Source organism: Paraburkholderia sp., from assembly GCF_036488795.1.
GTDB lineage: Bacteria > Pseudomonadota > Gammaproteobacteria > Burkholderiales > Burkholderiaceae > Paraburkholderia.
Map to the genome: position 1 here is coordinate 1 of NZ_DASXHA010000084.1, position 42,233 is coordinate 42,233.

Genomic DNA, 42,233 nt, shown 5'->3' on the forward strand with positions numbered 1-42,233 from the left:
GGCCCGAAAACTCGAGCATGGCCGGCCAGAACAGCGTGTGGAAGTACAGAATGTCTTTGCCGATGAAGTGGTACTGCTCGGCGGTCGAGCCCTTGCGGATCCATGCGTCGAAATCGATGCCGCGCTGGTCGGCAAGATTCCTGAAGCTCGCGTAATAGCCGACCGGCGCGTCGAGCCACACGTAGAAGTACTTGCCGGGTGCGCCGGGGATCTCGAAGCCGAAGTACGGCGCGTCGCGCGAGATGTCCCAGTCGGCGAGTTTCGCTTCGCCCGCGTCGCCGAGCCATTCGCGCATCTTGTTGGTGGCTTCCGGCTGCGCCAGACCGCCCACCCAGCCACGCAGGAAATTCTCACAGCGCGGATCCGACAGGCGGAAGAAGTAATGCGTCGAGGTCTTACGGATCGGCGTGGCGCCCGACACCACCGAGTAGGGGTTGATCAGTTCGGTGGGCTGGTAGGTCGAACCGCACACCTCGCAGTTGTCGCCGTACTGGTCTTTTGCGCCGCACTTCGGGCATTCGCCCTTGATGAAGCGGTCCGGCAGGAACATCTCCTTGACCGGGTCGTACGCCTGTTCGATATCGCGCGCTTCGATCAGCCCCGCGTCCTTGAGCGCCGTGTAGACGGATTCGCTCAGGACGCGGTTCTCCTCGGAGTCGGTCGAATAGTAGTTGTCGAAGGAAATGCCGAAGCTGTCGAAATCGCGCTTGTGTTCCTGCCAGACGCGGTCGATCAGCTGCTTCGGCGTGATGCCTTCCTTTTCGGCGCGCAGCATGATGGGCGTGCCGTGGGTGTCGTCCGCGCCGACGTAGTAGACCTCGTGACCGTGCATTCGCAGCGTGCGGACCCAGATGTCCGTCTGGATATATTCGACCAGATGGCCAATATGGATTTGCCCATTCGCATACGGAAGGGCCGACGTGACGAGAATCTGGCGACGGCCTGACGGCGCGCTTGCGGAAAGACCGGTTGCGGGTGCTGACATAGGGATAGTGAGGGCTTGCGCAGAGACGAAACTTCGATTCTAGCAGGGCGGCCGAGGCCAGCGGGCGTGGCTTGACTGGCTTGGGACGGAGCATCCGGACGCTTGCGTCCCAGCGAGGGGAAACGATGGTTGCGTTGAACCGGCACCAAAAAAAACCGGGGCTAATGGGCCCCGGAGCAACAACGACAAGAGGAGAATGGTGCCGTGACGGCATAGCCAGCCACGTACCGTAAAGACAGACAGCGGATTTTCGGGAGAGTTCGAAAAATTTTTCGATTCGCTGCTCCCGGGCCGACTCCGGTTTTCCATTGCGGCGTGGGCGGCCCACAGGCCGCCCACGCACCATCCTCACCCCTGATTAACCGTTGTTGTGCTGTGCGGTCGCGCGCAGGAAGATTTCCACGCGGCGGTTCGCGGCGCGGCCGGCTTCCGTGTTGTTGTCGGCAACCGGATTGTTCTGACCCATACCTTGTGCAGACAGGCGCTGCGGATTGATGCCGCGCTGGCCCAGATAGCCGGTGACGGCCTCCGCACGGTTGACCGACAGCGTCTGGTTATAGGCCGGTTGACCCGTGCTGTCCGTGTAACCGACCACTTGCGCGATCACCTCGGGGTTCTGCGTGAGCGTCTGGGCCAGCTGGTCCAGCACCGGCGCGAACGACGGCTTGATCGCATAGCTGTTCGTGTCGAACGTGACCGAGCTCGGGATGTTCAGCTTGAGCGAACCGTCCGGCTGCTCGGTAATCTGCGTGCCGGTACCCTTGGTGGCACCCGACAGTTTGTTGTGAATGTTTTGCCAGTTATAGCCGGTAATGCCGCCGACCGCCGCGCCGACGCCCGCACCAATCGCCGCACCCTTGCCGCCGCCGAAGATCGCCCCGAGTGCCGCCCCTGTGCCGGCTCCGACACCCGTGCCGACTGCCGTATTCGTGCCTTGCTGGGTGGCACAGCCTGCCAGCAGCGAGCCGGCAACTGCGAAGACCGCCAGGCGGGTCATGATTTTTGCGTTCATTTTTGCTTTCCTCTTGATTATTGAAGCGGGTCGACCTTGGCGGAGACCTCGCTGCCGCTCCGACAGTGAAGAAGGGTCTTCCGGCAAGGCTTGGCGCCAGCCACTACAATGATGACTGAAGTACACAGCGATGCGACCCTATGGCCTGCTGCTGCCGAAGGGTGCCCGGCAAGGCTTTTTTTCGCAATGCCGCATAACAATTTTTTTCAATTTCCGGCTGACGGCCGAAGCTTCGATTCCGCCGCGCCGCAAGTGTTCCCCACGGAGTTTCAATGAGCATTGATCGGGCATTGGTCGACGCCGCCCTTGCGGCCGTCGCTGACCCCAACACAGGACGTCCGTTCGCAGCCGCGAAGAGCCTCAAGAACGTCACGGTGGATGGTGCCACGGTTAGCGTCGAGGTGGTACTCGGCTATCCGGCCAAACGTCAGTTTGAAGCGGTCCGCGAGCGGGTCGCGGACGCGTTGCGCGCCGTGCCGGGAGTCGCCGAAGCGCGCGTGGAAGTGTCGCAGCAGATTGCGGCGCACACGGTGCAGCGGGGCGTGAAACTGTTGCCCAATGTGAAGAACATCATTGCCGTCGCGTCGGGCAAGGGCGGGGTCGGCAAGAGCACGACCGCGGTGAATCTCGCGTTGGCGCTGGCGAGCGAAGGCGCCTCGGTCGGGGTGCTGGACGCCGACATCTACGGCCCGTCGCTGCCCATGATGCTCGGCATTCAAGGCCGCCCGGAATCGCCGGACGGCCAGTCGATGAACCCGATGCATGGCCATGGCGTGCAGGCCAACTCGATCGGCTTTCTGATCGAGCAGGACAACCCCATGGTGTGGCGCGGCCCGATGGCCACCTCGGCGCTCGAACAGCTGTTGCGGCAGACGAACTGGCAAGACCTCGACTACCTGATCGTCGACATGCCGCCGGGCACCGGCGACATCCAGTTGACGCTGTCGCAGCGCGTGCCGGTGACGGGTGCGGTGATCGTCACGACGCCGCAGGACATCGCGCTGCTCGACGCCAAGAAGGGCCTCAAGATGTTCGAGAAGGTCGGCATTCCGATTCTCGGAATCGTCGAAAACATGAGCATGCATATCTGCTCGAACTGCGGTCACGAAGAGCACATCTTCGGCGCGGGCGGCGGCGAGCGTATGGCGCAGGAATACGGCGTGGACGCGCTCGGCAGCCTGCCGCTCGACATTGCGATCCGCGAGCAGGCCGACTCCGGCAAGCCGACGGTAGTGGCCGATCCGGAAGGGCGTGTCGCGGAGATTTACCGGACAATTGCCCGCAAGGTGGCGATTCATATTGCCGAGCGTGCCCGCGATATGACCTCGAAGTTTCCGAATATCGTTGTCCAGAACACCTGAGCAAGCGCTCTGAACGTGGGCGAAGGCGCAAATCTGCGTCTTCGCTCGCGGTATCATGTCGACTTCATCAGGTTCGGCTCGGCGACCGCAGGGGCGGCCGGCGGTCGACAAGAGGATCGCATGGGAAAACGAATCGACGGGCAGGCGGTGCATGCGTTCATCGTCCTGGCTGCCAGCAGCCTGCTGTTATGCGGCTGCACTACATTCCTGAGACCACAGGAGAAACGCGCTGACGCTCAACTGCTGCCCACCGTGGGGAATCAGGCGCGCGGACTGGTCACTTTCATCGAACGCTCCGACGGCGTGCAGGTCACCTACAACCTGTCCGGCTTGCCGCCCGATAGCGACCATGCACTGCAGGTGCATGAGCGCGGCGACTGCAATTCGGCGGACGGCTCGGCCGCCGGCGCGGTCTTTGCCCCGGCAGCTGAGCGGCTGAAGATGGGTACACGGGTGGAAGGCGACCTCGGCAATATCCACGCGGATTCGAACGGCGTGGCCACCGGCTTTATCGTCGCACCCGATGTTTCGCTCGACGGCATCCGGTCGGTCCTGCAGCGCTCGGTCCTGCTGCATCGCGATGCTTCCGATCCTTACGCATGGCCGCAACACGGCGCCGGTGTGCCGCTCGCGTGCGGGGTCATCCACCAGTAGCAGCGTAACGGCGGCGCGCTTCAGCAATGCCGCAACCTGACTGCTGCAAGCCGGACCGTTTCGCCGCGCCGCGGCAAACTGCAGCGGCCCAGCAGTGACCCGGCAGCGACCGGTGCGGCACAGAACCGCAGTGCTGAACGGGCATCTTAACGGCACCCGGTCGTCCTCCGGCATCCGCCATTCGGCATACTTGCGGCAGCTTTGCGCTGATCGCGTAAAATAAGCGCCTTTCGTCCGGCAGCACCCGGCCCCGCGGGCCTCGTGCAGCACTTCACCCCGTATTCACCCGGCAAGCCGCGTTCAACTATGACCATCAAATCCGACAAGTGGATCCGCCGTATGGCTGCGTCGCACAACATGATCGAGCCGTTCGCGCCCGACCAGGTGCGCGTCTCCGAAGACGGCCGGAAGATCGTCAGCTACGGCACGTCGAGCTACGGCTACGACATTCGTTGCGCCGACGAATTCAAGATCTTCACGAACATCAACTCGACCATCGTCGACCCGAAGAATTTCGACGAAAAGTCGTTCGTCGATTTCAAGGGCGATGTCTGCATCATCCCGCCGAATTCGTTTGCGCTGGCGCGCACCGTCGAGTATTTCCGCATTCCGCGCAGCGTCCTGACCGTGTGTCTCGGCAAGTCCACGTATGCGCGCTGCGGCATCATCGTCAACGTGACGCCGTTCGAACCGGAATGGGAAGGGCACGTGACGCTGGAATTCTCAAATACGACACCTTTGCCTGCGAAAATCTACGCGAACGAAGGCGTCGCCCAGGTGCTGTTTTTCGAAAGCGACGAGATTTGTGAAACGTCGTACGCGGATCGCGGCGGCAAATATCAAGGTCAGCACGGCGTGACGTTGCCCAAAACGTGACGCTCGCAGCGCACTGACCCACCCGGAAATACAGGTGACCGCTGCTCTTTACCAAAGAAGACAGCGGTCGTTCCTTTTGGAGAATCGTCCATGAAGTTTCGTTTTCCCGTCGTCATCATTGACGAAGATTTCCGCTCCGAGAACATCTCGGGTTCTGGCATCCGGGCTCTCGCTGAAGCAATCGAGAAAGAAGGCGCGGAAGTGCTCGGGCTGACGAGCTATGGCGATCTCACCTCCTTCGCGCAGCAGTCGAGCCGTGCGTCGTGCTTCATCCTGTCCATTGACGACGACGAACTGCTGCCCTACGTCGACAACGTCGTGGTGGAAGGCGAAACGCCGGAACTGGCTGCGGCGATCGTCGCGCTGCGCGCGTTCGTGACGGAAGTGCGCCGCCGCAACGCCGACATTCCGATCTTCCTGTACGGCGAAACGCGCACCTCGCGCCACCTGCCCAACGACATCCTGCGTGAGCTGCACGGCTTCATCCACATGTTCGAGGACACGCCGGAGTTCGTCGCGCGCCACATCATCCGCGAAGCCAAGGTGTATCTGGATTCGCTCGCACCGCCGTTTTTCAAGGAGCTGGTGCAGTACGCGGAAGAGGGCTCGTACTCGTGGCACTGCCCGGGGCACTCCGGTGGCGTGGCGTTCCTGAAGAATCCGCTTGGCCAGATGTTCCATCAGTTCTTCGGCGAGAACATGCTGCGCGCGGACGTCTGCAACGCAGTCGACGAACTCGGCCAGCTGCTCGATCACACGGGTCCGATTGCGGCCTCCGAACGCAATGCCGCGCGCATTTTCAGCGCCGACCACGTGTTCTTCGTGACCAACGGCACGTCGACCTCGAACAAGATTGTCTGGCACGGCACGGTCGCCCCGGGCGATATCGTGCTGGTGGACCGTAACTGCCACAAGTCGATCCTGCACGCCATCACGATGACCGGCGCGATTCCGGTGTTCCTGACGCCTACCCGCAATAACTTCGGCATCATCGGCCCGATTCCGCGCAGCGAATTCGAGCCGGAGAACATCCGCAAGAAAATCGAGGCGAATCCCTTTGCCCGCGAGGCGATGGCGAAGAATCCGAACCTCAAGCCGCGCATTCTGACCATCACGCAGAGCACGTACGACGGCGTGATCTACAACGTCGAGATGATCAAGGAAATGCTGGGCGACTGGCTCGACACCTTGCACTTCGACGAAGCGTGGCTGCCGCACGCCGAATTTCACTCGTTCTACCAGGACATGCATGCAATCGGCGCGGGGCGTCCGCGCATCGGCGCACTGGTGTTCGCCACGCACTCCACGCACAAGCTGCTGGCCGGCATTTCGCAGGCTTCGCAGATCGTCGTGCAGGACTCGAAGAACAGCCGCTTCGACAAGCATCGCTTCAATGAGGCGTATCTGATGCACACGTCCACCAGTCCGCAGTACGCGATCATCGCGTCGTGCGACGTGGCGGCGGCAATGATGGAAGCACCTGGCGGCACCGCGCTGGTGGAGGAATCCATCGCTGAAGCGCTGGATTTCCGCCGCGCCATGCGCAAGGTCGACGCCGAATACGGCGACGACTGGTTCTTCCAGGTCTGGGGCCCGGAAGAGCTGGCCGAAGAGGGCATCGGTTCACGCGAAGACTGGATGCTGCGCCCGAACGACCGCTGGCACGGCTTCGGCCCGCTCGCCGAGAATTTCAACATGCTCGACCCGATCAAGGCGACCATCATCACGCCGGGGCTCGACGTGGACGGCGACTTTGGCGAATCGGGCATTCCGGCGGCGATCGTCACGAAGTATCTGGCCGAGCACGGCATCATCGTCGAGAAGACCGGGCTGTATTCGTTCTTCATCATGTTCACGATCGGCATTACCAAGGGCCGCTGGAACTCGATGGTCACCGAGTTGCAGCAGTTCAAGGACGACTACGACAACAACCAGCCGCTGTGGCGCGTGCTGCCCGAGTTCGTGGCGCATCACCCCATGTACGAGCGCATCGGCCTGCGCGATCTCTGCGAGCAGATCCACAGCGTGTACCGCGCGAACGACATCGCGCGTCTGACCACCGAGATGTACCTGTCGAGCATGGAGCCGGCCATGAAGCCGTCCGAAGCGTTCGCCAAGCTGGCGCACCGCGAGGTGGATCGCGTGCCTATCGACGAACTGGAAGGGCGCGTCACGTCGATTCTGCTCACGCCGTATCCGCCGGGCATTCCGCTGCTGATCCCGGGCGAGCGCTTCAACAAGACCATCGTCAACTACCTGCGTTTTGCGCGCGAGTTCAACGAGCGCTTCCCGGGCTTCCATACGGATATCCACGGGCTGGTGGGCGAGACGATCAACGGTCGCATCGAGTACTTCGTCGATTGCGTGCGCGGCTGACAATGGCACGGTTGCAACAGACCGGCAGCGGCAGCGTCTGGCTGCGTGCCGCCGCCGCTACCTTGACGGCGCTGACGCTGGGGTTGGCGGCGCCGTCTGGCGCGCGCGCCGAAGTCGCCGCGGCCGATCCGATCGACGCGGCGATGCGCACCTGTCTCGCGCGTAGCGACATGTCGTCGACGGCAGGGCAGTTGCAGTGCACGCAAATGGCCCGGCTGGGCTGGCTGGCGGCCATGAATGTGGCCTATCAGCAGCTACTGACGAAGCTGCCGCCCGCGCAGCAGAAGGCGTGGGAGACCAGCCAGACGCGCTGGCAGGCCTCGCGCGAGGCGCAGGCGCCGTTGTTCGACGCGGTCTTCGCGACCACGCAAGGCACGGCATACGAGCTGGCCGAGGCGGACCTGGAACTGCAGCCGGCCCGCGACCGCGCCCTCGCGCTGCGCAGCGCGGTGGCGCAGACGGGTGCCGGTGCGGCCACCCCGGTGCGGCCGCGCCCGTGTTCCGCCGACGCACTGTGCGAACACGCCACCTTCGATTTGAACCGCTACTACCACCGTCTGCAGGTGAAAATGCCGGCGCGCGCGCGGCCGACTCTGGTGCACGCGCAACGGGCGTGGAATGCGTACCTCGAAGCCGCGACCACGGTGACCGACGAGCGCGGCCGGGTCGATATCATCGGCGCACGGGTCGCCACGCTCAAGCGCCTGTCGGAGACGGTCGGCAATCACTGAGGCACCGTGCCCTGCCGGTAGGACCGTGCGCTTACGGCGGCGGCCCATTGCCGGTCTGGTTGCCGGCCCGCGGCATCACGTCACCAGATACCCCTCATCCTGCGGCCCGGGAATGATCAGAGCGGGCTCGCCCAGCAGATCGCGCGTGGCGTCCTCAATAGAGACCGACATCATGCCGAGCGCGAGGTCGTTTTCGTCGCTGCCGAACGGGTCTTCGAGTTGCGAAGCAATCGCTTCGTGCGCCATGAACGCGTAGGCTACGAACGTCGAGAACACCGGCGTGAAGATACCGATGCTATCCACGAGACCGAACGGCAGCGCCGCACAAAAGAAGTAGACGGTGCGGTGGATCATCACCGAATAGGCGAACGGCAGTGGCGTCGAGCCGATACGCTCGCAGCCGCCGATCACATCCGCTAGCGCGTCCAGATTGCGATCGAAGGCGAGCACGGCCATCGAATCGATTGCGCCGGCGCGCGCATGGCGCTGCACCCATTCGCCGAGCGACAGCATCAGCGTAGACGGCCGGTAGCGCGACGCCATGACACGTTCCACCAGGGGCGCGGGCAAGCGTGCAGCGAGGTCCTCCCGCGGATCGGTCTTGCGCAACTGATGGCGCAGCGCGTGCGGCAGTGTGCCAAGTATCTGAACGAAGGCGCGGATTTCCGCCGCTTCGAGCGACTCGCGCGGCAAGGTGAGCGCCTGGCGGGTCATCGAACGTGCGATGTTGAGCAGGTGACCCCACAGCTTGCGGGCTTCCCACCAGCGGTCGTAGCTGGCGTTGTTGCGAAAGCCGAGGAAGACCGCCAGCGCGATGCCGATCAGCGAAAATGGCGTCGTGCCGAGGCTGACCGTGATCTTGAGGATATGGTTGTGGACAGCCAACGCGACGAGCGAGATGCAGAAGATCAGCAGAAGCCGCGGCAGCAGACTGGGCAGCACCGAGCCGCGCCAGGCAAGCAACATGCGGAACCAGTGCAGGTGGGGACGAATGATCATGAGTGTTGGAGGCGTCGGTCGGGTGGTTTTTTATTATCGCCGCGATGAGGTGCCGCGCGGAAGATGGGCGCTTGTGTCACGCCGTCGCCGAGGGCGCGGCAGCCATCCGCACGAGCTCGACTGCTACGGCTTCCAGCGGTACATCATGACCTTGCCGCGGGCGTCTTCCTCGACGAATACCAGATACTCGCCGTCGCTGCGCCGGTAGGCGCTCACACCGTTTGGCACGTCGACCCAGCCCGACGTGCGGCCCACCTCCGGACCCGGCCGGATCACACCGACTTCGACGCCCGTGTCCTTGTCCAGCACATGCACGGCGCCGGTCACGGACTCCACGAGGAACACATACTGGCCTTCCACGGTGATGCTGTTGGTCGTCACGCCCGGCTTGGTCTGCGTTTGCCACGGGACCGTGACCGTGTATCGCGGAGTGGGTTTGCCGCGCGACCAGTGATCGTAGCGCACGAGGACCCGGCCGACTTCTTTCCAGAAGCGCACGTCGTACGGCATGTCGGCGGTATAGCCGGTGGCGTAGAGCGTGTCGGTCTCGGGGATGTAAAGGGTCCGGTGCAGGTCGGTGAACGGCGGCGGCACCGGATACACCGTCATGTCCGCATATGAGTAGATGGGGTTGCCGTACTTGTCGAGACCGCCGAAGCGAAACCGGTAGATGCCCTTCGAGTAGAGCGCGTGCCAGATATCGCCGGCGGAGTCGACCCACCAGCCCCAGCCGCCGGCCATCGGCGTGCCGGTGGTGTTGGGGGCGAATTCGGCGGCATCGAATTTGCCGTCGCCATTGCTGTCGCGCCAGATCCATTCGCCGCCGGGCGGCGCATTGGGCACATGGGCGACGCCCGCCGCGCTGGTCGCGACGAAGCAGGAAGGAATCGCTGTTTCGCCGACGCGCGCGGCATCGAAACGGTAGATTTTCAGGTGGTCCGCATACATGTCCGTCAGATACAGAAACGTGTGGCCTTTGAGCTGGCGGGCGATCGGCATGCCCGGCCACGGATCTGTATTGAAGGTGGGGTCTTGCGGATACCTGAAACGGTTGCTCAGGAATCCGGCATATTTCCAGTCCTGCCCGGATGGTTTCGACAGATCCAGTTCGAAGCGCTTGTTGCCCGTGTACACGCTGTCGGGCCGCGCGGGATCGATCCATGCGCCGTCCACGAACAGCAGCCCCTGCACCTGCCAGCGCAGCTTGCCGTCAGGCGCGTAGCTTTCCAGCGTGGCGAACAGGCCGGCGCCGTCCGGCGACACGTTGATGCCCAGACCGTTGTTCGACACGTAGACGTTGCCCTGCGCGTCGACACCCACGCCGGTCAGGCCGTTGAAGCGCTGCGGCCCGGGCCGTCCGGAAACGCCCGAGAAGATGCCACCGGGTTCGCCGAGCGTGCCATCCGCGGTGTAGCGGCCATCGCCTTGCCGGGCGAAAAACAGCACCTGCTGACGGGGACCGTTATCCGCGATCAGCACCCGGCCTTGCGGGTCGACGGCGACGTCCACGGCGATCGTGTCCGCGGGCAGCGGCAACGCGTCGTCGAGACGTTGACCGCTCGCCGAGTAATGCACGACGCGCGGATGCTTGCCGGTGCGCGTCCCGGTCAGTGCCCACACGGTGCCGTCGGGCGCCACTGCGAGACGGCCGGGCTCGGGCGCGTTCCACGTAGCTTTGCGCTGCATCGATTGGGCGTCGTATACCTCGATGCGGTTGTTCAAGGGGTTGGCCACATACAAGGCCGTGTCGTTCGCAGCGAGGCCGCCCACGCCGGCGTCCCGGGTGCCGTCCACTACATCGTTGATGGTCAGGAAGGACGCGCCTAGCTGTTCGCGCGGATTGGCGGCGTTCACCACGGGCCGAAACGGCGCGCTGCGGCTCGGGTCGCTGATCTGGCGGCGCGATACGCCATACCACTGGCGTCCCTTGGGTGGCCAGATGCCTGGTGCGACGAGACTGCCGCTCAGGCTGTCGACCGTCACCGCAATGAACACGCAGTGCTGATTGACGGCGACGGCATTGCCGCCGAAGTTGCCCCAGCCGTGCGTGTCGCCGGCACGGCCGAGCATCTTGCCGTCCTGATAGATGCCCGATTCGGCGCCGCTCTCGTCCCACACCGAATTGGTGTACACCTTGCCATCCGGCGCAACCGCGATCGCGCTGATGTCGATCTGCGTCCACATGCCGTCGCCGTAGCCGAACGTGTTGCCGATCCATGAGGTCTTGACGTTCAGCAGCGTCTCAGCGGAGACGTCGCTAGTCAGCAGGCCGCCCAGCAGGCAACCCAGCAGGAACAGGAGCGGCAGAAAGCTGAGACTGAGGAGGCCGCTATCGGGCGCTGTGTCCGTAGCAGGCAGACGTGTGTGCATAAGGAGGATCCAATGGCCCAATTTCAGCAACCCGGCCAATCTAGACCACCTTGCCCCTCGGGGTATGTCTCGCACACCACAAAACGCGAATAGCGGGGGCGCGATGTGCAAAAAAATAGGCGAACCTGGGTGGGGTTCGCCTGTTTTTCCTGTGTCTGGCGTCTGGCGCCAGAGGTTCATGCAGGCATCACGTCAACAGAGCCCGGGCAGCCTTCACCGCGGCGCGAACCTGTTCAGGCGCCGTGCCCCCCGGATGATTCCGGCTGGCAACCGAGCCTTCCAGTGTCAGATATTCAAACACGTCCTCGCCGATCAGATGCGCGACATTCGGCAGTTCGCTGCGCATTTCGTCCAGCGTCAGATCCGCCAGATCGCAATTGCGGTCCACGCAAATCCGCACTGCATGCGCCACGGCTTCGTGCGCGTCGCGGAACGGCAGGCCGCGCTTGACCAGATAGTCGGCCAGATCGGTCGCCGTCGAGAAGCCCTGCAACGCCGCTGCACGCATGGCTTGCGGCTTCACGGTGATGCCCGCCACCATTTCGGCAAAAATCCGCAGCGTGTCGGCGACCGTATCCACCGTGTCGAACAGCGGTTCCTTGTCTTCCTGATTGTCCTTGTTGTACGCGAGCGGCTGACCCTTCATCAACGTCAGCAGTGCCATCAGATGGCCGTTCACGCGGCCGGTCTTGCCGCGCGCCAGTTCCGGCACGTCGGGGTTCTTTTTCTGCGGCATGATCGACGAGCCGGTGCAGAAACGGTCGGCCAGATCGATAAAGCCGACGCGCGGGCTCATCCACAGCACCAGTTCTTCCGAGAAGCGCGACACGTGGGTCATCACCAGTGCGGCAGCGGCCGTGAATTCGATGGCGAAGTCGCGATCCGATACGGCGTCCAGCGAATTCGCGCAAATGCCGTCGAAGCCGAGTGTCTTCGCCACCGCGTGACGGTCGATCGGGTAGCTCGTGCCGGCCAGCGCCGCCGCGCCCAGCGGCAGACGGTTCACGCGGGTGCGGCAATCGCGCATGCGTTCGGCGTCGCGCGAGAACATTTCGACGTAAGCCAGCAGGTGATGGCCGAACGTGACCGGCTGCGCGACCTGCAAGTGCGTGAAGCCCGGCATGATGGTTTCGGCGTTCTGCTCGGCCAGATCGAGCAGGGCGGTGCGCAAGTCCTTCAGCAAGCCGCCGATCCGGTCGATTTCGCCGCGCAGCCACAGGCGGATGTCCGTCGCCACCTGGTCGTTGCGGGAACGGCCGGTGTGCAGGCGCTTGCCGGCATCGCCGATCAGCGCCGTCAGGCGCGCTTCGATGTTCAGGTGCACGTCTTCGAGATCGAGTTGCCACTCGAATTCGCCACGTTCGATTTCACCCTTGATCTGCGCCATACCTCGCTGGATGGCCGCCAGGTCGTCGGCGCCGATGATCTTCTGCGCGGCGAGCATGGCGGCGTGCGCGAGCGAGCCCTCGATGTCGACCAAGGCCAGACGTTTGTCGAAGAAAACCGACGACGTATAGCGTTTGACGAGCTCCGACATCGGTTCCGAGAAGCGAGCCGACCAGGCTTCGCCTTTTTTGTGCAGTTGGGACGTCATGGTGTGGATGGGCAGTGAACCAGCGGTGAAGAGGCCATGGGCGGTGCGGGCCGCCAATGCGAACAGGACAGCGATTTTAACATCCGGCGGCGTGCGGACTGCACGCAGCGCCGCAAGGCGTGCGGCGACAGGCCGCGGCGCGGCTACTCGCGCACCAGCACCACCAGCTTCAGATCTTCGCGATGCGCCGGCTTGAACGTGATCTGGTCGTACACCACGCGGCCGTCGCGCGGGTGGTTGAATTCGCGCCGTCCGCCTTCACGCTCGCCCACGTCTTGCGAGGCCCAGAAGCGTGCGAAGGCGTCGCTGCTGCTGGTCAGCGTGTCGATCAGGCCGCGCGTGGGCGCGTCGTTCAGGTGCCGGATCGAGTCGGCGCGAAATTCGGCGGCCAGCCGCCGCGCGCGCGCTTCCCAATCGACGATCAGCGCGCGCGCTGTCGGCTCGGTGAAGGTAAAGCGCAGCAGATTGCGGTCGTGATTGCCGTCGAGCCAGCCCACGAACAGGTCCGCTGCACGCTCGTTCCAGGCCAGCGCGTTCCACTGACGGTCCAGCACGTAAGCCGGTGCGCTGACCAGTTGAACGGTTTCGAGCAGCGTGGCGGGAGCGTCCGCGGCGGCCGGATCGGGTTCGGCCGGGTCGCGCTGAGCGGCCAGTTCGAACAGATAGGCCCGCTCGGCGCGCGACAGTTGCAACGCGACGGCGATGCGCGCGAGCGCATCCGCCGAGGCGGAGACCGGCCGACCTTGCTCGATCCACGTGTACCAGGTGGGGCTCACGCCGCACAACTGGGCGACTTCCTCGCGCCGAAGCCCCGGCGTGCGGCGCCGCGGCCCGGGCGGCAGGCCGACCGCCTGCGGCGAGAGCCGCTCGCGATGGGCACGGATGAAATCGCCCAGGGCGTGCGCGGGGGTTGCATCGAGCGGAGGCGGGGACGAATCGGCGGAGGGCGGCGTGCTCATTGGAATCGACAAAGGGGGTGCAGGGTAGTGTGATAGATACCAGAATAACTGCTGAACGTGTACCGGTACAGGACGCGTTCTATTGTAGCGAGTGGAACGGTTCATGGGCGCCCGTGATCGAGAGCCGGGTGTAGCCAGCGTGAGGGCATGCGACGCGGCGTCGCTATGCATCCGATCCCGAAAATACAGGCCGTTGCCATCCTGCTATGCTTTGGACCGCTTATTAATCAGGAGCACTCCTAGCATGGTTCGAAGGTCCTTTTTGGCGGTCTTGCTTGCGTCGCCGCTCTACGTGGCGGCGCAGAACAGCAGTCACAACTATTACCTTTATCGCGGCACGACACTGCCGCGTGCAGTCTCATCGGACCCATTCGGCCCGCGGCCTGATGGCGACAAACTGAGCGGCAGCGCTTTCGAGGGATCAACTGCCAATATGTCACGTGAAGGCAAGCGCAGCTACGACCTACGCGCCCAGTCCGAACTCAAGGCGTATCGAGCGGGCGGTGGCGAAAACGACGCCCCTCAACTCAAGCTAAACATCCCGCCGCGCGAAATGCCGGCGTTGGTGACGGAGTAATTCGTCGCTGGCGCCGGTTTGAACCTGATCTGGGACGAGTCGGCGGAGAACGGCATGCTCATTGGAATTGGCCACGCGCCGCAGGGTGGTGCTGCATATACCAGAATGATTGCTTAACTTGTACTGGTACAAGACGAGTTCTATTGTAGCGACTGGAACGGTTCATGGGCGCCCGTGCTAGCTGATAGGCGTCGAAGCCGCCCAGTCTGCCGTTACCTCTTCGCCACGCCGCACCACGTCCAATAAGGGAGCATCCCATGAAGCATCACGATCAGGTCGCCGACGCTTTCGGCTCGACCGCCGCCGCGTATTTGACGAGCCACGTACACGCCACCGGCGCGGATCTGCAGACGCTCGCGGCGTCCGTTGCCGCGACGCCGGGTGCCGCCGTGCTCGACATGGGCTGCGGCGCGGGGCACGCAAGCTTCGCCGTCGCGCCGCACGCGCAGACCGTGGTCGCTTACGACATCGCGCCGCAAATGCTCGCAACCGTGGCCGCAGCCGCGCAAGAGCGTGGCTTCGACAACATTCGCACGCAGCAGGGCGCGGCCGAAAAGCTGCCGTTCGCGGATGCATCGTTCGATTGGGTCGTCAGCCGCATGAGCGCGCATCACTGGCACGACGTGCCCGATGCGCTCGCCGAAGTGCGCCGCGTACTGAAGCCGGGCGGCCGCGTGTTGTTCATCGATATCGCCGGCATCGATCATCCGCTGCTCGATACGCATATCCAGGCGATCGAAGTGCTGCGCGATGCGTCGCATATTCGCGACTATCGTGCGGACGAGTGGCTGGCATTGTTCGCGGCAGCGGGTTTCAAGGCGACCATTCGCGAGCGCTGGCGTCTGCCGATCGAATTCGCTTCGTGGGTCGCGCGCATGCGCACGCCGGAGCCGCGCGTCGTCGCCATCCGCTCGCTGTGGACTGGCGCGCCGGACGAAGTGCGCCAGTATTTCGAGGTGCAGGAAGACGGCTCGTTCAAGCTCGACGCGCTGATGATCGAAGCGTATTGAATGCGTCGGAGGCACACGTCGGCCGCATAAAAAACGCTCCAGATTGCGAGGCAATATGGAGCGTTTCAAATTGAAGCTTGTACACGGTAGAACGTCTGCTGGACCCAGCCAGCCGTATCAACCCGTATTGCGCAAGCCTGCCGCAATCCCGTTGATGGTCAGGTGAATCCCGCGCCGCAAGCGTGCGTTCGTGTCGCCAGCGCGGTAGCGCTTCAGCAATTCCACCTGCAAGTGATTCAGCGGATCGAGATACGGGAAGCGGTTCTTGATCGAACGCGCGAGCAGCGGGTTATCCGCGAGCCGCTCGGTCTTGCCGGTAATCTCGGAGAGCACCTTCGAGGTGCGTTCCCATTCCGCGACGATTCGCTCGAACACATGCTTGCGCAGCTTCTTGTCGGTCACGAGCGCCGCGTAGCGTGACGCCACCGCGAGATCGGTCTTCGCCAGCACCATGTCCATATTCGACAGCAGGTTGGCAAAGAAGGGCCACGTCTTGTGCATTTTCTTGAGCAGCGCGAGACGGCGTGAACGTTCGGCGTCGGACGGCGCGCGGTCCAGATGCGCGGCCACCGCGCTGCCGAAGCCATACCAGCCGGTCAGCAACAGACGGCATTGCCCCCACGAGAAGCCCCACGGAATGGCCCGCAGATCTTCGATCTTGCGCTGCTTCGGATCTTGCAGCTTGCGCGACGCCGGACGGCTGCCGATGTTCAGTTCGGCGATTTCGCTGATCGGCGTGGATTCGAAGAAATATTCCTTGAAGCCGGGTGTCTCGTAGACCAAGGCGCGGTACGAGGCCATGGCGGCATCGGACAACTGCTGCATGGTTTCCTCGAACACCGGCAACTGCGCCGGCGTGTTGCCGTGCGGCAGCAGCGACGCCTCGAGCGTGGCCGCGATCACCGTCTCGAGATTGCGCCGGCCGATTTCCGGATTGCCGAACTTGCTGGCAATCACCTCGCCCTGTTCGGTCAGGCGGATCTGACCGTCCACCGTGCCCGGCGGCTGCGACAGGATGGCCTGATAGGTCGGGCCGCCGCCGCGTCCGACTGTGCCGCCACGGCCGTGGAACAGGCGCATCGTCACGCCGCGTTCGTTGAAGAGCGCGACGAGCGCCAGCTCGGCACGGTATAGCTCCCAGTTCGAGGTCAGGAAGCCGCCGTCCTTGTTGCTGTCCGAATAGCCGAGCATCACTTCCTGCTCGCCGCCCTGATGTTCGATCAGCGAATCGACGCCTGGCAGCGCGATCAGATCGCGCATGATGTGCGACGCGTTTTGCAGATCGGGGATGGTTTCGAACAGCGGGATCACCATCAAGCCGGCCTTGGCCGGCTCGTTGGGGTCGCCCAGACGTCCTTGCAGCAGCCCGGTTTCCTTTTGCAGCAGCATCACTTCCACCAGATCGCTGACGGTTTCCGTGTGCGAAATGATGTAGTTGCGCACGGCACGCGCGCCGAATTTTTCGCGCGTCACGCGAGCCGCTTCGAGCACGCCGAGTTCGCTCTTCGCGAGGTCCGAGTACTCCAGATACGGCGAGCGCAACAGACGCGGCTGCGCGAGTTCGCTGAGCAGCACGCGCAGCTTGTCCGCCTCGGGCAGCGCGGCATAGTCGTCTTCGACGCCGGCGCGCTTGAGCAACTCGGCAATCACCGCTTCGTGGATGTCTGAACTCTGACGCAGGTCGATGCTGGCGAGGTGAAAGCCGAACACTTCGGCCGCGCGCGCGAGCGGCGACAGGCGCGGCGCCGCGAGCGATGCGCCATGATGCTCGGCGAGCGAGTCGATCAGCACATGCAGGTCGCGCTCGAATTCGGCGGCGTCCTCGTAGGGCTGGGCGCGCACGGGGGCCGCGCCGCGACCGGCGCTGCGCAGCGGCACGGCGCCTTCGCCAAGACGCACCCGCGCGCTCGCCGCGAGCCGCGTATAGATGCCGATCAGCGCGCGCCGATACGGCTCATCCACGCGATGCGGCGACTGGTCCGGCGAGGCCGCGGCCAGCGCCTTGAGCGCGTCGCTGGCGCCCGTCAGCAGATTCGACACCGATAGCTCGGCGCCCAGCTTGTGCACCTGTTCCAGATAGTGCTCGAAGATCACCGCGGCCTGGCGCGTGATCGCGTCTTCCAGCGTCGCGGCGCTCACGTTCGGATTGCCGTCGCGATCGCCGCCGATCCAGCTGCCCATCTGGAAGAAGGGCGGCAGGCGCGCGTCGAGGCCGTGCTCGGCGAGCGCGGCTTCGATATCCGCATACAGCGCGGGGATCTCTTCGAGGAAGGTGGCGCGGTAATACGACAGCGCGTTTTCGATTTCGTCGGCCACCGTCAGGCGCGCGTCGCGCAGCATCCGCGTTTGCCACAGCGAGGTGACCCGGGCGCGCAGCAGCGATTCGTTGTGCGCGCGTTCGCGCTCGGTGAGCGGCTGGTCGCGTTCGGCCAGCAGACGGGCAATGTCGTGCTGCGCATCCAGAATGCTCTTGCGCTGCACCTCCGTGGGATGCGCCGTCAGCACGGGCACGATCAGCGCTTCGTTGAAAAACTGCTGCAGCACCGGCGTGGCGGCGGCGTTGGCTTCCATCAGCCGTTCGAGCGCGTATGCCATCGTGCCGGCCTGCGACGCCGAACCGGCCAGTGCGTGAATCCGGTGGCGGCGGTTGCGATGCCGGTCCTCCGCGATGTTTGCCAGATGCGAGAAATAGCTGAATGCACGCACCACACTGACCGTTTGCTCCGGACTCAGTGAACGCAGCTTCTTTTCGAGCGTCTGCGCGGCCGCGCTGTCGTCTTCGCGGCGAAACCGAACGGCGGTCTGGCGGATGGTTTCCACCACGTCGAATACCGCGTCGCCTTCCTGCTCGCGCACGACGTCGCCCAGCAACCGTCCCAGATAGCGGATGTCCTGGAAGAGCGGCTGGTCTTTGTCTTCACGCGTGCGGCTGGCGGATTTCGGCGCGGGCGTCGCCGCTGCGCCATTGCCGTTGCCATTGGCGCTCGATGCCGGCTGATTAACGCTGGCCTTGATTCGGGTTTTGGCCGGTTTGCCGGGTTTCACCGCCTTGTCCGCCTTGTCCGCTTTGTCGGCCTTCACGGTTTTGGCTGCCTTCACGGCCTTGGCGGCTTTGACGGTTTCAGTGACCTTGGCCGCCTGGACGGCGGCGCGTTTGGCGCCGGCGCGCGGTGCGGAGGGAGCGGCGGCGGGGGCGACAATGGGCGCACCGGCAGAACCGTTGAGCGATGCAGTGTTGCGGCGGGCAGGGCGCGCCGATCCGGAAGACGTCACGATGGGTTTCCTCAGGGAAGCCAGGGTCTGTTGATAGATGAACTGCTGCTACTTGGCGAATTGCGCGCGAACTGCATGTATGGCACGTGAGCGCGCACGCTGGAGAGGATAGGCCCATGGATCGCATGGCGCGCCGCATTGCATCATCCCGCATGCGGCCTTCAGGCGCGCGCACGATCGTGCGTGAATCAGCGGCTTGTGCTGCGCCGTACCCGGACTGGGCCTGTCTCCTCCAGCATACGCGCGCCACCATGGCCATCAGGCCGATAAAGACTGGCTGGGGCGCGTGCTAACATTGTTTGTTATTACCTCCCGTTATCCACTGTCCTTGCAATGAACTCCGAGACGCCTTCCGCGCCACCTCCCTCCACTTTGGTCATCGCTTCGCGGGAAAGCCGCCTTGCGATGTGGCAAGCGGAGCACGTGCAGTGTGCGCTGCAACAATTATATCCATCTTGTGACGTAAAAATCCTTGGGATGACGACACGTGGCGATCAAATTCTCGATCGCACACTTTCGAAGGTGGGGGGCAAGGGCCTCTTCGTGAAGGAACTGGAGAGCGCGCTGGCCGAAGGCCGCGCCGATCTGGCCGTCCATTCGCTCAAAGACGTACCCATGGAACTGCCGTCGGGTTTCGAGCTGTCCACCATCATGGAGCGCGAAGACCCGCGCGATGCGTTCGTCTCGAACACCTATGACTCGCTTGCCGCGCTGCCGGCCGGCAGCGTGGTGGGTACCTCCAGCCTGCGCCGGGAAGCGATGCTGCGCACGCGCTATCCGCAACTGGTCGTGCAGCCGTTGCGCGGCAATCTGGATACGCGTCTCGCGAAGCTCGACCGCGGCGACTATGCGGCGATCATTCTGGCGGCGGCCGGGCTGAAACGGCTGGGTCTTGCCGATCGCATCCGCGCCTTGCTCGATCCGGACGACAGCTTGCCGGCCGCAGGGCAAGGTGCGCTCGGCATCGAAATTCGCGCCGGGCGTCCCGAGCTGGCCGCCTGGCTCGCGCCGCTCAATCACATGCCGACGGCGCTGGCTGTCGAAGCCGAGCGGATGGTGTCGCGCGCCCTGGGCGGCAGCTGCGAGGTGCCGCTCGCGGCATATGCCACATGGCAGGGCGGCGCGCTGCATTTGCGCGGCGTCGTCGCGACGCCGGACGGTCAGCGGGTCCTGAGCGCGCAGGGCTCAGCGCCCGCAGCCACCGTCGAAGGTGCCGTTCAGCTGGGCCGCGAAGTCGCGGACGCGCTCGAAGCCCAGGGTGCAATGGATATTGTCCGCTCGCTCAGCACTTCGAGCGGTCCGGCGACTGGCGCGTGATGGCGGCGGATACAGGCGGCAACTCATCTTCGCACGCGAGCGGCCGCGCGTCGTACACGGTCGTGATTACCCGTCCGGCGGGGCAGTCGGACGCGCTCATCGCGCAGCTGGCGGCAGCGGGCGTCGCGGCGCTGCAGTTTCCGCTGATCGCCATCACGCATGCCGAGGACCTGGGGCCGCTGCATGCGGCACTGGCCTCGCTCGAACGTTACGCGCTGGTGGTGTTCGTCTCGCCGAACGCGGTCGACTACGCGTTTGGCCAGTACAAGGCAATCTGGCCGCATGCGTTGCCGGTCGGCGTCGTGGGGCCGGGCAGCGTCGCCGCGCTGGCGCGCCATGGCGTCGAGGCGCCGGCGTATCAGGTGATCAGCCCGAGCGCCGAGGTCGATGACGAAGCGGCGCGCTTCGATTCCGAGGCGCTGTTTGCCGCCATCGACGCCAGGCTTGGCGCCGCCTCGCTCGAAGGCAAGCGCGTGCTGATCGTGCGGGGCGACGGCGGCCGCGAATGGCTGGCCGAGCGGCTGCGCGAAGCCGGTACCGAAGTGGAAACAGTCGCGGCGTACCGGCGGCTCGTGCCGGAACCCACGGTGGGCGCATGGGCACGGGTGCACACCCTGCTGGAAGGCGAGCCGCACGCGTGGCTCGTGACCAGTTCGGAAGGCGTGCGCAATCTCGACGAGCTGGCGCAGGAACATCTGAACGCCGGCGAAATCGCCCAGCTAAAACGCGCCGCGCTCGTGACGCCGCATCCACGTATCGCGCAGACCGCGCGGGGACTGGGTTTTGATAGCATTACAGTGTCCGGCGCGGGCGATGAGCGGATTGCCCGTGCCCTGCTTGCCGCCATACCTCCCGTTGTTCAACCGGTACAGACCAACCCGGCTCACTCACGCATGACTGAATCGAACGCTTCCACGAACGCTTCACCCCAGCCGGCTGCAACCACCGCGTTGCCGCCCAATCCCCCCTTCACGCCCTACGAAGCGCAACAGCCGCGCCGCAGCGCGAGCGGACCGCTGCTGTGGCTTGTCGTCGTGGTGATCGCCTGTGCCGCAGGCGTGGGCGGCGTTGCGCTGAATCGCAAGGTCATCCGGCTCGATCAGCAGTTGACGCAGCGTCAGCAGGCCAACGACGCGCAAACCGCCGCGCTGGGCGTGAAGACGGATCAGGCGGTGGCAACGGTTCGTCAGCTCGATACCCAGCTGTCGCAACTCGACGGCAAGCTGGCCGATGCCCAGCAGGCCCAGCAGGCACTGCAACAGCAATACGCGGACCTCGCGCGTACGCGTGACGACTGGACCCTTGCCGAAGTGGGTCAGATGCTGTCGGCGGCGAGCCAGCAGTTGCAACTGACCGGCAACACCCAGCTCGCATTGTTCGCGCTGCAAAGCGCCGATACGCGCCTTGCTGCCTCTGACGGCGCCCAGGTGGTGGCGGTGCGCAAGGCTATCGCGCAGGACATCGACAAGCTGAAGTCCGCGCCGTCCACCGACCTGACGGGCCTCGCCATCAAGCTCGACAACGCGATCGACCAGGTCGACGCGCTGCCGCTCTCCGGCGAGGCGCTGACCGTGCATGCCACACCGCATGCGGCCGCGCCGCAAGACACCGCGAAGGTGGCGGCCGTCACCGGCGAGCCGCGCTGGAAGGTGTGGTGGCGCGAGTTCTACACGGGCATCGGCCAGCAATTGACGAGTCTCGTGCAGGTGCGCCGCATCGACAATGCCGACGCGATGCTGGTGACACCGGACCAGGGCTACTTCGTGCGTGAGAATCTGAAGCTGCGTCTGTTGTCGGCGCGTCTCGCGCTCCTCTCGCGCAATCAGACCACCCTCAAGTCCGACCTGCATGCCGCGGACGCCGCGCTCGCGCGTTACTTCGACAACGCGTCGAAACAGACGCAGACCGTGCGCGGGCTGGTGAAGGACGTGGACGACGGCTCGGCAGCGGTGGACGTGCCGAACCTGAATACGAGCCTGCAGGCCGTCAATCAATACCGGAGCCGGGGTTAATCATGGCAATCCGGGGACTCTTGTGGCTCGCTTTCCTGTTCGTCGTCGCGGTCGCGCTGGCCACGGTCGGCCGCTTCGACATGGGGCAGGTGCTGCTCGTCTATCCGCCGTATCGCGTGGATATTTCGCTGAACCTGTTCGTGGTCGGGCTGGTGGTGCTGTTCATCGTGATGTATGCGCTGTTGCGCATCGTGCGCAACATCTGGCGCATGCCGCAGCGCGTGGCCGCGTACCGGGCCCGTTCGCGCGTCGCGAAGGCGCATGCGGCCTTGCGTGATGCGATCGGAAATCTGTACGCGGGGCGGTTCTCGCGCGCTGAAAAGGCGGCGCGCGACGCGCTCGCCAACGGCGACAATAAGGGCGCGGCGGGCCTCGTGGCGGCGACGGCCGCGCATCGGATGCACGAGTATGCGCGACGCGACGAATGGCTCGCCAAGATCGACGAACCCGACTGGCAGGACGCACGCCTGATGGCCACCGCCGACATGCGTGCCGACGGCCGCGACGCCGACGGCGCACTCACCGCCTTGACGGAGATGCAGTCGCAAGGCGGCCGCCGCATCCACGCGCAGCAGATCATGTTGCGCGCGCAACAGCAATTGAAGAACTGGAGCGAAGTGCTCAAGCTCGTCAAGACGCTGGAGAAGCGCGAGGCGATTCACCCCGCGGTGGCCGTGCGGCTGCGTCAGCTGGCAGCGGAAAACCTGTTGCGCGACCGGCGCCACAATGCCGACGCGTTGCTGGAACTGTGGCACGCGCTGTCGCCGACCGAGCGGCATTCGCCACGTCTCGCGGACCTCGCCGCTGAGTTGCTGGTGGCGCTCAATCGTCCGCAGGATGCGCGCAAGATCGTGGAAGAAGCCCTCGCGCAAAACTGGGATGCGCGCTTGTTGCGCCGCTACCCCGACACCGCCGGCGGTGATGCGTTGCCGCTGATCCAGAAGGCCGAAGCGTGGCAGAAGGATCGTCCGGACGATGCGGACCTGATGTTCGCGCTGGGGCGCCTGTGTCTGCACCAGCAGTTGTGGGGCAAGGCGCAGTCGTTCCTTGAAACCGCGCTGAAACTCGCCGACAACGAGACGCTGAAGATTCGCTCGCACCGGGCATTGGCGCGTCTGCACGAGCAACTGGGCGACACCGAGAAGGCAAGCCAGCACTATCGCGAAAGCGCGCTGGCGATGAATGTGGTTTGAACCTGAGCGACTGACGGTGCCGTCTTGACGCACTGCCTGACGGGCGATGCCACGACCTGCTCAGGCTGAGGCCCCCGCAGAGTAATCTGCGGGGGCCTTGCTCATTTTTGGGTTCTCGCTGCGGCGCTTGCGTAAGTGTCAAACGCAGCGCCCGCCGTCCACTTCCAGACACACGCCAGTGATGAACTCGGCTTCATCCGACGCCAGGTAAAGGCAAGCGTTGGCCACATCCTGCGGCGTCGAAAAGCGGCCGAGCGGAATACCGGCCAGGAAGCGCTGACGGTTCTCGGGCGTGTCTTCGACGCCCATGAATTCCGACAGCAGTCCGGTTTCGCCCATGACCGGATTCACGCAATTCACACGTATGCGGTCCGGACCGAGTTCGGCGGCGAGCGCCTTGCTCGCAATGATCACCGCCCCCTTGCTGCCGTTGTACCAGATGAGACCAGGCCGGGGCCGCACCCCCGCGGTCGATGCGATATTCAGGAACACGCCGCCGCCTTGTTCGCGGAAATACGGCACGAATGCCTGCACGCTCCAATAGATGCTCTTCACGTTGACCGCGTAGACGCGATCGAACTCGGCCTCCGTGACATCGAGCACCGGCTTGTTGCGATGCGTGGTGCCCGCATTGTTGACGACGATCTGCACACTGCCGAAATCTTCCAGCGCCGCTTCACGCAGACGGGTCCAGTCGTCGCTGCGGGTGACGTCGCCCGTCACCGCAATCGCCTTGCCGCCGGCCAGCGCTATTTCGCTTGCGACGCGCTCGGCCGCCGCACCGTTCATATCGTTGATCACCACGTTCGCGCCTTCGCGCGCATAGGTCTTCGCAATGCCTTCGCCGAAACCCGAGCCGCCACCCGTGACGATGGCCGTTTTCCCTGTCAACCGCATGATGTCTCCGTTGTTGTCAGTACTGAGTTCGTGTGCCTGCCGGTTTGCCTGCGGGTTGCCTTGAGGCGTTGCCTCGCGCGTTGCACAAGACGACGTGCTAGCCGTGCCGGATCGCAACCGTCTTCAACACCGTGAAGCCGTACAGCGCCTCGAAGCCCTTTTCGCGCCCGTGTCCGGAATGCTTGACGCCGCCGAAGGGCAATTCGACGCCGCCGCCCGCGCCGTAGTTGTTGATGAACACCTGGCCCGAGCGCACGCGTCTTGCGAGGCGCAACTGGCGGGCGCCGTCGCGCGTCCAGATGCCCGCGACCAGTCCGTATGCCGTGCCGTTGGCGAGTGCGACGGCTTCGTCTTCATCCGTGAAGGACATGGCGGCCAGCACCGGGCCGAACACTTCGTCGCGCGCGAGGCGGTGGTCTGGGGGCACGTCGCGCAGCAGCGTGGGCGCCTGGTAGAACCCGGTCTCCGGGGCCTCGGGGATCACTTCGCCGTGCGCGGCCATGGCGATGCCGTCATGCTGGGCATCTGACAGAAAATCCCAGACGCGCCGCTGTTGCCTCGCGCTGATGAGCGGTCCGCAATCCAGGTCCGCATGCGAAGGCCCGACCCGCAATGCATGGAAGGCGGAGCCGAGTCGGTCCAGCAGCGGCTCGTAGATCGGTCGCTCGATCAATACGCGGCTGCCTGCCGAGCAGGTCTGCCCGGCGTTCTGCACGATGGCCGAGACGAGCACCGGCAGTGCGGCGTCGAGGTCGGCATCGGCGAACACGATTTGCGGCGACTTGCCGCCCAGTTCGAGCGTGACCGGCACGTGATTTTCCGCAGCCATCTGCGTGACCAGCTTGCCGGTTTCCGGCGAGCCGGTGAACGAGATGTGATCGATGCCCGGATGACGCGCGAGCGCCGCACCCGCTTCGTGTCCGTAGCCGCTCACGACGTTCAGCGTGCCGGGCGGCAAGCCCGCTTCGGCAGCCAGTTCGGCAACCCGCAGCACCGACAGGCACGCGTCTTCCGCCGGCTTCACGACGCACGCGTTGCCGGTTGCCAGCGCCGCGCCGACGCTGCGGCCGAAGATCTGCATTGGATAATTCCACGGCACGATATGTCCGGTGACACCGTGCGGCTCGCGCACCGTAAAGACCGTGTAACCCGTTTGATAGGGCAGGGTCTCGCCGTGCAGCTTGTCGGCGGCGCCCGCGTAAAACTCGAAATAGCGTGCGAGTGCCGCGGCATCCGCGCGTGCCTGGCGCAGCGGTTTGCCGGTGTCGCGTGCTTCGATTTGCGCGAGCTCGTCGTGACAGGCGGCCACCAGCATGGACAGCCGGTATAGCACGCGGCCGCGTTCCGCCGCGCTGGCCGCGCCCCACGGGCCTTCGAAGGCGCGCCGGGCGGCTTGCACCGCGGCCTCGATATCCGCGCCGGTGCCGCGGGCCAATTGCGCGAAGGGCTGTCCGTCGGAGGGGTCGAGCACCGGAATGGTCTCGCCGCCTGCCGGGCCGACCCATTCGCCATTGATGAAGTGTTTCGCTTCGTCCATATACGCTCCTGGCTAAAGCTGCGTGAATCTGAAGGCCGTGCCGAGCGGCGCCGCTTGCTGGGGGCGCAAGGCCGCGCGCTCTTGCAACGATTATCGCGCCGATCCTTCGACGGCTGCCATCGGCCGATTGGCTATAATGACGTATTCCGCACTTCCGGCCACGCTGTTGTGCCTGACCTTGATCAGGCGCTGCGTCGCGCGCCGTGTTCCGAATTTCATCCTGTTCAGAGAGCGCTCATGAGCTTCAATCACGTCCCCGCAGGCAAAGACCTTCCGCAAGATTTCAACGTCATCATCGAAATCCCCGCGCAAAGCGATCCGGTGAAGTACGAGGCAGACAAGGATCTGGGCCTGCTCGTCGTCGACCGTTTCATCAGCACCGGCATGCGTTATCCGGCCAACTACGGCTTCATTCCGCAGACGCTGTCCGGTGACGGCGACCCGGTCGACGTGCTGGTGATCACGCCGTTTCCGCTGCTGGCCGGCTCGGTCGTGCGTGCTCGCGCGCTCGGCATGCTGCAAATGACGGACGAGTCGGGCGTCGACGCGAAGCTGATCGCCGTGCCGCACGACAAGGTCTGCCCGATGACGGCGAGCCTGAAGTCGATCGACGACGTGCCGGCGTATCTGAAGGACCAGATCAAGCACTTCTTCGAGCAATACAAGGCGCTCGAAAAAGGCAAGTGGGTGAAGGTCGAAGGTTGGGCGGATGTCGAAGCCGCTCACAAGGAAATCAGCGAAGGCGTGGCGAACTACAAGAAGTAAGCCCGTCCGGTCTTTGCGGACCGTAGCCAGATAGCAAAAACCGCGCGTGCCCGTCAGGGCCGCGCGGTTTTTTCATGGTGCGCGCTTCGCGCCGTGCGTCACTCGCGGTCACCGGGGACCGCGCGCATAGACCGGCAAAGCAAGGCTATGCGTCCTGAGCCGACTGGCCGGCAAGCCCTTCTGGGTCTTCTTCAGCAACGGCAACAGCGAGCACCACCGGCACCACAGAGTCCAAGGTACGGACACCCGCCGCCAACGCCCGCTTTTCCCCGGCCGGCAACCGCTTGACGAAGTATTCCGCCCGCGAGGCGCTGGAACGATCCGCGAGTTCGAACGACGCCAGCACGTGCAGCGGCTTGCGCGAGCGGGTATAGCGCGCGCCCGTGCCGTTGAGGTGTTTTTCGAAGCGCGCCTGCACGTCGATGGCGATACCGGTATAGACGCTACCGTCGGCGCATTCGATCAGATAAAGAAACCACGGCATGAGTGTGGCGAACAGTTGTAGCGGAGGAAAGGGCCGCGGCGCTCCGGTGGGTCGCGGCGGCTTGCGTGCGCAAGTGTCCCATATAAAAACGCCCGCGTGGATCCGGGCGTTTCGCGTAGCTAACTCCTGAACGGGTTATGGTCCCGCAATTCATCCACATACGCGTGGATGCTATTCGCTTCGCTGTCGAGAAAGCGTGCCACTGCATCGGAAAATGCCGGGTGCGCAAGCCAGTGCGTCGAGCGCGTGACAGTCGGCAAAAAGCCGCGGGCCATCTTGTGCTCGCCTTGCGCGCCGCCTTCGAACACCCCCAGTTTCTCTTCGATGCAAAACTCGAGCGGCTGGTAATACGCGGTCTCGAAGTGCAGGCAGGGCACATGTTCGAGCGCGCCCCAGTAGCGGCCGTATAGCGTCCCGCCGGTCTTCTCGTCGCGCTGATAGATCACCAGCGAACTGGCGATCGGCTTGCCCTCATACTCCGCGATCACGAGCAGCAGGTTTTCCGGCATGGTCGCGCCGATCGTGCGGAAAAAGTCCAGGTTCAGGTACGGACTCGAAAAGTGCTCGCGGTAAGTCTGCTTGTAGCACTTCGCAAAGAAGCGCCAGTCGGCGTCCGTGGCGTCTTCGCCGCGCACCCGTCGCATTGTGATGCCGGCGTCGTGCACCTTGCGGCGCTCGGCGCGAATGTTCTTGCGTTTTTTCTGCTCGAGCGTCGAAAGGAAGTCGTCGAAGTCGCGATAGCCGTCGTTCAGCCAATGAAACTGCACGCCTTCGCGCTGCATCATGCCCATTTCGGTGAGCGTTTCCGCCTCGGCCGCGGTTGGAAACAGCACGTGCAGCGACGACACGTCCGCCTGTTCCGCGAACGCCATCAGCGTGGCTGCGAGGTGGCGCAGCGCGAGTGGATCCGCGGCCAGCAGCCGGTTGCCTTGCACCGGCGTGAACGGCACGGCGCACAACAGCTTCGGATAGTAGGGCAGGCCGTTGCGCTTGTAGGCGTCGGCCCAGGCCCAGTCGAACACATACTCACCGTACGAGTGCCCTTTCAGATACACGGGGGCGGCGGCGGCGAGCCGCCCGCTGCGCGGATCGGTCAGCGTGACGAATTGGGGCGCCCAGCCGGTATCGGCGACGGCGGATTTGCTCGCGTGCAGCGCGCTCAGGAACTCGTGCCGCAGAAACGGCGTGGGTTGCGACTGGCTGGCGAGCAGGGCGTTCCATTCGGCGGCGTCCACCTCGGAGGGCGACGCCAGAATGCCCGTGCGATAATCAAAGCGTTCCTGGTTCAATCTGTTTGACTGTTTCCGATCTGAGCGACGCACTGCGTCTAGCGGTGCGTCGTTCGTTTGTCCGTGTATGTCGAGTTTGTCTGTTCCGTCGAGCCAGCTGGCCGCCGCAACCGGCAAGCCGCGCGGCTTGCCACCGATCCTGCCATGAAGACCCGAATCGCTCTTGCTCAACTCAATGTCACCGTCGGCGATTTCGCCGGCAACGTCGCGAAGATCGTCGACGCGGCCCGCGCCGCGCACAACGATGGTGCGAAGCTACTGATCGCACCGGAACTCGCGCTCTCCGGCTATCCCCCCGAAGACCTGCTGCTGCGCCCGGCGTTCTACGCCGCGAGCGCCGCGGCACTGGCCGATCTCGCCGCGCAACTCAAGCCGTTCACTGGACTGCACGTGGTGGTGGGCCATCCGCATCGCGACGCCGCGCACGGCCATGGTAAAGCAAACGCGCCAATCGAGCGCGGCGTGCCGCCAGTCGACACGTTCAACGCGGCCTCGCTGATCGTCGACGGTGAAGTGAAAGGCACCTACCTGAAGCAGGATCTGCCCAACAGCGAAGTGTTCGACGAGAAGCGCTATTTCGCCTCGGACCCGAAGCCGTTTGTGTTCGCTCTGGACGGCATCAAGTACGGCGTCGTGATCTGCGAGGACGTCTGGCATGCGCCGGCCGCGCAGCAGGCCAAGGCGGCGGGCGCCCAGGTGCTGCTGATTCCGAACGGCTCGCCGTATCACCTGAACAAGGAAGCGGTGCGGGTCGATATCCTGCGCGCGCGGATTCGTGAGACCGGCTTGCCCATGGTCTACGTGAACATGGTCGGCGCGCAGGACGAACTGGTGTTCGACGGCGGGTCGTTCGTGCTGGACGCGCACGGTGAAATGGTCGCAAAGATGCCGCAATTCGAGGAGGGCAACGCCATCGTCGAATTCGACGGCGCGCGGCCGGTGCCCTCCAGCGTTGCGCCGGAACTGTCGGTGGAGGCGCAGGTTTATGCGGCGCTGGTGATGGGCGTGCGCGACTACATTAACAAGAACGGCTTTCCGGGCGCGATCATCGGCCTGTCGGGCGGCGTGGATTCGGCCCTGGTGCTGGCCGTGGCGTGCGACGCGCTGGGTGCCGCGCGGGTGCGCGCCGTGATGATGCCGTCACGCTACACCGCGGACATCTCCACCACCGACGCCGCCGAGATGGCGCGCCGCGTCGGCGTGCGCTACGACGAAATCGCGATTGCGCCGATGTTCGATGCGTTCCGCACGTCGCTCGCCGGCGAGTTTGCCGGCCGCGCGGAAGACGCGACGGAAGAAAACATCCAGGCGCGCATTCGCGGCACGCTGCTGATGGCGTTGTCGAACAAGTTCGGCTCCATCGTGCTGACCACCGGCAACAAGAGCGAGATGGCCGTGGGCTATTGCACGCTGTACGGCGACATGGCAGGCGGCTTCGCGGTCATCAAGGACATTGCGAAGACGCTGGTGTACCGGCTTTGCCACTATCGCAACGCGGCGACGACCTTCGCGACCCGCGACGTCATTCCGGAGCGCATTCTCACGCGCGCGCCGTCCGCCGAGCTGCGCGAGAACCAGACCGACCAGGACAGCTTGCCGCCGTATGAAGTGCTCGACGCCATCATGCGCATGTACATGGAAGAGGACCGCTCGCTCGCGGAGATCATCGCGGCGGGTTACGCGGTGGAAGACGTGAAGCGCGTCACGCGTCTGATCAAGATCAACGAATACAAGCGGCGTCAGGCGCCGATCGGCATTCGCGTGACGCACCGCGCGTTCGGCCGCGACTGGCGTTATCCGATCACGTCGCGTTACACCGAGCCGGTGGAGTAAACGCCAGGTTCCGCGCGCGCCGGAAAGTCCGCAAGGCATCCGGCGCAGCGTAGAATCAAAGCTATCTATTCCCTTTCGATTCCCCGAACTATCCGATAAGAGACGAGGCACGCCATGAAGCGTATTACTGCAGTCATCAAACCGTTCAAGCTCGACGAAGTGCGCGAAGCGCTCGCAGAAGTGGGTCTGACGGGCCTGACGGTTACCGAAGTCAAAGGCTTCGGGCGTCAGAAAGGTCACACCGAACTGTATCGCGGCGCGGAATATGTGGTCGACTTCCTGCCGAAAGTGAAGATCGAAGTGGTGGTGGCGAACGATCAGTGCGATCAGGTGATCGACGCGATCATCGGCGCAGCGCGCACCGGCAAGATTGGCGACGGCAAGATTTTTGTCGCGGAAGTGGAGCGCGTGATCCGCATTCGCACTGGTGAGGAAAACGAAGCGGCTGTATAAGCACCGTTCGTTTGCTGACGGCGGCATCGATCCGCGCGCGGCAATAAAAAACGGTGCGATACCCTTGCGGACATCGCACCGATACGCGCCTCTCGCAGCAGCGTGAAAAAGAGTCTAAAAGATCTTGTCGTTACACCGTTCGTTTAGAACGAGTGTTGAATACCTGCGTACACGCCGGTCTGGCTGTGGCCGTGCAGCGGGTTTTCGTTGTACGTAAGCGAGCTGCCCGAACCGCTGTTGCCGCCAGGACCTGCTGCGTTCGCGTCGAGACCGAAGTTAGCCGACTTGCTGTTCTGCACGGTCGCAACCTGGATGTCGAGCAACGTACGCTTGGACAGGTTGTAAGAACCGCCAATCGTGTAGATCGTCGCGTTGCCAGCACCGTTGTTCGCATTGACGTGGTACACGGCTGCGATCAGTGCTGCAGCCGGCGTGGCTTGCCACGTTACGCCGCCCCATTCCTGATCCGTCGTGGTCGGCGTGCCGATAGGTACACCGGTTTCACCCGAAGTACGCGCAGCCTGGTACACAGCCTGAATCTTGAACTGGCCGAGGAACACGTTGGCGCCGGCGAAGTACTCGCGACCGAAGCTGAACGGACCGTTCGGGCTGCCTGCAGCGGCGTCGCCCAGCGTACCGTTCGTGGCATTGCGGATTTCGTCATACAGACCGCGCAACTGGAACAGCGAGCTGGTGTAGGTCACTTGCAGACCGTCTTCACGACCTTGAGCCGTCGTGCCGTTGCCGTTGAAGTTCGTTGCGTTCGAGAACGCGTACTGACCGTAGACGTCAAAGCCAGCAATCTTCGGCGACTGGTACGACACGTTGTTGCTCGATTGCGGCCAGTTGCGGCCACGCACCAGCGACGCCGACGACCAGTTCGATTGACCGAACGGGTCAAAGTCCCACACGCCGTTGGAGATGAACAGTTCGCGACCGAGCAGCAGGGTACCGAACTGGTCGTTCGAGCCACCGACCGTTGCCCAACGATTGAAGAGACCGCCACCGCCAGGGCCCGTGCCGTTCACGGTGCTAAAGGAGCCTTCCAACTGGAACAGTGCCTTGTTGCCGCCACCGAGGTCTTCAACGCCCTTCATACCCCACAGGCTGGTGCCCCAGTCGCCGCTCTCAACGCGCCAACGCGACGTGGAACCGGAGTAGGTGGCATTCGGCAGGCCGCTGATGTACTCGAAACCTGCGTCCAGGCGGCCGTACAGCGTCACGCTGCTTTGTGCGTGCGCAACAACCCCGGCCGACATCAACGCCGCGGCGAGCAATACTTTCTTCATCTTCTCCTCCATACCCTGTCAAAAGAAAAACCCAGTACTACGAATGGTGTCCGGTCGCCAGAGGCGCCGAACAGAAATCTCGTACCAGGGAGACGATTGGGTGCGATCAGGGTCCCCTGTCATGACGTGTAGCGTGGGGCTATCTCTGCGTCATGCCGATCCCTCGTCGACCGGTATCTCCTCTGCGTGTTTTTGAAGTGAAACTACTTTTAATCAACTTTGTTTTGGTACTTTGGTTACTAATTTATCAAAAATACACTTCAATGTGAGAAGAAATTGGTCTTCGGTCGATCAGGTGTCTCCAAATTGCAATAGTGGTGTGTTCAGCAGCCCTGCACAGCGTCCCAAAAACAGCATGAAAGCCTTGTCTGACAAGGGAATCACGGTTCATCTGACGCAACGTTAAGGATTGCCACTATTGACGTTGAAAAACGGTCGGAGTAGGGCAAAAAAGAGGGGTGTGGAGGCCGTTTTGGGGATGATTTAGGCCCGCAAAACGCGATTTCGAAAGAAAAAAGGCGCTTTTGAAAGCGCCTTGTAATACTACAGGAACTACAGCCGGTTAGCGGCGCGTGATATGCCGCGTGGGATAGCCGTTCTCCTAAATGTTATGCCGCCTGGATGCGAATTACTTGAGACTGCCTGATAAGAACTGTTTGAGGCGCTCACTCTTCGTGTTCCTGAAGACTTCGTCCGGATGGCCTTCTTCCTCGACCCGCCCTTGATGCAGGAACATCACATGGTTCGACACATTGCGCGCGAATGCCATCTCGTGGGTGACGACGATCATCGTGCGGCCTTCTTCGGCGAGCGTCTGCATGACCTTCAGCACTTCGCCGACCAGTTCCGGGTCGAGCGCGGAGGTCGGTTCGTCGAATAGCATGACGTCCGGGTGCATCGCCAGTGCCCGCGCAATCGCGACGCGTTGCTGCTGGCCGCCCGATAGATGGGACGGATACTGCTTTTCCAGGCGTGGCGCCAGACCCACTTTCTCGAGATACTGGCGCGCGCGCTCTTCGGCTTCGCGGCGCGGCAGTCCGAGCACATTCACCGGCGCCTCGGTGATGTTCTCGAGCACATTCATGTGTGCCCACAGATTGAAGTGCTGAAACACCATCGACAGTTTGGTACGCACCCGTTGCAGCTGTTTCGGATCTGACACGCGCAGCGCGCCGCCCTTGGCGAGTTGCGTGCGGACCTCTTCGCCGTCGACGTAGATGCGCCCTGAGTTCGGTTGTTCGAGAAAGTTAATGCAACGCAGCATCGTGCTCTTGCCGGAACCGGACGAGCCGATCACGCTGATGACGTCGCCGGCGTTGGCGCGCAGCGATACGCCTTTGAGCACTTCGTTGTCGCCGTATTGTTTATGGAGCTCGTCGACGAAGAGCTTTTGCTTGCTGGTGTTCATGAATGGTGACCTTGACGGCTTATTTGCCTTGCGGCCGCAAATAGGCGAGCCAGCGGCGCTCGGCGCGGCGGAACAGCCACACGAGCGTGAAAGAGATAGCGAGGTAGAGCAGGGCGGCGATGCCGAACGCGTTGAACGACTGATAGGTCGCCGAGTTCACGTCGCGCGCAATCTTGAGGATGTCCGGCACCGTCGCGGTAAAGGCGACGGTGGTGGCGTGCAGCATCAGGATCACTTCGTTGCTGTAGTACGGCAGCGCGCGGCGCAGCGCCGACGGCAGGATCACGCGGCGGTACAGCGTGAAGGGCGACATGCCGTAGGCGCGCGCGGCTTCGATTTCGCCGTACGGCGTGGCGCGGATCGCGCCGGCGAATATTTCCGTGGTGTAGGCGCAGGTGTTCAGCGTGAAGGCGAGCAGCGTGCAATGCATGCCGTCGCGGAAGAACGCATTGGTCAGCTCGTGATTGCGGATCACTTCCAGGCTATAGAGACCGGTATAGCAGAGCAGCAGTTGCACGTAGAGCGGCGTGCCGCGAAAGATATACGTATACAGCCACACGAGGCCCGCCAGCCACTTCTTCTTCGACACGCGCGCGACCGACAACGGAACGGACAGGCAGAAGCCGAGGCCGATCGACACCACCAGCAGCCACAGTGTGATGGCAAGGCCGGTGAAGCGAAAACCGTCTGTGTAGAGGTAGTTGCGCCAGTATTCCTGAATGATCTCGATCATAGGTCCGCCTTTCGTACGCCGGTCGAGTAGCGCTTTTCGAGGTACATCAGCACGAAGTTCGAGACCGTGGTGATGACGAGGTAGATGGCCCCTGCCAGCAGGGTGAAGAAGAAGAACCGCAGGGTGCCCTTGCCGGCGTCCTGCGAGGCTTTCACGACGTCGGCGAGACCGATGATCGACACCAGCGCCGTTGCTTTCACCATCACCTGCCAGTTGTTGCCGATGCCGGGCAGCGCGAAGCGCATCATCTGCGGGAACATGATCCGGGAAAACACCTGCCAGCCGGTCATGCCGTACGCGGCGCCGGCTTCGAGCTGGCCGCGCGGCACGGCGAGGAAAGCGCCGCGGAAGGTCTCGGTGAAATACGCGCCGTAGATGAAGCCGAGCACCGCGACGCCGGCCACGAACGGGTCGATGTCGATCTGATCCCAGCCGAGCACGTCGGTCAGGTCGTTCAGCCAGATCTGCATGCTATAGAAGAGCAGCAGCATCAGCACGAGGTCGGGGACGCCGCGCACGAGAGTCGTATAGAGCGTGCCCACGCTGTATGAGAAGCGGTTTTTCGACAGTTTTGCCGCGGCGCCGAGAAGGCCGAGCACAAATGCGAACGCCAGTGACAGCACCGCCAGTTTGACGGTCTGCCAGGTGCCGTTGAGGAGCAGCGGGCCGTAGCCTTGAAGGAACATATGGGGTCCTTGACGATGCGCGGATGTGCACCGCAAAAGACGCGGTCTGCCCGCGCCGCGTGGGTCCGGGTCTTTGCCTGAGCCCGGCTGGTCCGCGTGGCGCACAGCGCGCCGCTGTGCAATTCATGACTGACTCGCCGTGCTCCTTGCGTGGAGCTGCGTGGCGCGACTGGCTGCCCGAACCGACTGGACTGCCTGTCGTACCGTTGCCGGCGGGACAGCGCGTTTTCCGACTGTATTACGAAGCTCGCGGCAGGCCCATGCGGGTCCGTCCCGAGTTCCGGATGCTTCGGGGTGTCTGGAAGCCTTTGAGCTGGCCGACGAACGGGCCCGCGAGGGCTGCCGCTTCAATGGGCGGGTAGCGGGCGTCGAAGCCGGCGCGCGCGGTTTTGCACGCCGTCACGCTCGCCCCGGTGGTGATGACGTCAAGCGCCACGCACACTGCGAACTTCTTCATGTCTCTCCATGCAAGCGGGTTGCCGATCGGATCGGTCATCCTGATGTCGCGCTCTGCCGACGCTCACCGGCCTGCGGCAAGCCGTCGCTATTCTAGGCGGTCAAAATTGTCGTGCCGGATCGGCGTTGCCCCGCGGGACTGGCGGTCCGATGGGGTCGCGCGGCCGAGTCCGCCCGAAAAGCGCGGTATTTTACCCGAAGCGGCGCAGCAACAACCGCAACGCTGTGCAAGTGTTGCTTTGGCATTGCAGGATCGTTGCACCCGCCGAGCCTCTGCACCGCTCGCCGCGCTCGAGCCGATTGCGCGCATTTATGGAACGATCCGGTGCACCCGTACGGGTTGTTCCTGGGGCCGCGCGCCCATACATTCTGGTCATCGCAACGCATTGACCGGGAGAACCCTGATGATCGAAATTCGCCGCTCCGCAGAACGAGGTCACGCCAACCATGGCTGGCTCGATTCGTATCACAGCTTCTCGTTTGCGGATTACTACGACCCGGACCATATGCACTTCGGACCGCTGCGCGTGATCAACGAGGACCGCATCGCGGGCGGCAAAGGCTTCGGCACGCACGGGCATCGCGATATGGAGATCGTCACCTACGTGCTCGACGGCGCGCTCGCGCATCGCGACAGCATGGGTAATGGCTCGACCATCCGGCACGGCGACGTGCAGCGCATGAGCGCGGGCACGGGCGTGATGCATAGCGAGTTCAACGCCTCCGCGGACGAGCCGGTGCATCTGCTGCAGATCTGGGTCTTGCCGCAGCGCGCGGGCGACCAGCCCGGCTACGAAGAAAAGCGCTTCGACGCCGCCGACAAGCGCGGCCGTCTGCGTGTGGTCGCATCGCCCGATGGCCGCGACGGTTCGGTGACGATCCACGCGGATACGTCGATCTATGCCGCATTGCTTGACGGCACCGAAGAGGCGAAATTTGCGCTGGAAAAGGGTCGGCGCGCGTACGTGCATGTGGCGCGCGGTTCGCTCACGGTGAACGGCGAAGCGCTCGTTGCGGGCGATGCGGCCATGATCGTCGATGCTGGGACGGTGACCCTGAACCAGGGCGATGCCGCTGAAGTGCTGCTGTTCGATCTCGGCGCGCTGAATGCCTGAGCGCGGTTGCATGCGCAGGTGAGTCGGCCTGAGCGCAGCGCAGCAGATGAAACGCCACGGAAGATTCTTCCGTGGCGTTTCCGTTTTGACGGCAGGCGCGACGCTTGACGAGTCACCGCTGACAACAATCAACGGCGAACCAGGCGCCACGCCCCGCGCTGGTCTCCTGCACTGACTGCATACTTCCGGCTGGGTACGGCCTGCTGCCTACCGCTTACCGCTTGATGCGACTTACTGTGCAGCGGCGGGCGCCGACGCGGCACCCTTGCCATGTTCCCAATGCTGGCGCATCTTTTCATGGCGCGCTTCCATCTTCGCCCAGTGTTGCTTGAGCGCGGTGCTGACGATGGTTTTCTGTTGGTCGTTCAGGCCGTTATAGAAGTTGAGCCATGCCGTCATGGTCTGCTCGCGCAGTTGATGATCCTGTTCCGCGGCCTTCTGATGCGCGTCGTGCAGCGCATTCAGATCGAGGATGGGCTGTTGCTGCATGGACTTCATCTGCTCATGCATCTGCTTGTGGTTCGCGCGCGCGGTTTCACGATTCTGTTTCATCGTGTCGAGCGCGGCTTGCCATTGCTTTTCCTGATCCGCGTTCAGGTTCAGCTCGCCATGCAACTTGTTCATGTCTTGCATGAAGTGGTCGTGGTGCCAGCCGCCGGGACCGCCGGGACCACCCGGCTGGGCGGCGTATGCTGCACCCAGACCGATCGTAATGGAAGCTGCAGCGACAGCGACGAAGCGTGACATTTTTGTGGACATGAATGGCTCCTTGTAATGGAATAGCCGACGATGCGAACACGGCAAACAGCACGCGCTGCATTCGGTAAGTCACAGCGTAGAGATCCGCGGACTTTGCTGTGTTACGCGAACTCCGGCGGCTATTACGCGACATTACGTGCGCCTTTCGTCGTAACACCCGGTAACCCTTTGAGGGCGGTCCGGCCCGGTAACCCCATCTCGTGCGCGTTAAACTTCATCCCATGGCTACTCAAATACTTGTCGTCGATGACGACGTCGAACTTCGCGATCTGCTGCGCGACTATCTGGCTCGTCAGGGCATCGAAGTGTCGGTGCTGCACGACGCCGGCTCGCTCGAGCGGCGGCTCGAACGCGAGCGTCCCGATCTGATCGTGCTGGACCTGATGATGCCGGGCGTGGACGGCCTGACGGCGCTGCGCAAACTCCGTGCGTCGGGTGACGACATCCCGGTCATCATGCTGACTGCGCGCGCGGACGACGTGGACCGCATCGTCGGTCTGGAACTCGGTGCGGACGACTACCTCGGCAAGCCGTTCAACCCGCGTGAACTGCTGGCGCGCGTGCAGGCCGTGTTGCGGCGGCGCCGCACGCTGCCGTCGGCGGCGGCGCCGGAACAGCGCGAGCCGTTTTCGTTCGGCCGCTTCACGCTGGATTTCCAGTCGCGTACGCTGAATCTGGAAGACAAGCCGCTCACGTTGTCGGGCAGCGAATTCGCCCTACTAAAGATTTTCGTCAATCACCCCATGCGCACGCTGACCCGTGAGCGCCTGCTCGAATTGCTGCACGGTCCGGAATACGACGGCACCGACCGCGGCATCGACGTGCAGGTGTGGCGTCTGCGCCGCATCCTCGAATCCGATCCGTCCACTCCGCGTTTCATTCAGACCGTGCGTGGTCGCGGCTACGTGTTCGTGCCCGATGGCGAACAGCATGCGCCGACCCATTGATTCGCTGTTTGGGCGGCTCGCGTTGCTGGTCGTCGTGGTGCTCCTGCTGTCGCATTTCGCGGGCTACGTGATGTTCCGCCTGGAGCGCAACCAGTTTCAGAGCCGCTATGCGGTTGAAGAGGCGACCTTCCTCGTCGACGCCGTGCGCCAGCACGTCGCGACCTCGCCCAATCAGCCGTTGCCATCACGCGTACGTCTGGTCGACCCGGCCAGCCAGAATGTGCCGCCGCCACCGCAAGACTCCAGTTCGCCGCTGAACCGTTTCGTCGACGACGTGCGTGAGCGCATGCCGCCGGGCACTCAGGTGCGTCTGGGCGACCCGGGCAAGCCGCCCGAGCTATGGGTGCACGAACCGGCCGACCATAGCTGGATCGTGGTGCCCGTGCAGCCGCTGCGGCCGCCGCGTTCGGTCGACCGCATGGTGCTGTGGCTCACCATCATCATCAGCTTTGCCGTGATGGCCGCGCTGTTTGCCGCGTGGCAATTGCAACAGCCGTTGCGCTCGCTGGCGCAGGCGGTGGCGCGTTTCGGCCGCGGCCAGCCGGTGCCGCCGGTCCCGGAGCGCGGACCGCGCGAGCTGCGTCAGCTGACCCACGGCTTCAACCAGATGGTGCAAGAGGTGGCGCGGACCGAGAACGATCGCGCGGTGATGCTGGCGGGTGTCGCGCACGATCTGAAGACGCCGTTGGCGCGGCTGCGGCTGCGTGCCGAAATGATGGACGAGGTGAAAGTGCGCGACGGTGTGGTGCGCGACGTCGACTCGATGACGCATATCGTCGAACAGTTTCTGGTCTTCGCCCACGACGGCGCGGACCGCAGCGAGGCAGTGGAAGTCGACACGCAGTGCGAACGCGTCGTGCGCAGCTACCGTGCGGTGGCGGCGGGCGCGCCGGGCGTGCTGACCGATCTGAAGGCAGGGGCGGGCTTCCTGTTGCCGGCCGCCACGCTCGACCGCATCCTGTCGAATCTGCTGGACAACGCCCATGCGTACGGCGCACCGCCCGTCGTGGTGGCGACCGCGCGCACGCCGTCAGGCTTCACGCTGTCGGTGCAGGACAACGGCGGGGGCATTGCCGCGCAGGATCTGATCAACGCGAGCCGGCCGTTTGTGCGGCTCGATCCGGCGCGCGGCGGCAACGGCCATAGCGGGCTGGGGCTTGCTATCGTCGAGCGGCTGGTGCGGCGCGCAGGCGGCGAATGGGAAATTGGCAACCACGGTGGGCGCGGCTTGCGCGTGCTGATGAGCTTCTCGTTCGAAGCGGTACCGAAGGCCGCTACGATGTCGGAAAGCGTCTGGTAGGCAGGTTTTGAGTTGCCGCCGGCGCCGCATTGAACCCTGGCCGGCGGCGGCTTGAAATGAGTGGCGATTCTCCGGTCAGGCCGGGGTTACTCCGAGAACAGCGTATTCAAAGCCGTGGCGGCCTCGCTGTCCACCGTGTTCCACGTCACGGTTTCCGCTTCGAAAATGTAGTGCGTCGTGTACTTGCCGAGCCGGGCGAGGATCTCCTCCTGAATCAGTTCCGGCGCCACATCCAGCTTCAGATACCAGGCAGTCGACGATAACCGCGTCTGAAACGCGCCGTACTCCGCCAGCAGATGATCGAACGCGTCAGCATCGTGATCGCGGCAAACGATGACCAGATTTCCCTTCATGCAGATCTCCCGGTAGAGCAGTGGCGACATCCTTCGTATGAAGGTTGATGATACCTGCTTCCCTTCGGGGCGTCGGTGAGGTGCGGCCGGGTGCAGCCAGCCTTGCACGCCCCAAGAAGCGCGTCACCAGGCGGTGGCGGCGGTGCGGGTGGGCGGCGCGGTGTCGTCTGGCGGCAGCGCTTCGGTGCGGTCGCGGCCGCCGGTCTTTGCGGCATAGAGCGCCATGTCGGCGCGGCTCACAATCCGCTCGGGCAGATCGTCCTCGGACAATTCGGTGATGCCGATGCTCACGCTCAGGTTGACCGACGCCGGCAGTTCGGTCGAGGGTATCGCCTTGAGCCGGTTGCGCAGTCGTTCGACCACTTCGCGGCCGCCCTCGAGTGCGGTGGCCGGCAACAGGATGCCGAATTCCTCGCCGCCCAGCCGGCCGATTGCATCGGTGGCGCGCAGTTCGGCGCGGCAGGTATCGACGAAGTGTTCGAGCGCGCGGTCGCCGGCCGCGTGGCCGAAGCGGTCGTTGATCTGCTTGAAGTGATCCAGATCGGCAATCGCCATGCACAGCGGCTCGCCGCTCGCTCGCGTGCGGTCGATCTCATGGCGCAGCAGATCGAGGAAGTAGCGGCGCGACAGTGCGCCCGTCAGCGCATCGTGGCGGGCCTCGGCGGACAGCAGCGTATTAGCCGACTGCAACTGCTCGGCGAGGTCGCGGGTAGCCCGATGGTGGCGGCGCTCGCGCACATACGACACGGTAATCACCCACGCGAGCGCCGCGGTGCCCACCAGTGTGAGAAACACCAGCAGGCGGTCGCGTTTGTGATTGCGCAGCAGCTCGGGCCATGCCGCAAGCGGATCCACGAGGTGTGCGGACAGGCCCGAATTAAGGCCGATGCGCGACTCGTAGAGCGCCGGCGAGGGCAGCGCCGTGATGCCGAATAGCTGCCCGGCGATCTCCGCCGGGACCCACGGCGCCTGGTCGCGCACCTGCCGCATGGTGGTGGCGATCTGGACGTCCGGAAAGTCCTCGCGGTGGTAGGTGTTCCTGCGCTCGGTCGGGCTCATCTGCTTCACATGCGCATTGGGTAGCGCGTGACCTTCGAGCGCGCTGTTGTGGGCCATGATGATGACGCCGTTGGTGTCGGCCACGAAGGTGCCCGCGTGCGCGACCCAGTGGCGCAAACGCGCGATGCCGACCTTGGCGACGACCGCGCCGACCAGCACGCCGTCGTCGTACACCGGCGCCGCAATGAAAATGCCCGGTTCGCCGCTCTCACGGCCGACGCCATAGGTTTCGCCGAAGGCGCCCAGCAGCGCGTTGGCCAGATAGTTGCGCGAGCGCATGTCGATGCCGACGAACGAGCGCGTCTGCGTGCTGCTGGACGACACGCAAATGCCGTTGGCGTTGACGAGCCAGATGGCGTCGAGTCCCGAGAAGCCTTGCGCGTCGTGCAGGAAGCCGCCGACGGCGGCCAGCGCCGGCGCCTTGAGCAGGGTCTCGCGCAGGGCGGCGACCGTGACGCCGCTGTTCTCGGCATAGTTCTGCGATTGCGCCAGCGCGTGCTGGACGATATCCATTTCCGCCATCGTGGCGGGAATGGCGCGCGACATGGAAAGGTCGCTGGCAATCACTTCGGCCATGTTGTCGACGATCGACATGGACATCTGCCGTTGCGCACGCAGAGCGGCTCCCAGCTCTTGCTGTACCATCCGGTCCGCGATCATGCCGGACACGAACCAGCACACGAGCACGACCAGCGCGAAGCTGAGCGGTCCGGTTGCGTGGCGCAAGGAATTCCTGTTCATCGACTCTCTGATCCGTCTGACTTTTACATGCAACAAGGTCAATCGTTGCAGCGCGCCGGCGCTGAGTCGTTCCGATGGTGACGGGTTGCGGTTTGCGGCGAGCCAGGACGGACCCGCTGTCGTCCGGGTCCGCTGCCAGGCCGCGACCGGCCACCATTGTGGATTTTAACCGCCGCGCAGCGCAACGCCATTCGTTATTGCGGATTGGCGCGCGTCATCAGGTTATTAACGACCGGACAGAGCGCTTTCTGAACGGCGTTGCGGGTTTTCCGGAGGTGACCGGCGCGCGACTCTTGCGGGCCGGCGGGACGGCTCTGGGCGCCTTGCTGCGACTCATTTGCCCCGAAAGGTTGTGCCTGAAACACAGGTTGTAGTAGTGTCGTGCCGTCCAAAACAAGGAAAACTCGCCAGCCTTCGGGTGGCGCCTGGAGTGACCGGCGGCCGGAGCGGCGGAATCGACCCAGGGGCGGTTCGCCGTGGGGCTCGGCCGCTGCCCGTCGACGTGTTGCCGCCGCTAACGAATTACCGCGCACATGCGTTTTGCCATGCCTGATTTCCGCTTTCCGGACCAGTCTTTCGGGCGCCGCAGCGGGTATGCCGCTGTTCCGGGCCGCCCGGTCAGTCATCCGGCGCCGCTCGACGCGGCTTGTTTACACGTAGCCTACGCATACAGGAAGGGCGCCTGATGGACTTCAGTTTCGATCTGAAACGTACCGCCAATGCGTCGGCATGGCGTTTGTTACCCAACGGCTGGGACTTCGTCGCCTTTCCGCTGATCATCTGCATGATCGCGATGGCGGCGATCGGCTTTCACCAGACGCTCGCGCCGA

35 protein-coding genes and 1 pseudogene are annotated in these 42,233 nt (G+C 64.0%); 17 read left to right on the top strand and 19 right to left on the bottom strand.

The genetic code is table 11. The features are described 5' to 3' along the window. Positions 1–985: methionine--tRNA ligase (gene metG / locus VGH41_RS11110; protein ID WP_331597468.1), on the bottom strand; the 985-nt coding region annotated here is incomplete at its 3' end. Positions 986–1,343: 358 nt separating this feature from the next. Further along, complete coding sequence (locus VGH41_RS11115; protein ID WP_331597469.1) at positions 1,344–1,997, bottom strand: OmpA family protein; 654 nt, start codon at positions 1,995–1,997, stop codon at positions 1,344–1,346. Positions 1,998–2,269: 272 nt separating this feature from the next. On the opposite strand from VGH41_RS11115, the gene apbC reads away from it, so the two are divergent. From apbC to VGH41_RS11140, 5 genes are all read left to right on the top strand, one after another. After that, on the top strand, positions 2,270–3,358 hold the full coding sequence (apbC, locus tag VGH41_RS11120; protein WP_331597470.1) for an iron-sulfur cluster carrier protein ApbC: 1,089 nt from the start codon (positions 2,270–2,272) through the stop codon (positions 3,356–3,358). 120 nt (positions 3,359–3,478) lie between these two features. Then, entirely contained in the window at positions 3,479–4,012 is a 534-nt protein-coding gene (locus VGH41_RS11125) for a superoxide dismutase family protein (protein WP_331597471.1), read from the top strand. Positions 4,013–4,318: 306 nt separating this feature from the next. After that, positions 4,319–4,888 (top strand): dCTP deaminase, encoded by a 570-nt coding sequence (gene dcd / locus VGH41_RS11130; protein ID WP_012432068.1) that lies wholly within the window; start codon positions 4,319–4,321, stop codon positions 4,886–4,888. A gap of 90 nt (positions 4,889–4,978) precedes the next feature. Continuing rightward, positions 4,979–7,264 (top strand): arginine/lysine/ornithine decarboxylase, encoded by a 2,286-nt coding sequence (locus tag VGH41_RS11135; protein WP_331597474.1) that lies wholly within the window; start codon positions 4,979–4,981, stop codon positions 7,262–7,264. A 2-nt stretch (positions 7,265–7,266) separates the two neighbouring features. Continuing rightward, the gene (locus VGH41_RS11140) at positions 7,267–7,995 is read left to right on the top strand and encodes a lysozyme inhibitor LprI family protein (protein ID WP_331597475.1); all 729 of its coding nucleotides are present in this window, start codon (positions 7,267–7,269) and stop codon (positions 7,993–7,995) included. A gap of 75 nt (positions 7,996–8,070) precedes the next feature. Here VGH41_RS11140 and VGH41_RS11145 read toward each other — a convergent pair whose 3' ends face one another. The 4 genes from VGH41_RS11145 to VGH41_RS11160 all read right to left on the bottom strand — a co-directional run bounded on the left by VGH41_RS11145 (position 8,071) and on the right by VGH41_RS11160 (position 13,917). Beyond that, positions 8,071–8,994, bottom strand: coding sequence for a bestrophin family protein (locus VGH41_RS11145; RefSeq protein WP_331597476.1), 924 nt, complete (start codon positions 8,992–8,994; stop codon positions 8,071–8,073). Positions 8,995–9,117: 123 nt separating this feature from the next. Then, positions 9,118–11,364: a hypothetical protein gene (locus tag VGH41_RS11150; RefSeq protein ID WP_331597477.1), complete on the bottom strand. Its 2,247-nt coding sequence runs from the start codon at positions 11,362–11,364 to the stop codon at positions 9,118–9,120. A 187-nt stretch (positions 11,365–11,551) separates the two neighbouring features. Beyond that, positions 11,552–12,958, bottom strand: a complete 1,407-nt coding sequence (gene argH / locus VGH41_RS11155; RefSeq protein WP_331597478.1) for an argininosuccinate lyase — start codon at positions 12,956–12,958, stop codon at positions 11,552–11,554. A 143-nt stretch (positions 12,959–13,101) separates the two neighbouring features. Then, entirely contained in the window at positions 13,102–13,917 is an 816-nt protein-coding gene (locus VGH41_RS11160; RefSeq protein ID WP_331597479.1) for a helix-turn-helix transcriptional regulator, read from the bottom strand. Positions 13,918–14,161: 244 nt separating this feature from the next. Between VGH41_RS11160 and VGH41_RS11165 the strand changes: the two genes are divergently transcribed. Together VGH41_RS11165 and VGH41_RS11170 are read left to right on the top strand one after the other, a co-directional pair. After that, on the top strand, positions 14,162–14,494 hold the full coding sequence (locus VGH41_RS11165; protein WP_331597480.1) for a hypothetical protein: 333 nt from the start codon (positions 14,162–14,164) through the stop codon (positions 14,492–14,494). Between the two features lie 257 nt (positions 14,495–14,751). Next, complete coding sequence (locus tag VGH41_RS11170) at positions 14,752–15,504, top strand: class I SAM-dependent methyltransferase (RefSeq protein ID WP_331597481.1); 753 nt, start codon at positions 14,752–14,754, stop codon at positions 15,502–15,504. Between the two features lie 117 nt (positions 15,505–15,621). Here the strand turns inward: VGH41_RS11170 and ppc are convergent, their stop codons facing one another. Then, positions 15,622–18,777 (bottom strand): phosphoenolpyruvate carboxylase, encoded by a 3,156-nt coding sequence (gene ppc, locus VGH41_RS11175; protein ID WP_331597482.1) that lies wholly within the window; start codon positions 18,775–18,777, stop codon positions 15,622–15,624. 333 nt (positions 18,778–19,110) lie between these two features. Here ppc and hemC point away from each other — a divergent pair, with 333 nt between their 5' ends. From hemC to VGH41_RS11190, 3 genes are read left to right on the top strand one after another with little or no spacing between them, the layout of a single operon-like run. Continuing rightward, positions 19,111–20,094 (top strand): hydroxymethylbilane synthase, encoded by a 984-nt coding sequence (hemC, locus tag VGH41_RS11180; protein WP_331597483.1) that lies wholly within the window; start codon positions 19,111–19,113, stop codon positions 20,092–20,094. Then, entirely contained in the window at positions 20,094–22,106 is a 2,013-nt protein-coding gene (hemDX, locus tag VGH41_RS11185) for a fused uroporphyrinogen-III synthase HemD/membrane protein HemX (protein ID WP_331597484.1), read from the top strand. The genes hemC and hemDX overlap by 1 nt, the downstream gene beginning before the upstream one ends. A gap of 2 nt (positions 22,107–22,108) precedes the next feature. Next, entirely contained in the window at positions 22,109–23,299 is a 1,191-nt protein-coding gene (locus tag VGH41_RS11190; protein ID WP_331597485.1) for a heme biosynthesis protein HemY, read from the top strand. A gap of 138 nt (positions 23,300–23,437) precedes the next feature. Here the strand turns inward: VGH41_RS11190 and VGH41_RS11195 are convergent, their stop codons facing one another. Continuing rightward, positions 23,438–24,196 carry an SDR family oxidoreductase gene (locus tag VGH41_RS11195; RefSeq protein ID WP_331597486.1) on the bottom strand — a complete coding sequence of 253 codons (759 nt, stop codon included), beginning with the start codon at positions 24,194–24,196 and terminating at the stop codon, positions 23,438–23,440. Between the two features lie 97 nt (positions 24,197–24,293). Further along, entirely contained in the window at positions 24,294–25,733 is a 1,440-nt protein-coding gene (locus tag VGH41_RS11200) for an aldehyde dehydrogenase family protein (protein ID WP_331597487.1), read from the bottom strand. A gap of 237 nt (positions 25,734–25,970) precedes the next feature. Here VGH41_RS11200 and ppa point away from each other — a divergent pair, with 237 nt between their 5' ends. Continuing rightward, positions 25,971–26,498 (top strand): inorganic diphosphatase, encoded by a 528-nt coding sequence (gene ppa / locus VGH41_RS11205; protein ID WP_083085425.1) that lies wholly within the window; start codon positions 25,971–25,973, stop codon positions 26,496–26,498. A gap of 145 nt (positions 26,499–26,643) precedes the next feature. On the opposite strand, the gene VGH41_RS11210 is transcribed toward ppa, so the two are convergent. Both VGH41_RS11210 and VGH41_RS11215 read right to left on the bottom strand, forming a co-directional pair. Continuing rightward, positions 26,644–26,982 (bottom strand): GIY-YIG nuclease family protein, encoded by a 339-nt coding sequence (locus VGH41_RS11210; RefSeq protein ID WP_331597488.1) that lies wholly within the window; start codon positions 26,980–26,982, stop codon positions 26,644–26,646. A gap of 119 nt (positions 26,983–27,101) precedes the next feature. Then, on the bottom strand, positions 27,102–28,271 hold the full coding sequence (locus VGH41_RS11215; RefSeq protein WP_331597489.1) for a GNAT family N-acetyltransferase: 1,170 nt from the start codon (positions 28,269–28,271) through the stop codon (positions 27,102–27,104). Between the two features lie 144 nt (positions 28,272–28,415). On the opposite strand from VGH41_RS11215, the gene VGH41_RS11220 reads away from it, so the two are divergent. Further along, positions 28,416–30,104: an NAD+ synthase gene (locus VGH41_RS11220; protein ID WP_331597490.1), complete on the top strand. Its 1,689-nt coding sequence runs from the start codon at positions 28,416–28,418 to the stop codon at positions 30,102–30,104. Between the two features lie 114 nt (positions 30,105–30,218). Beyond that, positions 30,219–30,557: a P-II family nitrogen regulator gene (gene glnK / locus VGH41_RS11225; RefSeq protein WP_074265470.1), complete on the top strand. Its 339-nt coding sequence runs from the start codon at positions 30,219–30,221 to the stop codon at positions 30,555–30,557. A gap of 143 nt (positions 30,558–30,700) precedes the next feature. On the opposite strand, the gene VGH41_RS11230 is transcribed toward glnK, so the two are convergent. From VGH41_RS11230 to VGH41_RS11250, 5 genes are all read right to left on the bottom strand, one after another. Then, complete coding sequence (locus VGH41_RS11230; protein ID WP_331597492.1) at positions 30,701–31,846, bottom strand: porin; 1,146 nt, start codon at positions 31,844–31,846, stop codon at positions 30,701–30,703. Positions 31,847–32,474: 628 nt separating this feature from the next. Then, a complete protein-coding gene (locus VGH41_RS11235; protein ID WP_331597493.1) occupies positions 32,475–33,254 on the bottom strand; it encodes an ABC transporter ATP-binding protein in 780 nt (259 codons plus the stop codon). A gap of 19 nt (positions 33,255–33,273) precedes the next feature. After that, complete coding sequence (locus tag VGH41_RS11240; protein WP_331597494.1) at positions 33,274–33,987, bottom strand: ABC transporter permease; 714 nt, start codon at positions 33,985–33,987, stop codon at positions 33,274–33,276. Further along, positions 33,984–34,673 carry a histidine ABC transporter permease HisQ gene (locus tag VGH41_RS11245; RefSeq protein ID WP_331597495.1) on the bottom strand — a complete coding sequence of 230 codons (690 nt, stop codon included), beginning with the start codon at positions 34,671–34,673 and terminating at the stop codon, positions 33,984–33,986. Before VGH41_RS11245 ends, VGH41_RS11240 begins: the two co-directional genes overlap by 4 nt. Positions 34,674–34,911: 238 nt before the next feature. Next, positions 34,912–35,130 (bottom strand): hypothetical protein, encoded by a 219-nt coding sequence (locus tag VGH41_RS11250; protein ID WP_331597496.1) that lies wholly within the window; start codon positions 35,128–35,130, stop codon positions 34,912–34,914. A gap of 403 nt (positions 35,131–35,533) precedes the next feature. Here VGH41_RS11250 and VGH41_RS11255 point away from each other — a divergent pair, with 403 nt between their 5' ends. Beyond that, the gene (locus tag VGH41_RS11255) at positions 35,534–36,244 is read left to right on the top strand and encodes a pirin family protein (RefSeq protein ID WP_331597497.1); all 711 of its coding nucleotides are present in this window, start codon (positions 35,534–35,536) and stop codon (positions 36,242–36,244) included. 231 nt (positions 36,245–36,475) lie between these two features. On the opposite strand, the gene VGH41_RS11260 is transcribed toward VGH41_RS11255, so the two are convergent. Further along, complete coding sequence (locus VGH41_RS11260) at positions 36,476–37,003, bottom strand: periplasmic heavy metal sensor (protein WP_331597498.1); 528 nt, start codon at positions 37,001–37,003, stop codon at positions 36,476–36,478. A gap of 221 nt (positions 37,004–37,224) precedes the next feature. Between VGH41_RS11260 and VGH41_RS11265 the strand changes: the two genes are divergently transcribed. Both VGH41_RS11265 and VGH41_RS11270 read left to right on the top strand, forming a co-directional pair. Continuing rightward, entirely contained in the window at positions 37,225–37,950 is a 726-nt protein-coding gene (locus VGH41_RS11265; RefSeq protein WP_331597499.1) for a response regulator, read from the top strand. Continuing rightward, on the top strand, positions 37,934–39,250 hold the full coding sequence (locus VGH41_RS11270; protein ID WP_331597500.1) for an ATP-binding protein: 1,317 nt from the start codon (positions 37,934–37,936) through the stop codon (positions 39,248–39,250). The genes VGH41_RS11265 and VGH41_RS11270 overlap by 17 nt, the downstream gene beginning before the upstream one ends. A gap of 86 nt (positions 39,251–39,336) precedes the next feature. Here the strand turns inward: VGH41_RS11270 and VGH41_RS11275 are convergent, their stop codons facing one another. Together VGH41_RS11275 and VGH41_RS11280 are read right to left on the bottom strand one after the other, a co-directional pair. Continuing rightward, complete coding sequence (locus VGH41_RS11275) at positions 39,337–39,603, bottom strand: hypothetical protein (RefSeq protein WP_331597501.1); 267 nt, start codon at positions 39,601–39,603, stop codon at positions 39,337–39,339. A gap of 123 nt (positions 39,604–39,726) precedes the next feature. Continuing rightward, complete coding sequence (locus tag VGH41_RS11280; RefSeq protein WP_331597502.1) at positions 39,727–41,403, bottom strand: diguanylate cyclase; 1,677 nt, start codon at positions 41,401–41,403, stop codon at positions 39,727–39,729. A 685-nt stretch (positions 41,404–42,088) separates the two neighbouring features. Between VGH41_RS11280 and VGH41_RS11285 the strand changes: the two are divergent. After that, positions 42,089–42,233: pseudogene (locus tag VGH41_RS11285) on the top strand (ABC transporter permease); the annotation flags it as partial.

Bases quoted from the DNA above. Each gene is read 5' to 3' on its own strand.
- VGH41_RS11115 (WP_331597469.1), bottom strand. From the start codon at position 1,997: ATGAACGCAAAAATCATGACCCGCCTGGCGGTCTTCGCAGTTGCCGGC.
- apbC (WP_331597470.1), top strand. From the start codon at position 2,270: ATGAGCATTGATCGGGCATTGGTCGACGCCGCCCTTGCGGCCGTCGCT.
- VGH41_RS11125 (WP_331597471.1), top strand. From the start codon at position 3,479: ATGGGAAAACGAATCGACGGGCAGGCGGTGCATGCGTTCATCGTCCTG.
- dcd (WP_012432068.1), top strand. From the start codon at position 4,319: ATGACCATCAAATCCGACAAGTGGATCCGCCGTATGGCTGCGTCGCAC.
- VGH41_RS11135 (WP_331597474.1), top strand. From the start codon at position 4,979: ATGAAGTTTCGTTTTCCCGTCGTCATCATTGACGAAGATTTCCGCTCC.
- VGH41_RS11140 (WP_331597475.1), top strand. From the start codon at position 7,267: ATGGCACGGTTGCAACAGACCGGCAGCGGCAGCGTCTGGCTGCGTGCC.
- VGH41_RS11145 (WP_331597476.1), bottom strand. From the start codon at position 8,994: ATGATCATTCGTCCCCACCTGCACTGGTTCCGCATGTTGCTTGCCTGG.
- VGH41_RS11150 (WP_331597477.1), bottom strand. From the start codon at position 11,364: ATGCACACACGTCTGCCTGCTACGGACACAGCGCCCGATAGCGGCCTC.
- argH (WP_331597478.1), bottom strand. From the start codon at position 12,958: ATGACGTCCCAACTGCACAAAAAAGGCGAAGCCTGGTCGGCTCGCTTC.
- VGH41_RS11160 (WP_331597479.1), bottom strand. From the start codon at position 13,917: ATGAGCACGCCGCCCTCCGCCGATTCGTCCCCGCCTCCGCTCGATGCA.
- VGH41_RS11165 (WP_331597480.1), top strand. From the start codon at position 14,162: ATGGTTCGAAGGTCCTTTTTGGCGGTCTTGCTTGCGTCGCCGCTCTAC.
- VGH41_RS11170 (WP_331597481.1), top strand. From the start codon at position 14,752: ATGAAGCATCACGATCAGGTCGCCGACGCTTTCGGCTCGACCGCCGCC.
- hemC (WP_331597483.1), top strand. From the start codon at position 19,111: ATGAACTCCGAGACGCCTTCCGCGCCACCTCCCTCCACTTTGGTCATC.
- hemDX (WP_331597484.1), top strand. From the start codon at position 20,094: ATGGCGGCGGATACAGGCGGCAACTCATCTTCGCACGCGAGCGGCCGC.
- VGH41_RS11190 (WP_331597485.1), top strand. From the start codon at position 22,109: ATGGCAATCCGGGGACTCTTGTGGCTCGCTTTCCTGTTCGTCGTCGCG.
- VGH41_RS11195 (WP_331597486.1), bottom strand. From the start codon at position 24,196: ATGCGGTTGACAGGGAAAACGGCCATCGTCACGGGTGGCGGCTCGGGT.
- VGH41_RS11200 (WP_331597487.1), bottom strand. From the start codon at position 25,733: ATGGACGAAGCGAAACACTTCATCAATGGCGAATGGGTCGGCCCGGCA.
- ppa (WP_083085425.1), top strand. From the start codon at position 25,971: ATGAGCTTCAATCACGTCCCCGCAGGCAAAGACCTTCCGCAAGATTTC.
- VGH41_RS11210 (WP_331597488.1), bottom strand. From the start codon at position 26,982: ATGCCGTGGTTTCTTTATCTGATCGAATGCGCCGACGGTAGCGTCTAT.
- VGH41_RS11220 (WP_331597490.1), top strand. From the start codon at position 28,416: ATGAAGACCCGAATCGCTCTTGCTCAACTCAATGTCACCGTCGGCGAT.
- glnK (WP_074265470.1), top strand. From the start codon at position 30,219: ATGAAGCGTATTACTGCAGTCATCAAACCGTTCAAGCTCGACGAAGTG.
- VGH41_RS11230 (WP_331597492.1), bottom strand. From the start codon at position 31,846: ATGAAGAAAGTATTGCTCGCCGCGGCGTTGATGTCGGCCGGGGTTGTT.
- VGH41_RS11235 (WP_331597493.1), bottom strand. From the start codon at position 33,254: ATGAACACCAGCAAGCAAAAGCTCTTCGTCGACGAGCTCCATAAACAA.
- VGH41_RS11240 (WP_331597494.1), bottom strand. From the start codon at position 33,987: ATGATCGAGATCATTCAGGAATACTGGCGCAACTACCTCTACACAGAC.
- VGH41_RS11245 (WP_331597495.1), bottom strand. From the start codon at position 34,673: ATGTTCCTTCAAGGCTACGGCCCGCTGCTCCTCAACGGCACCTGGCAG.
- VGH41_RS11250 (WP_331597496.1), bottom strand. From the start codon at position 35,130: ATGAAGAAGTTCGCAGTGTGCGTGGCGCTTGACGTCATCACCACCGGG.
- VGH41_RS11255 (WP_331597497.1), top strand. From the start codon at position 35,534: ATGATCGAAATTCGCCGCTCCGCAGAACGAGGTCACGCCAACCATGGC.
- VGH41_RS11260 (WP_331597498.1), bottom strand. From the start codon at position 37,003: ATGTCCACAAAAATGTCACGCTTCGTCGCTGTCGCTGCAGCTTCCATT.
- VGH41_RS11265 (WP_331597499.1), top strand. From the start codon at position 37,225: ATGGCTACTCAAATACTTGTCGTCGATGACGACGTCGAACTTCGCGAT.
- VGH41_RS11270 (WP_331597500.1), top strand. From the start codon at position 37,934: ATGCGCCGACCCATTGATTCGCTGTTTGGGCGGCTCGCGTTGCTGGTC.
- VGH41_RS11275 (WP_331597501.1), bottom strand. From the start codon at position 39,603: ATGAAGGGAAATCTGGTCATCGTTTGCCGCGATCACGATGCTGACGCG.
- VGH41_RS11280 (WP_331597502.1), bottom strand. From the start codon at position 41,403: ATGAACAGGAATTCCTTGCGCCACGCAACCGGACCGCTCAGCTTCGCG.